The following is a 53,768-nucleotide window of genomic DNA, read 5'->3' as shown; positions in this document are numbered from 1 at the left end:
GGTGCCATCGTCGCATGACCGCCCCCGGGGGCGCGACATGAGATCGCCGGGCGGGTTGGACCCGGCCCCGGCCCGGCGGCGAGGCTGATCGCATGGTCGACGTGGATGCTCCGGAGCAGGCGGTCCCCGAACCGGTGGAAGCCAAGCGGAAGGGCTTCACGATCGGGCGGGTGCTGGCGATCATGACCGTGATCGGCATGGTGATCTTCTGGGTGTGGATCTTCTCCGGGGCGCCGGCGAAGCAGAACCCCGACCGGCTGAAGGACGAGGCGTACGTCACCCTGCTGCAGGGCCAGTGCAAGGCGATGGTGGCGAACCTGGCCGACCTGCCGAACGCTGCGCACATCAAGACCGCTAGCGCCCGCGCCGACGTGCTCGACGACGCCAACGTCATCGTCGGGCGGTTCATCGACGACGTCGAGGCCAAGGCACCCACGACCGGAGACGCCGCGGTGTCGATGGCCGGCTGGATCAAGGACTGGCGGACCTACCTGGCCGACCGCCAGGACTACGCCACGCGGCTGCACACCGACCCCAACGCCCAGCTGCTGCTCGACCGCAGCGAGATCGGCAGCGACTCGGTCGACCAGACCATCCAGGTGTTCACCCAGGTGAACAACATCCCGGAGTGCGACACCCCCGGCGACGTCGGCTGAGCCAGCCTCAGGCGGGAGCCACCAGCTCCCGAGCGATCGCCAGGCCCCGCACCACCAGCCGGCGCGTGCTGTCGTCGACCGCCGGGTCGAGGAGATCGAGGTCGTCCTCGGTGACCCAGCGCAGGGCGAGCGACTCCGCGTTGGCGTGCTCGACCGAGCCGGGCGGGGCGAACACGAGGTAGCGCACGTCGAGGTGGAGGTGCGGAGCCTCCGCTGGGGGCGACACCTGGTGGACGTCGACGTCGATGGCCGGCACGACCACGGCGAGATCGTCGATGCCGGTCTCCTCGCGCGCCTCCTTCAACGCCACGGCGGGCAGGTTGGTGTCGCCGTCGGCATGGCCGCCCGGCTGGAACCAGCGGCCCAGCTTGCGGTGGAGCATCAGCAGGGTGCGCTCGCCCTGGGCATCGACCACCAGGGCCGAGCCGGTGAGGTGGGCATCGGGGTTGGTGCGCAGCGCGATGTCGGGATGGTGCTCGACGAAGCGGACCACCTCGGACCGGTGGGCGACCGGGGTGGGCGCGTCGAGCACCGCCTCGCCGAGGTGGGCCAGGGCGACCGCCCGGTCATCGGAGGGACCGAGGCGAGGGTCATCGGCGGCGATCCGCTCGTACGGCTGCATCGGCCCTGCCTACCGCATCACCGCCGGCACCGCCGCCGCGGTGGGTTCCGGGTGCTCACCAGGGCTTGGATCGGTGCGGGTCGCCGGGGACGCTGTAGCGCCAGGGCCGCTCGGTCGCCACGGAGATCCCCACGCGCGGGCCGGTGGTCGGCCGCGCGGGAGCGGCGGTGCCGTCGTCGACGATGGTCACGCCGCGATCGCCCCGGACCAGGTCGATGCCGTCGAACGTGCCGTCGATGCCCATCGCCTGGCAGGCCTTGGCCGGGCCGTTGGCGATGTCGACCGGGCGCCGGGCTCGCGGGCGGGCGGCGGCCATGTCGTCGATGGCGCGCAGCGGGGCGAGCGCCCGGATCAGCACCGCCCCCGCGACCCCGTCCTCGGAGGTGACCGCGTTCGCGCACCAGTGCATGCCGTAGGTGAAGTACACGTACAGGTGCCCGGCGGGACCGAACATCACCTCGGTCCGCGGCGTCTGGCCCCGATGCGCGTGGCTGGCGGGATCGTCCGCCCCTCGGTAGGCCTCGACCTCGACGATCCGGCCCGCCCGGCGGCCGTGCACCAGCACCTTGTTGAGCAGCTCGGGTGCGACCACGAGCGGATCGCGGGCGTAGAACGCCCTGGTGAGCGGCCGATCGGTCGAAGCCGCGCCCGCCAGGTCAGGCCGGGAGGCCATCGCCCGTGGTCCCCCACCAGACCCGACCGGTGCCGGCCACGCGATACGAACCGGATCCAGGCGGGACGAACACGGCGTCGCCGCCGGCGACGACGAGCGCGCCGGTGGCGCCGGGGCCGTCGATCTCGACCGACCCACCGGTGGCGAGCAGGAGCGAGGGCGCGACAGGTGCGATCTCGAGGGTGGCGTCACCCGGGGTGAGCGCGGCGAGTGCGAACGCCTCCTCGCCGGCGTCGTAGGTGGTGACACCGCCGCCCAGGTCCTCGATCACCGGGCTCGGAGGCATCCCCGGCTCGAACTGCAGGACGGCCAGCAGCTCGTCGACGTCGATGTGCTTCGGAGTGAGGCCGCCGCGCAGGACGTTGTCGGAGGCGGCCATGATCTCGACGCCGGCGCCATCGAGGTAGGCGTGCAGGTTCCCCGCCGGCAGGTGGACGGCTTCGTCCGCATCGAGGCGCACCACGTTGAGCAGGAGCGGCGCCACGGCCGTCGGGTCGCCGGGGAAGGCGTCGACCAGGCGCCGCACCCACACCCGCGGATCGGCCAGGTCGTCGCCGCGGAGGCGCTCGACCGATGCGGCCACCGCTGCGGCGATCGCGTCGCGCGAACGACCATCGAGCCGGAGCAGCCACCCGAGGACGGTCCTGAGGTGCGCTTCGTCCCCGGTGGCCAGGGCCGACACGAGCGGGTCGAACGCCTCGACGCCAAGGCCGGCGAGGAGGTTGGCCGCCTCGAGGGGCGGGCGGAACCCGCAGAGCGCCCACGTGGTGCCCAGCGCGACGAGGGCCTCGGGCTTGGGCCAGACGTCGCGGTAGCTGCGATCGGGAGCGTCGAGCGCCAGGCCGGCGGCGTCCTCCCGCTCGAAGCCGGCCTCGGCCTGGGCCTGCGAAGGATGGGCCTGGAGCGAGAGCGGTCGGCCGATGGCCAGCACCTTGAGGAGGAACGGGAGGGCGGTGTGGCCCTCGGCCGCCAGCTCGGGGCCCAGCCAGCGGGCCGGGTCGGCGGCGATGACCTGGGCGAGGGTGCGGGCCTCGGGGTCGCCGACCACCAGCGACGGTGCGCCCGGGTGGGTGCCGACCCACAGCTCTGCCTCGGGGCCGCCCGTGGGCGCCGAGCCCACGATGCGCGCCAGCCCGTCGATGGCGCCCCACGCGTAGGGCTGGACCTGGTTGCGCAGCAGCAGCATGGCCGGTGAGCCTAGGGAACCCGGTCGGCCCCGGCGGTCGCTCCGACGCGTCCTCCTAGGATCGGGCCTCGTGCCACGGACACCCGGCGAGGACGCACCCGAGCGGGCGGCCCCGATGGGAGACCCGTTCGCCGACGTCGCCGACGCCTTCGCCCGGAGGCACTACGCCGACCTGCGGGGCCGGGTGCGCACCGAGGTGATCGACGGGCACCTGCGCGAGCACCTCGCGGGCGAGGAGACCGTGGTCGACGTGGGGGGTGGCTCGGCCGAGCAGGACGTCCCGCTCGCCCGCCGCGGCCACCGCGTCGTGGTGCTGGACCCGTCGGCCGCCATGCTCGCCGCAGCACGGGCGCGCCTGGCCCGGGAACCGGGCGAGGTGGCCGAGCGGATCAGCCTGGTGCTCGCCGATGGCGACCGGGCCGCCGACGTGCTGGGCCACGACCGGTTCGATCTGGTCTGCTGCCACGGGGTCCTCATGTACCTCGAGGACCCGCTCCCCCTGCTCGCAGCGCTGGTCGACCTGGCGCGGCCCGGCGGCCTGGTGTCGATCGTCGCGGCCAGCGCCGACGCGCTGGCCATGCGGCCCGGGCTCCGGGGCAGCACCACGGAGGCGCTGCAGCTCATCGGGGGCGAGCGCTACCGCAACGGCCTCGGGCGCCAGACCCGCGCCGATCGGCCCGACGCGCTCGGCGCGACGCTGCGGTCGCTGGGTGCCGAGCCGGTGGGCTGGTACGGCGTGCGGACGTTCAGCGACGCGTGGGAACCGGGCCACGAGGTCGACGACCCCGACGCCCTGATCGAGCTCGAGGCGGCCGCGTCGCGCCGCGACCCGTACCGGCTGGTGAGCCGGCTGTTCCACCTCGTGGCCCGCAAGGCCACCTGAGACCTGCGGGCGGCGTCAGGCGGTGGTGGGCGCAGAGCCGAGGGCGTCGCGCATCCGGCTCGCCACGGGGGTCGACTCCTTGGTTCCCGGGACCACGCAGACGTAGGTGATGAGGGCGGTGAACACCGGGCGGTCGCCGACGGTGCCGCGGTAGGCGATGTCGAACGAGGAGGTCCCCCACCGGGCGATGCCGCAGTCGACGTCGAGGGTGTCGCCGTAGGTGGCCGAGCCCTGCCACTCGAGCGTGGCCTTCACCAGCATCCAGTCGATGTCGTCATCGACCCCGGTCCAGCCGACGGTGTGCTGGAACCAGGCCGCGGACGCCACATCGCAGAACCCGAGGTAGTGGGCGTTGAAGACGACGTTCTGGAGGTCGACCTCCTGGTAGCGGACCTTGATCCGCTCCCGGAACGCCCAGCCCGCTCCCGGCGGGACCGGCTCGTCAGGCACTGGCCACGCGGTTGGCGTCGTCGGCGATCCGGCTCCGGAACCGCTCGAGCTGCGCGGCCACGGGCACGGGGCCGGCCCCGCCCCGGGTGGTGCGGCGGGTGACCGAGACGCCGGGCTCCAAGATGGCCGCACCGGCGGGGCCGAGCAGCGGGTGGGCCGCCACGAGGTCGGCCATCGGGGCTTCGCCGTCGAGGGCCCGGCGGACGATCTCGCCGACGATGGCGTGGGCCTCGCGGAACGGTGTGCCCCCCTCGACCAGGAGCTCGGCGAGGTCGGTGGCCGCGGCGTACGGCGAATCGGCGGCAGCAGCCATCCGATCGGTGACGAACGTGGACGTGGCGAGCAGGCCGCTCATGGCGGCGAGGGCCAAGACGATCTGGTCGACCGCGTCGAACAGGGGCTCCTTGTCCTCCTGGAGGTCTCGGTTGTAGGTCATCGGAAGGCCCTTGAGCGTGGTGAGCAGGCCCGTGAGGTGCCCGATGAGGCGACCGCTCTTGCCGCGAGCCAGCTCGGCGATGTCGGGGTTCTTCTTCTGCGGCATCATCGAGCTGCCGGTGGAGTAGCCGTCGTCGAGCTGGAGGAACCCGAACTCGTCGGAGGCCCACAGGCACACCTCCTCGCCGATGCGCGAGAGGTGGATCCCGAGCAGGGCCAGGTCGAAGAGCGCCTCGGCCACGAAGTCGCGGTCGCTGACCGCGTCGAGCGAGTTGTCGAACACCTCGGCGAAGCCCAGGTCGGCGGCCGTGCCGGCCGGGTCGAGGGGCAGCGACGAGCCCGCCAGCGCGCCGGCGCCGAGCGGCGACACGTCGGTGCGGGCGAACGTGGAGAGCAGCCGGTCGACGTCTCGGGCCAGCGACCAGCCGTGCGCCAGCAGGTGGTGGCTGAGCAGCACCGGCTGCGCGCGCTGGAGGTGGGTGTAGCCAGGCAGGTAGGCGCCGCCGGCGGCATCGGCGCGGGTGAGCAGCACCTGCTGCAGGTCGAGCACCGCCGAGGCCACCTGGAGCAGCGCCCGCTTGGTGTAGAGGCGCAGGTCGGTGGCCACCTGGTCGTTGCGGCTGCGGCCGGTGTGGATCTTGCCGCCCGCCGGGCCGGCCAGCTCCGTGACGCGGCGCTCGACGGCGGTGTGGATGTCCTCGTCGGCCGGACCGAACTCGAAGGTCCCGCCGGCCAGCTCCTCCTCGACCTGATCGAGCGCGCTGAAGATGGCGGCGGCCTCGTCGCCGTCGAGCAGGCCGCCCCGCACCAGGCCGCGCACGTGGGCGCGGGACCCGGTGATGTCGTCGGGAGCGAGGCGCTGGTCGTACGGGAGCGAGACGGTGTACGCCAGCAGCTGCTCGGCCGGCCCGGCGGCGAACCGGCCGTGCCACAGCGTCTTGCCGTCGCCCTCGGTGAAGTCGGTCATCAGCTCGACGGGCGCTTGGAGGCCTGCCGGGCCGACCAGGTCTCGATGCCGAGGCCCCAGAGGCGGACGAAGCCGGCCGAGTCCTCGTGCCGGAACGTGTCGGCGGCGTCGTAGGTGGCCAGCTCGTAGTCGTACAGGGAGTGCTCGGAGCGGCGGCCCGTGACGGTGCACGAGTCGGGGCTGAGGCGCAGGCGCACCTCGCCGGTGACGAACTCCTGGCTCTTGTCGACGAACGCGTCGAACGACTCCTTGAGCGGGCTGAACCACAGGCCGTCGTAGATGAGCTCGGCGTAGCGGGGCTCGATGCGGGCCTTCTCGCGGTCGAGATCCCGTTCGAGGCAGATGGACTCGAGGTCCTTGTGGGCCAGGATCAGCGCCAGCGCGGCCGGGCACTCGTAGGTCTCGCGGCTCTTGATGCCGACGCGGCGGTTCTCGACCATGTCGATCCGGCCCCAGCCGTACGCCCCCACGATGGTGTTGAGCTTCTCGATGATCTCCAGCATCCCGAGCGCCTCGCCATCGACGGAGACGGGCATGCCCTGCTCGAAGCCGATCACGAGATCTCGCGGCTCGGTCTCGGTCTGCTGGGTGAGCAGCCAGACCCCCTTGGGCGGGACGGCCCACGGGTCCTCCATCTCACCGCACTCGATCGCGCGGCCCCAGAGGTTGTCGTCGATGGAGTACACCTTCTCCTTCGTCGCCTGGATCGGGATCTGGTGGTCGTAGGCGTAGTGGATGCTGTCCTCGCGGGTCATGCCCCAGCCGCGGACGGGAGCGATGACCTCGAGGTCGGGCGCCAGGGCCCGGGTGGACACCTCGAAGCGGACCTGGTCGTTGCCCTTGCCGGTGCAGCCGTGGGCGACGGCCGACGCGCCGTGGTAGCGGGCCGTCTCGACGAGGTGCTTCACGATCACCGGGCGGCTCAGCGCCGACACCAGCGGGTAGCGGCCCTCGTACATGGCGTTGGCCTTGAGGGCCGGCGCCACGAAGTCCTCGGCGAACTCCTTGCGGGCGTCGACCACGATGGCGTCGATGGCGCCGGCAGCGCGGGCGCGCTCGCGCACCACGTCCCAGTCGTCGGAGGCCTGGCCGACGTCGACCGCCAGGGCGATCACCTCGACCCCGAGCTCCTCGATCATCCAGCGCACGGCCACGGAGGTGTCGAGACCGCCGGAGTAGGCCAGTACCACGCGCTTCGCCACGTTGGTTCCTCTTTCGTTCTTGGTTGTCAGGAGAGCTTGCTGGTGAGCATGGACCGGATCAGGTGAGGCCTGCCAGCTCACGGAGCTGGTGGGCCACCTCGGCCCCGGTGAGGCCTTCGGCCACCACGATGATGACGGTGTCGTCGCCGGCGACGGTGCCGATGACCTCGGGGAGCCCCGAGCGGTCGAGGGCCGATCCGACGACGTTGGCGGTGCCCGGCGGGGTGCGGAGCACGACGATGTTGGCCGACGACGAGACCTCGACCACCCACTCGCCGAGTGCCCGGCGGAGGTGCTCCTCGGGGGCCAGCTGGTCCCGGGGGAGCTCGGGGATGGCGTAGACGGTGTCACCACCGCCGGCACGCACCTTGATGGCGCCGAGATCGTCGAGGTCGCGGCTGACGGTGGCCTGCGTGGCACCCACCCCCTCGCCGGACAGGAGGGCGACGAGCTGCTCCTGGTTGGTGACGGCGTGCTGCGACAGGAGCTTGGCGACCAGGTGCTGGCGCTGGTTCTTGGCCAGGCGGACGAGCGGCGGCGGGGTCTTCGTGCGCGTGCTCACCGGCCCGCCTCCGACGCACCGACCAGCCACTCCAGCGCGCCGCGGGCGGCCGGCTGGCGGTTGGCCGCTTCGGGCCACACCCGGCTCCGGGGCCCGTCGAGGACCTCGTTGGTGACCTCCTCGCCGCGGTGGGCAGGGAGGCAGTGCATGAAGATGGCGTCGTCGTGGGCCCGGTCGAGCAGGGCCTGGTCGACCCGGTAGCGCTCGAAGATCGGCTTGCGGAGCGCCGCCTCCTCCTCCTGGCCCATCGAGTACCAGGCGTCGGTGACGAGCACATCGGTGCCCTCGGCGGCCGCCTGCGGATCGCCGTCGTACTCGGCCCAGTCGGCGCCCAGCTCGGCCATGCGCATCAGGTCCTCGGCCGGTGGCTGGTAGGCCTCGGGGCAGGAGAAGCGGATCCGCATGCCCTGCATCGAGCAGGCCAGCCCCAGCGAGCGGGCGACGTTGGAGTAGTCGCCCACCCAGGTCACGGACCGGCCACCCAGCTGCGGGCCGAACTCCGCCCGGATGGTGAGCAGGTCGGCGATGGCCTGGAGCGGGTGGCTCAGGTCGGAGAGCAGGTTCACCACCGGGATGGTCACCGCGCCGGCCATCCGCTCGAGGACGGTGTGGTCGAACACCCGCGCCGCGATCACCGAGTGGTAGCAGGCGAGGGTGCGGGCGACGTCTTCGGCGGTCTCGCGGCCATCGATGTCGACCTCATCGGGCTTCAGGTAGATGGGGTGCCCGCCCAGCTCGACCACCGCCATCTCGGTGGAGTTGCGCGTGCGGTTGGACGGCTTCTGGAAGATCAGCGCCGCGCCGCGGCCGTCGAGCACCCGGGCCGGGTGCGGGGCGGTGCAGCGCTCGAGGACCTCTTCGAGCTCGTCCGCGTTGAGATCGTCGATCTCCAACAGGTGCCGGGTCACGATGCCTCCGCGTCTTGGTAGGCGAGCGCCAAGATGGCGGCCGCTTCGTCGATCTCGTCGTCGGTGATGAGCAGGTTGGGGGCCAGCCGGAGCGCGGTGGGCGTGACGGCGTTGACCACGAGGCCACGGTCGAGGGCGGCCTGGGCCACCGCACGGGCATCGAGCCCGTCGACCAACTGGACCGCCAAGAGCAGGCCGAGGCCCCGGACGGCGGCGACGTGCGGGTCGGCCGGGAGCACCTGGGCCAGCCGCTCCCCCGCCCGCGTGGCCCGGCCCGGGACGTCCTCGGCCTCCATGACCGCCAGCACGGCCTTGGCCGCAGCGGTGGCCAGCGGTTGGCCGCCATAGGTGGTGGCGTGGTCGCCGGGCTCGAACGCCCGGGCCACCTCGGCCTGGGCCCAGCACGCGCCGATCGGGACGCCGTTGCCCAGGGCCTTGGCCATGGTGACCACGTCGGGCACCACGTCGAAGTGCTGATGGCCGAACCACCGGCCGGTGCGGCCGAGGCCGGTCTGGACCTCGTCGACCATGAACAGCAGGCCGCGCTCGTCGCACAGCCGCCGCACGCCTTGGAAGTACTCGGCCGTGGCCGGGTTGACCCCGCCCTCGCCCTGGACCGGCTCCAGCAGGACCGCGGCGACCGTGGGGTCGATGGCGGACTCGAGCGCGTCGAGGTCGTTCCACTCGACGTGGCGGAAGCCCTCGGGCAGCGGCTGGAACGCCTCCCACTTCTGGGGCTGGCCGGTGGCGTGGAGGGTGGCGAGGGTGCGGCCGTGGAACGAGCCCAGGGCGCTGATGACGACGTGCTTGCCCCGGCCGCCCCACTTGCGGGCCAGCTTGAGGGCGCACTCGTTGGCCTCGCCACCGGAGTTGGCGAAGAACACCTGGCCGCCGCCGCCCAGGAGGCGGTCGAGCGTGACGGCCACCTCCCAGCCCGGCTCGGTGCCGAACAGGTTGGAGACGTGGAGCAGGGTCTGCGCCTGGGTGTGCAGCGCCTCGGCGACCGCCGGGTGGCTGTGGCCCAGGCCGGTGACGGCGAGCCCGGACAAGAAGTCGAGGTACTCCTTGCCGTCGGCATCCCAGAGGCGGGCGCCCGCGCCCTTCACGAACTGGACCTGCGGCGGCCCGTAGGTGGGCATGAGCGGGCAGCGGACCTGGTCGGCCGGTGCGTGCATGGCGGCGCCGTGGACGGTGTGGGTGGTGGTGCTCATGCCGTCGCCTCGTCAGCCCGGGTGATCATGGTGCCGACACCGGCGTCGGTGAGCAGCTCCAGCAGGACCACGTGCGGGATGCGGCCGTCGAGGATGTGGGCCGAGCCCACGCCGTCGGCCACGGCGTCGAGGCACGCCTCGATCTTGGGGATCATCCCGCCGGAGATGACGCCATCGGCGATCAGGCCCATGGCCCGGGCCGTGGAGAGGCGCGACACGAGCGTGGAGGGGTCGGCCACATCGGTGAGGACGCCCGGGACGTCGGTCAGGTAGATGAGCTTCTCGGCTTCGAGGTTGGCGGCGATGGCGATGGCGGCCGTGTCGGCGTTGATGTTGTACGCCTGGCCCTTCTCGTCGGCCCCGATGGTGGAGATGACGGGGATGAAGTCGGCGGCCAGGAGGGTGTCGAGGATCCGGCGGTTGACCTCGACCACGTCGCCCACGTAGCCGAGGTCGGCGTGGCGCTGCTCGGCGATGATCAGCCCGGCATCCTCGCCCGAGAGCCCCACGGCCACCTGGTCGCGCTGGTTGATGGCCGAGACGATGTCGGCGTTGACCCGGCCGGTGAGCACCATGCGGGCCACGTCGAGCGTGTCGGCATCGGTGACCCGCAGCCCGTCCTTGAACTCCGACTCGAGACCCAGCTTGGCGAGCAGCTCCCCGATCTGGGGACCGCCGCCGTGGACCACGACGGGCTTCAGCCCGATGGCCCGCAGCAGGACGATGTCGGCGGCGAACGAGTGGGCCAGGGCTTCGTCGACCATGGCGTTGCCACCGAACTTGATGACGACGGTGCGCCCGGCGAAGGCCTGGATGTAGGGCAGCGCCTCCACGAGGATGGCGGCGCGGACGGCGGGCGTGACGTCGGCCAGCGCCGCCGGGTCCACGTGGTCGTGTTCAGCCATCGCACAGTGTATGCATGATGATGCATGTCTATGCAACACCGTGCCGGGAACCCGGGTCGGCGGTGTGCTGGTGGTCAGCTGCCGCCGGTGTTCTCGTCGATGTACTCGTGGGTGAGGTCGTTGGTGAGGACGGTGAACGTGCCGTCGCCGAGACCGAGGTCGCACACGATGTCGAGGTGGCGCTGCGCCATGTGGGTGGCGACGGTGGCCTCGTCGTGGGCGATGGTGATGCCGCCGGCCGCCACGGTGACCCCGCCGTAGCTGACCGCCACCTGCTCCTGGTCCATCGCGATGCCGGCCACGCCGAGCTCGCTGGCGAGGCGGCCCCAGTAGGGGTCCTGGCCGAACCACGAGCACTTGCACAGGGCGCTGGCGGCGATCTGGCGGGCGCCGGCCTCGGCGTCGGCATCGGTGGCCGCACCGGTGACCGTGAGCTTCACGACCTTGGTGGCCCCCTCCGCGTCGCCCGCCATCTGGCCGGCGAGGTCGGCGCACACCTGACCGACGGCGGCGGCCAGCTCGTCGTGGTCGACGGGGCCGGCGGCGCCGCTGGCCAGGAGGATCACGGTGTCGTTGGTGGACCGGCAGGCATCGGTCATCAAGATGTTGAAGCTGGTGGAGACGGCGCCGCGGAGGATCTCGCGCAGCTCGTCGTTCGTGGCCTCGGCATCGGTGGTGAGCACGGCCAGCATCGTCGCCATGTTGGGGCTGAGCATCGCCGCGCCCTTGGCCATGCCACCGACGACGGCGCCGGTCTCCCCGACCGGCGCCGTCGACACCTTGCGCGCCGTGTCCGTGGTGCGGATGGCCTCGGCAGCAGCGACGTCACCATCGGCCGCCCTGGCGGCGGCGAGCGCCGGCACCCCCGCGACGATCGTGTCGATGGGCAGCGGGATGCCGATGAGCCCGGTGCTGCACACCAGGACCTCGTGCGGATCGCAGCCCAGCTGCTCGGCGGCCGCCGCGCACATGGCCTGGGCGTCGGCCCGGCCCTGGGCGCCCGTGGCAGCGTTGGCGTTGCCCGAGTTCAGGATCACCGCCACCGCCCGGCCACCGGTGCGGGCCAGGTGGGCATCGGAGGTCAGCACCGGCGCCGCGGTCATCTTGTTGTCGGTGAACACGGCGGCAGCCGCCACGGGCACGCCGTCGGCGGTGGCCACCAGCGACAGGTCGGGGTCGCCGGACGGCTTCAGCCCGCAGTGGATGCCTGCGGCCACGAACCCCTTCGCTGCGGTGACGCTCATCTGCTTCCTCTCTACGCGCCCGGGAGCTCCCGGACGATGGTCGATCTTGCCCGCACCCGGTGGAACATCGACCAGAGAAATCGAGGTCCGAGATCTTGTGGTCGATCGTCCACCGCGGAGGGGGAAGATCGACCAGAGGAGGGTGGGGCGGGCGGGGCTGGGGGGGGGTGCTAGGGGTAGAGGCCGACGAGGGGGAGGCCGGCGGTCTCCTGGAGGCCGAGGGCGACGTTGGCGGCCTGGATGGCACCGCCCGAGGCGCCCTTGGTGAGGTTGTCGAGGGCGGCGATGGCGACGACCCACCCGGTGCGGTCGTCGGCGAAGGCGGTGACGTGGACGGCCTGGGACCCGAGCGTGGCCTTGGTGGACGGCGACTGCTCGCGCACGACCATGAACGGCTCGAGGTCGTAGGCGTCGTGGAGCACCTGCCGGAGCGACTCGGTGGTGACCGCCTCGGTGGGGCGGGCGTAGCAGGTGGCCAAGATGCCCCGGTTCATCGGCGCCAGGTGCGGCGTGAACAGCACCTGGGCGGCGACCCCGGCGGCGTGCGAGAGGTTCTGCTCGATCTCTGGGGTGTGCCGGTGGTTCAAGACGCCGTAGGCGGTGAAGTCCTCGTCGACGGTGTTGAAGTGGTTGGTGGGCTTGGGCACGCGTCCGGCACCGGACACGCCGCTGGCCGCATCGACGATGATCCCCGTGGGCTCCACCAGGCCGGCCTGCAGGAACGGCGCGAGGGCCAAGGTGGCGGTGGTGACGTAGCAGCCGGGCGTGGCGACGAGCTTGGCGCCGGCCAGCTCGGCCCGGAACAGCTCCGGCAGGCCGTAGACGGCGTCGGCGAGCAGCTCGGGCACGGTGTGCGCCTCGCCGTACCACTGGGGGTAGAGCGAGGCGTCCTTCAGCCGGAAGTCGGCAGCCAGGTCGACCACGGTGCGCTTGCCGTCGAGCAGCGCCGGGACGATGGCCTGCGAGGTGCCGTGCGGGAGGCCGCAGAACACCAGCTCGAGGTCGTGGTCGTCGGCGATGGTGTCGGTGGCGGGCACGAACCGGAGGTCGGGGTAGGCGGCGGCCAGGCTCGGGTACAGGTCGGCGACGGCGGTGCCGGCCTGGCTGTCGCCCGTGGCCACCACCACCTCGAGGTCGGGGTGCCCGGCGATCAGGCGCAGCAGCTCCGCCCCGGTGAACCCCGATGCTCCGATGATGCCGACCCGAACCGTCATGGCGACACTCTATGCGCCCACCTGCATGACTATGCAAGTAGGCCGGTCACCCCTCGGCCGCGAGGACGAACTGGCGTCCCTTCACCGGGGCGCCGACCAGCCAGGTGCGGTCCTGGCGCTCGAGGGCGCTGGGGTCTCGGCAGTCGAGCACGACCACCGGGAAGGGCTCGGCGCCGTCGGCCGGCACCAGGACCAGGCCGCCGTCGCGGTGCTCCAGGCGACCGGAGCGCGGGCGCGGCTGGCGCAGGGAGCGGTCGATGGCGACGCGGGAGAGCCCGATCTGGCCACCCTCGTTCGAGATGACCTCGACCGTGAGCGCATCGCCGTACACCGCCTCGTCGAGCTGGTCGGCGGCCCCGTAGCGGGACCGGTCGAGCTGACCCTCCGCGCTCCCGAGCTCCACGGTGACGCCGCGCTTCACCAGCCCGACCACCATCCCGGTGACGATCGTGCCCACCGCCGGTCCCCGAGGACCCCGCCGCTCCCCTGCTCCTCTGGCCACCGCTCCACCCTCGCTCCCGGACGGGTCCGGCCGCAACCGGGGGCGAACCCGGCGGGACCAGGCGGAATCCGACCCGCGTTCGGGTTGAATCGTCGGGCCGCCCGCGACGCAGGAGCCCGCCATGCCCGTCCCCCACATCCAGGTCATCCTCGGCACCACGAGGCCCGGCCGCTTCTCCGAGCGGGTCGGCGACTGGCTCGTGGACCGGCTGGGGCAGCGCGACGACCTGACCGTCGAGCTGCTCGACCTGCGCGACCACCCGCTGCCCATCTACGAGCTCGACGTCGCCCCCGCTCGCGCCGGGCGCGAGTACGAGACGCCGGAGGTGCGGCGCTTCGGCGAGCGCCTCGACCAGGCCGACGGCTACGTGGTGGTGACCGGCGAGTACAACCACGGCTACTCGTCGTCGCTGAAGAACGCGCTCGACCACGTGTTCCCGGAGCTCCACCGCAAGCCGATCACGTTCGCGGCGTACGGCCAGGTGGGCGGCGCCCGGGCCGTGGAGCAGCTGCGCCAGGTGGTGGTGGAGCTGGAGATGGCCCCGCTGCGCCACGCCGTGCACATCCTGCCGAGCGTCCTGATCGCGGCCCGGCAGTTGGACCCGTTCACCATCGAGGCCTTCGCCGAGCTCGACGACCGGCTCGCTCACGCCACCGACGACCTGGTCTGGTGGGCGAGCGCGCTGGCCTCGGCGCGGGCCGAGGGCTGACCGGCAGCGCCTCAGCCCAAACGGATCAGCCCAAGCGGATCAGCCGGCGTAGGACGCCGTGCCCGACACGGGCACGGCCGCAGCCGGCGCAGCTCCGGTGGAGCCGGCCGCCGTGGTCGACGCCGTAGAGCCCGGCGCCGTGGTGGGCGCGGCGGAGGTCGTGGTGGGCGTGCTGGTCGACGTCGTCGTCGACGTGGTCGACGTCGTGGAGGCAGGGACCAGGCGCGAGAGGCAGTTCACCGACGGGTCGGCCGCGAAGTTCCACCCCTGGAGCAGGTACTGCTGGGCCGGGTCGGGGCCCGCGTAGAGACCGTCGCTCGGCGCGATGGAGAAGCAGCGCCCATCGGTGAGGTCGATCGCCACCCGCACGAAGGGCGAGGACTCGGACCCCCGGACGAACCGGGCGTGCCCGGTGCCGACCACCTCGGTGCCGGCGGCGTTCGTGGTCTCGCCGTAGAGGTCGAGGATCAGCGCGTCGCCGTCGACGCGGCACAGCTGCGCCGAGGTCCACCGGGTGGGCAGGATCTCGCCGTCGAACAGCTGGAACCCGATCGGGCCATCGTCGAGCACCTCGACGTCGCCGCACCCGAACTGGCCCTCGATGGGGCCCGGGTTGTCGACATCGGCGAACGACCGGGCGCCGGCGTCGATGTCGGGAGGCGCGTCGGACGTCGGCTCCGACCGGAAGTCGGCGGGGAACGGTGCCGACGACCAGACGTCAGCCGAGGCTGGTCCACTGACGGTCGCCACCACCACGAGCGCCATCGCGGCGACGAGCCCGCCCAGCGCCACGCCGCTCCTGCCGCGACCGTGCCTGCTCCACCCACCCATGATCCGCGCCATCGAGGGAGCTTACGACCGGCTTCGGCGCGGCGACGGGAGGGTGCTTGACAGCGCGGGCCATCGGTCGTAGAAACTGGACTCGTGTCCAGCACTGGTGTCCAGGTTCCTGCTCCGGCCACCCGGCGGCACCTCAGCGACCGCCAGGCGCGCACGGTCGACCGGCTCACCGAAGCCGCCGTCGCCGAGCTGATCGCCACCGGGTACTCGGCCCTCACCGTGCGCAGCGTCGCCAAGCGCGCCGGCGTCGCCCCGGCGACGGCCTACACCTACTTCGCGTCGAAGGAGCACCTCGTGGCCGAGGTGTTCTGGCGCCGCTTCGACGGCCAGGACGCCGCCCCGATCGACCGCCGCCGCTCCCCCGCCAACCGGGCCACCGATGTGCTCCTCGGCTTCGCCCTCGTCGTGGCCGACGAGACCGAGCTGGCCGCAGCGTGCACCGTCGCCCTCCTCGCGGACGACCCCGAGGTGCGGGAGCTGCGGCTGCGCATCGGGCTCGAGATGCACCGGCGGCTCACCGAGGCCCTCGGTGACGACGCCTCGCCCGCGGCGGTGCAGACGCTCGAGCTGGCCACCACCGGCGCGCTGCTCCAGGTCGGCACCGGCCACCTGGCCTACGACGCCATCCCCGGACTGCTGGCCGACGCGGCCGCCCTGGTGCTGGGAGGCGCCGCCCGATGACCGTCACCAGCGAACCGCTCGTCTACGACCCCTACGCCTACGAGATCCACGAGGATCCGTACCCCACCTACGCCCGCCTGCGCGAGGAAGCCCCGCTCTACCGCAACGACGAGCGCAACTTCTGGGCCCTGTCGCGGCACGAGGACGTGATGGCGGCGTTCCGCGACTCGGAGCGGTTCTCCAACGCCGAGGGCGTGTCGATCGACCCGGCGGCGTCGGGCCCCCACGCCCACCGCACCATGTCGTTCCTGGCGATGGACCCGCCGCAGCACGGCCGCATGCGCGGCCTCGTGGCCCGGGGCTTCACGCCCCGGCGGGTGGCCGGCATGGAGGAGGGCATCCGGGCGCTCACGGTGCAGCACCTCGATGCCTGCATGGAGAAGGGCGACTTCGACTTCGTCGCCGATCTGGCCGGCAAGGTCCCGATGGACGTCATCTCGGAGATGCTCGGGGTGCCGCAGGCCGACCGGGCCATGCTGCGCCGCCAGTCCGACCTGCTGATCCACCGTGAGGAGGGCGTGACCGACGTGCCCCCCGCCGGCGTGGAGGCCGCGTTCGCCCTGGTCATCTACTACGCCGACCTCATCGCCGACCGCCGGGCCCACCCGGGCGACGATCTCGTGTCGGCGCTGTGCGCCGCGGAGGTCGATGGTGATCGCCTCACCGACGACGAGATCACCGGCTTCCTGTTCCTGATGGTGGTGGCCGGCAACGAGACCACCACCAAGCTCCTCGCCCACGCCTGGTACTGGGCGTGGCTGAACCCCGACGAGCGGGCCAGGGCGTTCGCCGACCCGGCCCGCATCCCCGACTGGGTCGAGGAGACGCTGCGGTACGACACGTCGAGCCAGATGCTCGCCCGGGTCACCACCAGCGACCTGACCTACTACGGGCAGACCATCCCCAAGGGCGACCGCGTGCTGCTGCTCGCCGGATCGGCGAACCGTGACGAGCGGGCGTTCGCCGACCCCGATCGCTACGACCTCGACCGCGACCGCGAATCGGTCGGCATCGCCAGCTTCGGCGTGGGCCGCCACTTCTGCATGGGGGCGTCGCTGGCCCGCCTGGAGGCCCACATCGTGCTCGAGGAGCTGGTGAAGCGGGTGCGCTCGTACGAGATCGACCCGGCCGGCACCCGCCGCGTCCACTCCGTCAACGTGCGCGGCTTCGAGTCGCTGCCCACCCTCGTGAAGGTCCGCTGATGCCCCGCTTCGAACCGCACCCCGCCCGCCGCCCGGCCATCGTCACCGGCGCGTCGTCGGGCATCGGGGCCGCCGCCGCCCAGGCGCTGGCCGCAGCCGGACACCCGGTCGTGCTGGCCGCCCGCCGCGTCGAGCGCCTCACCGATCTGGCCAAGGCCATCATCGACGCGGGCGGCGAGGCCGCCGCCCTGGCCCTCGACCTGGCCGACCCGGCCTCGATCGACGCGTTCGCCGTCGCCGCCGAGGAGGCGTTCGGCCCGGTCGACATCGTGGTGTCGAACGCAGGCGAGGTGGCGCCCCACACCGCCCTCGACTCCGACCCCGACGAGTTCGCCACCTCGGTGCACGTCAACCTCCTGGGCGCCCAGCGCCTCGCGGCCCGGCTCGGTCCGGCCATGGTCGAGCGGGGCCACGGCGACATCGTCTTCGTGACCTCCGACGTGGTGGTGCGGCCCCGCACCCACATGTCGTCGTACGTCGCCGCCAAGGCCGGGCTCGAAGGCCTGGCCCGCTCGATGCAGATGGAGCTCGAGGGCACGGGCGTGCGCGTCGGCATGGTCCGGCCCGGCCCGTCGTCCACCGAGCAGGGCACCACCTGGAGCGAGGAGACCATCCTCCACGTCATGCCGTACTGGGAGAAGTGGGGCCACCTGCGCCACAACGGCGCCCTCCTCCCCGAGAACGTGGCCCAGGCCATCGTCGTCATGGTGTCGGTCCCCAAGGGGACGCACCTCACCCTCATCGAGGTCGAGCCCGAAGCGCCCGTCCTCCCCGATCGGAGCCACACGTGACCGACACCCTCATCCCCACCGAGCTGCCCGAGCCGCCCAAGGTCTCCGGGGGCGATCACCCCACCGGGCACCTCGAGGAGCTGCGCGCCGACCCCATCGGCCTGATGGAGCGCACCCGCGCCGAGTGCGGCGACGTCGGCGAGTTCCGCCTCGCCGACAAGGAGGTGGTGCTGCTCACCGGCGCCGAGGCCAACGAGGTCTTCTTCCGGGCCACCGACGACGACCTCGACCAGGCCGCCGCCTACCCGTTCATGACCCCGATCTTCGGGGAGGGCGTGGTGTTCGACGCCTCCCCCGAGCGCCGGCGCGAGCAGCTCCACAACATGGCGCTGCGCGACAAGCAGATGCGCGGCCACGCCGAGACCATCCAGCGCGAGGTCGACGAGATGGTGGCCCGCTGGGGCGATGGCGGCGAGATCGATCTCCTCGACTGGTTCTCGGAGCTGACCATCTACACGTCGTCGTCGTGCCTCATCGGCCGCAAGTTCCGCCTCGACCTCGATGACCGCTTCTCGCACCTCTACCACGAGCTCGAGCAGGGCACCGACGCCATCGCCTACGTCGACGCCTACGCCGACATCCCGTCGTTCCACGCACGCGACCGCGCCCGTGCCGGCCTGGTCGAGCTGGTGGGAGCGATCATGGACAAGCGCGAGGAGGCGGGGGCGCCCGTCGAGAAGGACGACCGCGACCTCCTCGACGTGCTCATGTCGATCCGAGACGACGAGGGCGCCCTCCGCTTCGACGCCGACATGATCACCGGCATGTTCATCTCGATGATGTTCGCCGGGCACCACACCACCTCGGGCACTGCGGCCTGGACGCTCATCGAGCTGCTGCGCCACCCCGAGGAGATGGCCGCGGTGGTGGCCGAGCTCGACGACCTCTACGCCGACGGCACCGAGGTGAGCTACCAGGCCCTGCGCGAGATGCCCCGCCTCGAGGGCGCGATCAAGGAGGCCCTCCGCCTCCACCCGCCCCTGATCCTGCTGCTGCGGGTGTCCAACATCGACCTCGAGGTCGGCGGCCACCTCATCCGCAAGGGGAAGATGGTGGCGGCCTCCCCCTCCGTCTCGAACCGCCTGCCCGAGGCGTTCGGCGATGCCGAGGCCTTCCGGCCCGGCCGGTACCTCGAGGACCCCGCGGCCGACGCGGCCAACCCGTGGAACTGGATCCCCTTCGGCGCCGGCCGCCACCGCTGCGTCGGGGCCGCCTTCGCCATGATGCAGCTCAAGGCCATCTTCTCGGTCCTGCTCAAGGACTGGTCCTTCGAGGCCGCCCAGCCGCTCGACAGCTACCGCAACGACCACTCCAAGATGGTCGTGCAGCTGGCCCAGCCCTGCCTCGCCACGTTCCAGCGCCGCACGGCCGGAGCGAGCGCGGCGGCCGTGGCCGGCGCTCCCGGCGACGCCGCGGCAGTCGAAGCGCCGGCTCGAGCGTCGGCACCGGGCACCCGCGCCGACGGGTGGCGCATCGCCGTCGACACGGACCTGTGCCAGGGCCACGCCGTCTGCCAGAGCGAGGCGCCCGGGGTGTTCGAGGTCTCCAAGACCGGCGACCTGACCATCCTCGACCAGCGTCCACCCGAAGAGCTGCGCCAGGCCGCGGAGGCCGCGGTCCGCTACTGCCCCACCCACGCCCTGTCGATCGTCGACCAGGACTGAGGCCAGGGGAGCTCCGCTCCCGTGGGCGACCACCCACCCAACGGTGCGGCTCACCCGAGCCGGCACCGCACCACCAGCACGACAAGCACACAAGGGGAACGAACATGACCGCCTACCCGCGCGAAGAGATGGAAGCGATGGTGGAGCACTGGCTCCAGGTCAACCGGGAGGCGGAGGCCACCGGCGACTGGGAGCCGATGGCGGCCTGCTACACGGAGGACGCCACCTACGGCTGGAACTACGGCGACCGGGAGAACTTCATGGCCGTCGGCCGTGACGAGATCCGCGAGATCGCCCTCGGCCTGGAGATGGGTGGCCTCGACGGGTGGGAGTACCCGTACCAGGAGACCCTCATCGACGAGACCAAGGGCCAGTTCGTCGGCTTCTGGCGCCAGATCGCCGACGCCACCCGCCCCGACGGGACCCACTACGAGGTGGCCGGCATCGGGGGCAGCTGGTTCCGCTACGCCGGGAACATGCAGTGGAGCTGGCAGCGCGACTGGTTCGACTTCGGCAACGCCGCCGCCCTGTTCATGGAGATGATGACCGACGGCACCCTGTCGGCCGGCATGACCGCCCGCATGGAGCGGTCGCTCAAGCCCGGCCAGCTGCCCGGCCACTACTCGCTCGCCGACACCCCCGTCGGGCTCTGGGAGGTGCCCTCCTGATGGAAGGGCTCGAGCAGAACCTGATCGACGGCAAGCTCGTCGCCGCTTCCAGCGGCGGCACGTTCGAGACCGTCAACCCGGCCACCGAAGAGGTGCTCGGGGTGGCGGCCGACGGCACCGCCGCCGACATGGATGCCGCCATCGACGCCGCCCGCCGGGCGTTCGACGGCGGCGCGCCCGAGTGGGCCGACCCGGCCTTCCGCGCCCGGTGCCTCCGCCAGCTGCGCGAGGCGCTGCAGAGCCACAGCGACGAGCTGCGGGAGCTGACCATCGCCGAGGTGGGTGCTCCCCGCTTCTTCACCACCATCGCCCAGCTCGACTCCCCCGTCGAGGACCTGGGGTACGCGGCCGACCTGGCCGAGTCGTACGAGTGGACCAAGGACATGGGCGAGGCCTCGCCCGTCGGGATCAAGAGCCACCGCTGGGTGGTGCGCGAGCCGGCCGGCGTCGTCGGCGCCATCACGCCGTGGAACTTCCCGCACCAGATCAACCTGGCCAAGGTCGGACCGGCGCTCGCTGCCGGCTGCACCGTGGTGCTCAAGCCGGCGCCTGACACGCCGTGGGCGGCCGCTTCCGTCGCCGCCATCGCCGCCAACGAGACCGACATCCCGCCCGGCGTGCTCAACGTGGTCAACAGCTCCGACCACGCCCTGGGCGCCATGCTCAGCACCGATCCTCGCGTCGACGTGGTGTCGTTCACCGGCTCCACGGCCACCGGCCGCAAGGTCATGGCCAACGCCGCCGAGTCGCTCAAGCGGGTGTTCCTCGAGCTCGGCGGCAAGTCGGCGTTCATCATCCTCGACGATGCCGACGTCAGCGCCGCCGCTTCGCTCGCCGCGTTCACGGCGTGCAGCCACGCCGGGCAGGGCTGCGCCATCACCACCCGCCTGCTGATCCCGCGGGCCCGCTACGACGAGGTGGTCGAGGCGGCCGCCGCAACGATGAGCGCGCTCGCCGCCGGCGACCCGCAGGCGCCCGGCACGATCTGCGGTCCGGTGATCTCGGCCCGCCAGCGAGACCGGATCGAGGGCTACCTCCGCTCGGCCACCGAGCAGGGCGGCACCTTCGCCACCGGCGGCGGCCGCCCCGCCGACCAGGAGCGCGGCTTCTTCATCGAGCCCACCCTGATCACCGGCCTCGACAACTCGGCGCGGGTGGCCCAGGAGGAGATCTTCGGTCCGGTCCTCGTCGCCATCCCCCACGACGGCGACGACGATGCGGTCCGCATCGCCAACGACTCTCCCTACGGCCTCTCGGGCGCGGTGCACTCCGCCGACCCGGACCGGGCCTGGGCCGTGGCTCGCAAGGTCCGTACCGGGACCCTGAGCATCAACGGCGGGATCTGGTACTCCGCCGACATGCCGTTCGGGGGCTACAAGGCCTCGGGCATCGGCCGCGAGATGGGCGTCGCCGGCTTCGAGGAGTACCTCGAGACCAAGGCCATCTCCACCGCCGTCTAGCGACCGCGGTCCACCCACCAACGAGCACGACGACGACGAAGAAGAAGGACGGAGACATGGGCAGGTTCGACGAGAAGGTCGCCATCGTGACCGGGGCAGCCGGAGGCATCGGTGAGGCCTACGCACGGGCGCTCGCCGGGGAAGGTGCGTCGGTGGTGATCGCCGACGTCGACGAGGCCAAGGGCGCCGCCACCGCCGCCGACATCACGGCCGCCGGAGGAGGCGCGGCCATCTTCGTGCGCTGCGACGTGAGCGACAGCACCTCGGCCGAGGCGATGGCCGCCGCCACCGTCGAGCGCTTCGGCGGCCTCGACCTGCTGGTCAACAACGCCGCCATCTACGGGAACATGCAGTTCGATCTGCTCATCACCGTCGACTGGGACTACTACCGGAAGTTCATGAGCGTGAACATGGACGGCGCCCTGGTCTGCACCCGGGCGTGCTACTCGCACATGGCGGCTCGCGGCGGCGGCTCGATCGTCAACCAGTCGTCCACGGCGGCGTGGCTGTACTCGGGCTTCTACGGCCTGGCCAAGGCCGGGGTGAACAGCCTCACGCAGCAGCTGGCCCACGAGCTCGGCGGCCAGGGGATCCGCGTCAACGCCATCGCCCCCGGGCCCACCGACACCGAGGCCACCCGCAACCAGGTGGGCGAGGGCATGGTCAAGAGCCTGGTGAAGGACCTGGCCATCAAGCGCCCGGGCACGCCCGCCGACATGGTCGGCGCCTGCCTGTTCCTCCTGTCCGACGAGTCCGCGTGGGTCACCGGCCAGATCTTCAACGTCGACGGCGGGCAGGTGTTCCGGTGAGCGGCGTCGGGTTCATCGGCCTGGGTCAGATCGGCGGCCCCATGGCCACGCGCCTCCTCGAGTGGCCCGACGGCCTCACGGTCTTCGACATCTCCCCCGCCGCCACCGAGCCGTTCGCCCGCGCCGGCGCCCACGTGGCCACCTCCCCCGCCGGCGTGGCCGAGCGCGCCGAGGTCATCTCGATCATGGTGTTCGACGACGCCCAGGTGACCGAGGTGCTCACCGGCCCCGACGGGATCCTGGCCACCGCCCGTCCCGGCACCGTGGTGGCCATCCACTCCACGGTGGAGCCCGACACCCCCGCCCGCCTCGCCGCCATCGCCGCCGAGCACGGCGTCGAGGTGCTCGACGCGCCGGTCAGCGGCGGCTTCATGGGCGCGCACAGCGGCGAGCTGGCGTTCATGGTCGGCGGGTCCGACGAGGCCGTGGCCAAGGTCCGCGAGCCGTTCGCGCTGATGGGCCCGCTCGTGGGCCACCTCGGCCCGATCGGCGCCGGCACCCGCGCCAAGCTGGCCCGCAACCTCATCACCTTCGCCGCCTACTCGGCGGTGGGTGAGGCGCTCCGCCTGGCCGAGGCCGCCGGCGTCGACCTGGTCAAGCTGGGCGAGGTGGTCCGCCACTCCGACAAGGTCACCGGCGGCCCCGGGTCGATCATGATCCGCGGCACCGCCACCCCGCTGGCCCCCGACGACGGCCTGACCCCGATCTTCACCCACACCCGGGGCCTCGGCGAGAAGGACCTGCACCTGGCCATCGCGCTGGGCGAGCAGGTCGGCGTCGACCTGCCCATCGCCCACCTGGCGCTCGAGCAGCTGGGTGCCGCCCTCGGCGTGCCCCGCCAGCCCGATGCCTGAGCGATCCCCGATCCGATCCTGGAGGATGAACCCGTGACCGACGAAGGAACCACCCCCGACAGCGAGCAGCGCGCCCGAGGCAAGGCCCTCATGAAGGACGTCTACGGGTGGGACGTCGACCACGTCGTCGGACCGTTCGTGGAGTACACGGTCGACCACCTCTTCGCCGAGGTGTGGAACGAGGGCAAGCTCACCGTCAAGGAGCGGCGCCTGATGCTGATCGGCATGGCGGCCGGCTCGGGCCTCGAAGACGTCGCCGGGCTCCAGCTCGACGCGGCCGTCCGGCTCGGGGAGCTCGACGCCGACGACCTGCGCACCATCGTGGTGTTCCTCGCCCACTACGCGGGTTGGCCCCGCGCCGCGAAGCTGAACACCGAGGTCGAGGCGATCATCGCCCGGACGGCCAAGGCCGAGGCCAAGGCGGCCGCCGAAGAAGCCGGCCGGTCGTGACCCGGACCGTCGCCCAGCCATGGGCCGGGCGCACCCACGCCGAGCTGGCCGAGCTGGCCCGGGAGCTGCTGCTCGCCGGGCACCTCATCGACCGGTCCGGCATGCCCCACCTGATCTCGCGCTTCGGCCGGGACGGCATGGCCCAGGTCGCCATCGACGAGTGGATGGCGGCCAGCCCGATCTACACCAAGCGCATGCAGCGGCTGCTCGGCTTCGAAGGCGACACCGTCGAGGTGATCTTCAAGGGCATGCAGCTCGACGTGGGCGCGCCCCCCGAGTTCATGGACTTCCGGTACACGGTCCACGACGACCTCCACGGCGAGTTCCACCTCGATCACTGCGGCGCGCTCATGGATGTCGAGCCGATGGGCGACGACTACGTGCAGGCGATGTGTCACGACATCGAGGACCCCACGTTCGATGCCACGGCCACCGCCACCAACCCGCGGGCGCAGGTCCGCCCGATCCACCGCCCACCCCGGATCCCCGCCGACCGAGCCCCGCACTGCGCCTGGACCGTCGAGATCGTCCCCGAGGCCGACCCGCTCCCGTTCCCACCGAAGGCCGAGGCGCTGGCGCGCTCCGAGGCCGCCGGCCTCGCCCTGGCCGCGCCCGACCCCTCCCTGCCGACCGACGACGGCTGGGCCGACTACGCCGGACCGCTCGACCCCGACCTGGTCATGGAGCGCTTCTCGTCGGCCACCCTCTCGCAGATCTGCGACGAGGTGGCGCTCCAGGGGCACCTCCTGTCGCGGGCGTACCTGGTGGAGGTGGCCGAGAAGACCACCCCGGACGACGTGATCGTGGTGGGCGTGCAGCAGGCCGCCGGCGTCGCCGGGCTCACCGCTAAGCGCCTCGGCGCCGCCCTGGGCATCGAGCGGGACCTCGACGGCCTGGCCGAGGTCTTGGCCGTCCACCCGCTCCTGCTCCCCCGCGCCTACGCCGCCCTCGACCTGGAACGCACCCCCGATGCGCTCGACGTGGTCCTGGGCCCGTGCCCCGCGGTGGGCCAGGACGACGGGCTCAGCTGGCCTGCGCTGCTGGTCGGCCCGGCGGGCGACGAGGTGCTCCGGGCGGCGGCCACCTGCCTCGTGCCCACCTCGACGGTCGAGCGGATCCAGCCCCGCGAGGGCGAGGTCGCCCGGTGGCGGATCACCGACGACCCCGGTGCCGAGCCCGCCCGCCAGCCCGACGCCGTGACCCTCACCGAGTTCTCGACGGGCGCCGGGTTCGAGTTCCACCGGCGCTGAGCCCAGCGGCGAGGTCCCGCCTCGGCCTACCCTTCGGCAGGGGTCCTGGCCGCAACGGCGCGGCCGGGCTCCTTCCCCTCGCTGCCCACGTCTGGATCCCGCATGCCGCTCGACTCCCGCGTCGACAAGATCGTCAAGCTGATGAACGCGCTCGACCGCGAGCCCGCCGATCGCACGATGGTCCAGCGCCGGGCGGCCTCGGCAGCCCTGGCCCGCCGCGGGGGCGCCCTGGTGATGCCCAAGGGCCCCGAGCCCGCCCAGCAGCGTGACGTCGTCATCCCCGTCGACGGCGGGCAGATCGTGGTGCGCCTCTACGTTCCCCACGTGGCCGGCCCGGTGCCGCTCTACGTGTTCCTCCACGGTGGCGGCTGGTGCATCGGCACCCTCGACGAGCGCGACCCCCGCTGCCGCACGATCTCAGCCGGTGCCAACTGCGTGGTGGCCTCGGTCGACTACCGCATGGCCCCGGAGAACGCCTACCCCACCCCGCCCGAGGACTGCTACGCCGCGCTCGTGTGGCTGAGCGAGCACGCCGACGAGCTGGGCATCGACGCCACCCGCATCGGCATCGGCGGCGAGTCTGCCGGCGCCAACCTGGCCGCCGCGGTGTGCCTCATGGCCCGCGACCGGTCGGGTCCAGCCCTACGTCACCAGTGGCTCGATGTGCCGGCGGTCGACCTGACCATGTCGCAGCCGTCGATCCACTCGGTCCCCGACGGCTACCTGCTCGACCTGGACATCATCCTGGAGTTCCGGGAGGCCTACCTCGGGAGCCTCGACCGCATGACCGAGCCCTACGCCTCCCCCCTGCTCGCCGACGACCTCAGCGGGCTCCCGCCGGCCTGGATCATGAGCTGCGAGTTCGACAAGCTCCGCGACGACGGCGTGGCCTACGCGAGCGCCCTCAAGGAGGCCGGCGTGCCCGTGGAGTCGCAGATCCTCAAGGGCCACGTGCACCCGTCGTTCGCGTTCACCCGCCTGATCCCGTCGGCGAAGGCCTACGAGCGCGAGGCCATCGCCGCCCTGGCCAAGGCCCTCCACGGCTGACCCAGAGCGGCTCGTCAGGGGCCGGGCTCGAGGAGGATCGGGTCGGCGAGGCGGACCCGGCCCGGTTCGAGCACCGTGGCGTAGGCCCGGCTGACGTGGCCGTGGCGGTGGTGCATCAGGCCGAAGTGTCCGTCGGTGAACCACGCCGCGTTCTTGCGGCACGGCACGGAGTAGGCCGAGATCTCGAGCAGCGCATCGCCGGCCTGGAGGTGCACGCCGGGCACGATCCGCTCCCACTCGATCCCGGCCATCGTGATGTTCTCGCCGGCGAGGCCCGGGGCGAGCGGGTGGCCCTCGGCGGCGAACCGGTCGATCACCTCGCGCGACCACAGGCACACCGCCTGCCAAGGGCGGCCGTGGTTGCCGCGGTCGTTCTGGCGGTCGCCGATGACCCCGCCGTAGGAGATCTCGATGGCCTGACGAGGGTGCTTCGGCACGCCGCCGTCGGAGGTGAACAGGCCCACGGTGGTGCCGATGGCGCTCGGGCCGTAGGCCCCGGCCCGGCGCAGCGCGGCCATCGCCGCCCGCCACTCGCCCCAGACCAGCGGGAGCGCCTCTGACTCCTGCACCTCGCCGGCGAGCACGGCGTCGAGCACCGCTTCGGCCGCCACCCGGTGGGGCTCGACGACCCGCACCATCTCGCCCGGCTGGTGGAGCTCGAGCTGGTCGAACAGCGCCCACCCTGCTGCCAGCGTCGACGACCGGTCGCCGTCGGTGAACTGGTAGTGATCGACCTGCATGGGACCGAGGCTACGGCGCACCGGCGCCGGCCCGCCGGTGATCAGCCGCGGAGCGTGGCGCCGAAGGTGCCCTCGACCGCCTCGATGAGGCGGCCGCGCGCCTCGGCGACCTCGGCGTCGGTGAGCGTGCGCTCCACCGATTGGAGGCGCACGGCGAACGCCAGGCTGCGGTGGCCGTCGTCGATGCCGGTCCCCCGGTAGACGTCGAACAGGCGCACCGACCACACGAGGGGGTCGGCGTCGGCGAGGGTGCGCTCGACGTCGATGGCCGAGACCGGCTCGGGCACCACGAACGCGAGGTCGATGTCGCTCGACGGGAAGCGGCTGATCTGGCGGTAGGCCTCGCTGCGCCGCGGGGCCCCGTAGAGCGCCCCCAGGTCGACCTCGAGGTAGGCCACCCGCTCGCCGATGTCGTGACGGCCGAGCACGGCGGGATCGATCTCGCCGACCATGCCGACGACCTGGCCCTGCACCAGCACCTCGGCCCCGCGCGTGGGGTGCAGGCCGGGCAGGGCGGCGTTGCGCACCGACGGCTCGCTCAGGCGCATCTGCTCGGCGAGGACCTGCCAGACCTCGACGGCTGCCGGGGCCTCTCGGCCGGCCAGGACGACGGCGAGGTGCTCGCGCTCGTCGGGGAGCAGCTGGCCCTCGGGCGGCGGGAGGAACACGTGGCCGATCTCCCACACGCCGATGCCGAGCTGGCGGCGGGCGTGGTTGTGCGCCACCGCGGCCACCAGGCCCGGCAGCAGCGCGGTGCGGAGGATGGACTCCTCGGCCACGAGCGGGTTGAGCAGCTCGATGCCGGTCGGGTCCAGCCCGGCGGCGGCGAGCTGGCCGGGGGCCAGGAACGGCAGGGGCAGGGTCTCGGCCAGGCCGAGCCCGCACAGCAGGCGGCGCACCGCCCGGCGCTCGAGCTGGAGGGGCGTGAGGCGCCCGGCGCGGGGTGCGGTGAGCTCCTGGTTCTCGATGTTGGCGTAGCCGAAGTGGCGTCCGACCTCTTCGATGACATCGATCTCGGTGGCCGAGTCGAAGCGCCAGGTGGGGATGGTGACCTGGTGGTCGACGTCGATCGCCTCGGCGGCGAAGCCGATGGGGTCGAGCAGGGCGGCGATGGCCGCCGGGGCCAGGTCGGTGCCCAAGATGGCGTTGACCCGGGTGGTGCGCACCCGCACGGGCGGGCGGGCAGGCAGCGTGGCCAGGACGTCGACCTGGACCGGCTCGGTGGCGGCCCCGCAGATCTCGGCGGCGAGCTGGCAGAACCGGTCGGCCGCCACCTCGATGGCGGCGGGGTCGCACCCCTTCTCGAAGCGGGCCGATGCCTCCGAGCGCAGACCGAGCCGCCGGGAGCTGCGGCTGATCGTGGTGGGGTCGAACCAGGCCATCTCGAGCAGGACGTCGGTGGTGGTGCTGCTGATCTCGCAGCTCGCCCCGCCCATGATCCCGCCGATGCCGACGGGAGCGTCGTCGCCGTCGCAGATGAGGAGGTCGTCGACGGTGCAGGTGCGCTCGACATCGTCGAGCGTGGTGAGGGTCTCGCCCTCGGCCGCGTGACGGACGCGCAGGGTGCCCCCGGCGACCTTGTCCAGGTCGTAGGGGTGGCTGGGCTGGCCCAGCTCGAGCATCACGTAGTTGGAGATGTCGACCAGGGCGGAGATGGAGCGCATGCCCAGGTGGGCCAGGCGCTGCTGCATCCACTCGGGCGACGGCGCGGCAGGGTCGACCCCGTGCAGCACGCGGGCGACGAAGCGGCCGCACCCGTCGGGCGTGGCGATGTCGACGGCGAACGCTCGGGCGCCGGCAGGGGCCTCGATCCGGCCGCCGGCACCGCTGGCGCCCCAGGTGACCGCGGCGCTGCGGGGGACGGCGACCGGCGCGGTGGGCGGCACGAAGCCGACACCGACCTTGGCGGCCACGTCCCGGGCCAGACCCACGACGTTCATGGCGTCGGGACGGTTCGGGTTGACCTCGAGCTCCCAGAGCACGTCGGGCTCGACGCCGAGCGCCGCGGTGATGGGTGTCCCCAGGGCGGGCTCGGGACCGAGGATGAAGATCCCGGCGTGGTCGTCGCCGAGGCCCAGCTCTCGAGCCGAGCAGAGCATGCCGTTGGACCACTCGCCGCGGAGCTTGCGGCGCTCGATCTTCATGCCGCCGGGCATCACGGTGCCGAGGGTGGCGAGCGGGACGAGGTCGCCCACCGCCATGTTGAAGGCGCCGCAGCAGATCTGCAGGGCCTCGCCATCGCCGCGATCGACGGTGACGAGCTGGATCTTGTCGGCGTTGGGGTGCGGGCTGAGCGTGAGCACCCGGACGACCTCGATGCCGTCGAGCCCCTCGCCGATGCGCGTCTCCTCCTCGACCGGGGTGCCCAGGTCGTCGAACGCGGCGGCGACCGCGGCCGGGTCGACCGGCGCGTCGAGGAACTCCTGGAGCCAGGAGTGGAGGACCTTCATCAGAACTGCTCCAGGAATCGGATGTCGGTCGACGCCAGCTCGCGCAGGTCGGTGACGCCGTGGCGGGTGGATGCCAGGCGGTCGAGGCCGAAGCCGAAGGCGAACCCGGAGAACTCCTCGGGATCGATCCCGCAGTTGGCGAGCACGTTGGGGTGGACCATGCCGCAGCCGCCCAGCTCGAGCCAGGTGCCGTCGGGGCGCTGGATGTCGAACTCGGCGGAGGGCTCGGTGAACGGGAAGTACGACGGCCGCAGGCGGGAGGTCCAGCCCGGGCCGAAGTAGGCCTTGGTGAAGCGGTCGATGGTGCCGGCCAGGTGGGCGAAGGTGATGCCTCGATCGATGACGAGGCACTCGAGCTGGTGGAACACCGCGAGGTGCGTGGCGTCGGTGGCCTCGTTGCGGTACACCCGCCCGGGCATCACCGAGTAGATCGGCGGCTGCTGGCCCTCCATCACCCGGATCTGGACCGGTGAGGTGTGGGTGCGCATCACCACGTCGCGCGGGCCGCCGAGGCCGACGAAGAACGTGTCCTGCATGTCTCGGGCGGGGTGGTACTGCCCGAAGTTCAGCGCCGTGAAGTTGTGCCAGTCGTCCTCGACCTCGGGCCCCTCGGCCACGTGGAAGCCCAGGCCGACGAACACGTCCTCGAGCTCTTCGATGGTCTGGGTGACCAGGTGGAGGTGGCCCGCGTCGCGGTCGGCGCGGACCTCGGTCAGGTCGAGCCGCTCGGCCTGGGCCAGGGCCAGCTGGGCCTCGGCCTCGAGCTCGGCACGGCGGGCCGCCACAGCGGCCTTGATGGCTTCGCTGGCCTCGTTCATGACCAGGCCGGTCTCGCGCCGCTCGTCGGGGCTCAGGGCGCCGAGCCCCTTCTTCAGGCCCAGCAGCTCGGAGCCCTTGCCGGTGAGCGAGCGCTCGATCTCGGCCAGGCCGTCGAGGGTGCTGGCCTGGGCGATCTGGCTGCCGGAGGAGGCCTGGATGCGGCGGATCTCGTCGATCATGGTGGCGGAACCTTGCCTGTTGCGGGGCCTGCTCGTCCACTTGGTTCCGCCAGCGAACTCACCCCTCCGCAGCCGGTCGGGCGCGCAGGACCTCGAAGCACAGCAACGTGCCCGCCATGGCGACGTTGAGCGACTCGGTGGGACCAGCCATGGCGATGGTGACCAGCAGGTCGGACAGGGCGACGACGTCGTCGGACGCCCCGTGCGCCTCGCTGCCCAGCACCAGCGCGATGGGGTGCGTCAGGTCGGCATCGGTGTGGGGCGTGCCACCGTCGACGACCGCCGTGGCGACCCGGTAGCCGTCGGCGTGGAGACGGGCCAGCGCCACCGCAGGGGTGGGTGCCGTCACCGTGTCGATGCCGAAGAGGGCGCCGGCCGAGGCCCGCACCACCTTGGGGCTGGTGGGGTCGGCACCGCCGGCGCACACCACCGCACCGGCCCCAGCGGCCGCCGCCGCCCGGATGAGCGTGCCGACGTTGCCCGGGATCTGCAGCTCGGCCAGGACCAGCACGAAGCCCGACACCTCGGGGGTGGGCCACTCGGTGCGGCGCTGCGCGACCACGGCCACGATGCCCTGCGACGTGGTGACGTCGCCGACCCGGTCGAGCACACCCGCGGGGACCACCCACGGGTCGATCTCGGCGGGCAGGCGCCGGAGCAGGTCGGCCACCGACGGGCGATCGAGCGACGCCTCGTCGACGTAGAGGTCGTGGACCTCGAGGCCGGCCTGGACCGCCGCCTCCACCAGGACCGGCCCCTCGACGACCAACGCCCGCTGCTCGGTCCGCTCCTCCCGCTTCCGCACCAGTCGAGACAGGCGTTGGAGGCGGGGGTTGCGGGCCGACAGCGGGCGCATGATCAGGGCAGTGCGTGCGGGTCTGCCGGGCGACGAGCGCCCAGCAGGCGGCTCAGGACGCGGCGACCTTGGCGGAGCTGGCGTCGACGGCCACCTTCACCAGGGCAGCGAAGGCGGCCGGGTCGGTGACGGCCAGATCGGCCAGCACCTTGCGGTCGACCTCGACCTCAGCGACCTTCAGGCCGTTGATGAACCGGCTGTAGCTGATGCCGTTGATGCGGCACGCAGCGTTGATGCGGGCGATCCACAGCTTGCGGAACTCGCCCTTGCGGGCCCGGCGATCCCGGAACGCGTACTGCAGGGAGTGCATGACCTGCTCGTTGGCGGCCCGGTACGAACGGCTCTTGTTGCCGTAGTAGCCCTTGGCCCGCTCGAGCGTGGCCCTGCGGTGCTTCTTGGAGTGAACGGCGCGCTTGACTCTTGCCATCTTCGGATCCTCTCTCGATCAGTTCTTCGGGGCTACTTGCCGAGCATCCGCTTGATGCGGGCGGCGTCGCCGGGGGCGACCACGACCTCGTCCTTGAGGCGGCGCGTCACGGTGGACGGCTTCTTCTCGAGGATGTGGTTGCGGAAGGCACGACGGCGGCGGAGCTTGCCGGTGCCCGTGGTCTTGAAGCGCTTGGCTGCGCCGCGGTGGGTCTTCATCTTTGGCATTGCTGGGGTTCCTCCTGTGCCACCTCGGTGGCGGCATCTGCGTTCAGGCTTCGGTCTCTGCTTCGACCGGTTCGGAAGCCGGGGCTTCGGGGGTCTCGATGGGAGCCTCGGGAGCGGGCGATTCAGCGACGGGCGCTTCCGCGACCGGCGCTTCGACGGCAGCGGCGTCGGCGACGGGCGCCTCGTCCACCGGGGCGGAGCCCTCGGCAGCCTGGGCTGCACTGGCCTCCGCGGCGTCGGTCTGCGCCTTCTTCTTGGCGTCGGCCTGGGCCCGCTTGTCGGGAGCCAGGACCATGATCATGTTCCTGGGCCCGTCGAGCTTCGGGTACACCTCGACCTTGCCGGTGTGCTCCACCGCCTCGGCCACCTGGTCGAGGATCTTGCGACCGAGCTCCGGGTGGGCGACCTCTCGCCCTCGGAACATGATCGTGATCTTCACCTTGTGGCCCTCGTCGAGGAACTGCTCCACCTTGCGGGTCTTGGTTCCGAAGTCGCCGCCACCGATCTTGGGGCGGTACTTCATCTCCTTGACGACCACGTTGGTGCTCTTGCGCCGGGATTCCTTGGCCTTCTGGGCCGCCTCGTACTTGAACTTGCCGTAGTCCATGACTCGGCAGACGGGCGGGTTGGCCTTGTCGGCGACCTCGACCAGGTCGAGATCGAGTGCCCTGGCGTAGTTGAGTGCCTCTGGCAGCGGCTTGATCCCGATCTGTTCCCCTTCGGGCCCGACGAGTCGGACCTCCCGGGCTCGGATGCGATCGTTGATCCGCGGCTCGTTGTTGGTGGGTGGCGGTGCTATGGCCGGTGGCTCTTCATCAAGTGCGTAGGTCCTCCCTGACGCATGTGCGATTCGTGGATGTGACTCGGGGACTGCAGCCGCCCGAAAACGAACGAGGCGGATGCCGGAAAAGCCGACATCCGCGAGCGCCGGAGCGCTTTGCAGCATCGACCCGGGCGCACGGTGCTCCGAGGAGCGGGTGGCCGGGTGGGGGCGAGGCCCCGCTTTCCCTTGTTGTTGCGTGTCGTAGGGTACCAGCCGACCCGACCTCCCCGGCAACTCCGCGGCGAGGTCACCGCACGGCGGCGCGCCCGCCAGAACGAGGATCCCCCCATGAGCTTGTGGACACCAGGCGGCGAACACCCGGTCGATCCGGCCGACGGCGGCCAGGGCCAGGGCCCCGGCGCCGGCCCGGGCCAGCCGCCGCTCAGCCCCGACCAGGAGGCCGAGGCGCAGCAGATCGCGGCCGAGATGGCCGAGGTCCGCGCCCAGCTCAGCCAGGTGCCCGCCGCCCAGGTGGTGGCCAACCACGCCATGGGCTGTTGGGAGCTCGCGGCCATCCACCTGTCGGCCCAGCCCCCCAAGTTCGAGGAGGCCCAGCTGGCCATCGACGCCTTCGGCGCCCTCACCGAGGTGCTCAAGGGACGGCTCGGCGACGACGAGGCCACGCTCCACGACGCGCTCGCCCAGCTCCGCCTCGCGTTCGTCCAGATGAAGGCCAGCTTCGACTCCGGCGCCGAGGAGCCCGGCGACAGCTGAGCCCGGCGCCGGTCCGTCAGGTCCGGCGGCGCACCGAGACGGCCTCGAGGCCCGTGGGCCCCGGGACCACGTCGAACGCCACCCAGGTGCCGACCGCGATGGTGCGGCTCCCATCGGCGATCCGGGTGCAGTGGAACGGCCACGACTCCTCGGTCTCGTCCGCGGTGACGGTGCCCGCACCCACCTGGTCGTCGAACGCCGACACCCGTCCCGTGAGGGAGGCGAAGGCGGCGGCGAGGCCCTGGGGTGCGGCCACGATCAGTGGACGATCTTGGCGAGCGGGAGCTCGATGATGTCGGTGGCGCCGGCGTCTTTCAGCGCGGGGATCAAGACGTTGATCCCGCGCCGCTCCACCACGGTCTCGACGGCGTAGCCGCCCTCGCCGTGCAGCTTCGACACGGTGGGCGACTTCATCGACGGGAGCAGCTCGATCACCTGGTCCAGATCGGCATCGCCGACGTTGAGCTTGACCAGGACCTTGCCCCGGGCCTCCAGCACGCCCTGGAGCAGGGTGCGGATCTGGCCCATGGCGTGGGCCTTCTCGGGATCCTCGAAGGCGGCGGGGTTGGCCACCAGCTCGGTGTAACTCTGCAGGATCTGGTCGATGACCTTGAGGCCGGCGGCGCGGAGGGCCCGACCGGTCTCGGTGATCTCGACGATGCAGTCGACGATGTCGGGGATCTTCGCCTCGGTGGCGCCGTAGCTGAGGCGGATGTCGGCGTCGATGCCCTTCGACTCGAAGAACTTGCGGGTGACCACGGGGTACTCGGTGGAGACCCGCACGCCGTTCGGCAGGTCCTCGACCCGCTCGATGGGCGAGTCGCCGGCCACGGCCACGACCATGCGGATCGGGCGGGACGTGGCCTTGGAGTACTGGAGCTCACCGAGGGAAACGACCTCGCTGCCGGTCTCCTCGATCCAGTCGCGCCCGGTGATGCCCAGGTCGAACATGCCCTCGGACACGTACATCCCGATCTCTTGCGGGCGCAGGATCCGGACCGACTCGATGCGGGGGTCCTCGATGGTGGCCTTGTAGTCGACCGTCGACGACCGGTTCACCGCCAGATCCGCCGCCGCGAACAGCTCCAACGTGGCCTTCTCGAGCGATCCCTTGGGCAACACCAGCTTCAGCACGGAGAGGACGGTACCGGTCGGCCTCTCCGCCGGGCCAAAGCAATCAGCCGACGCCGAGGAGGTCGACGACGAAGACCAGGGTCTCGCCGCCCTTGATGACGCCGCCGGCACCGTTGGCGCCGTAGCCGAGGTGCGGCGGGATGGTGATCTTGCGGCGGCCGCCGAGCTTCATGCCGGCGACGCCCTGGTCCCAGCCGGAGATGACCTGGCCGGCACCGAGGCGGAAGCCGAACGTGTCGCCGCGGTCCCAGGAGGCATCGAACTGCTGGCCGGTGGACCAGGCCACACCCACGTAGTGGACCTCGACGGGGCCCGGACCGGCTTCGGGGCCCTCGCCCACGACCAGGTCTTCGAGCACCAGCTCGGTGGGCGGCTCTTCGTTCGGGATGGAGATCTCAGGCTTCTCGCTCATGGCGATCGACCCTATCGGCCGACCCCGGCATCGGCGACGATCAGCCGGTAGCCGGCGTCGACCTCGTCTCGGGCGAGCAGGTCGGCGTTGCGCTCCTGCCACGCGCCCGACGCCAGATCGGCGGCCAAGCGCTCCATCCGCGCCGCGACGAGCTCGTCGGGGAGCAGGGCGAGCCCAGAGATGCCGGCGCGCACCGACGGGTCCAGGTAGGCCTCGGGGCGACGCCAGTACGCCCAGAAGAAGCCATCGGCGCAGTCGGCCGCCACGGGGACGGCGGCCACCGCTCCCCCGCCGAGGTGATCGAGGATCTCCTGGGGGGCCAGGGTGACGGCGGCGGGCACGGCGGCCACCTCGGGCAGGTAGTCGCGCACGAGCCAGAACCGGTTGTGGAACGCGGGGTCGAACGTGACGATGACGTTGCGGGGCGCCACCCGGCGCAGCTCGTCGAGGCCGGCGCGCGGGTCGGGCCAGTGGTGGACGCTGAACACCGTGAGCGTGGCGTCGAAGGTCCCGTCGGTGAACGGCAGCGCGCCGGCCAGCCCGCCGACGCACGGGGCCGAGCCCGGTGGCCGCTGGGTCCGCATCACCGCCGACGGCTCGAGCGCCACGACCTCCCGACCGTCGGCGGGCTCGTAGGAGCCGGCGCCGGCGCCGACGTTGAGCACGCGTCCGGCGTCGCCGAGGGCCTCCAGGATCTGCCTGGCGACCCGGGGATCGGGCCGGCGGGTGGCCGTGTAGGTGCGCCCGATCTCGTCGTAGACGGCGTCTCGGGCGGGGGACACGGACGCCTAGCTGTTGAAGCGGATGCGCCGGACCAGGGCGGCCATCTCGACGGCGACGTTGGCGCCGTCCTCGCCGACGTTGTGCCCGCCCGGCCCCTCGGACCGGTCGAGGGCCTGCTGGAGGTTCTCGACGGTCAGGGCGCCGAACGCGATCGGGACGCCGGTCTCCAGCTGGGCCTGCTGGATGCCGCTGGCGCACTCGCCGGCCACCGACTCGTAGTGGGTGGTCTCGCCACGGATGACGCAACCGAGGCAGATCACCGCATCGACGCGACCGGAGAGGGCCCACGTCTTGGCGGCCAGGGGCAGCTCGAACGCGCCGGGCACCCAGTCCTCGATGATCTGGTCGTCGGGCACGCCGGCCGCGGCCAGGCCGCGTCGGACGCCGTCGAGCAGGCGGAGGGTGACGTGCGAGTTCCAGCGGGCGCTCACGACCACGATGGTCATGGCGCTGCCGTCGAGCACCGCAGGGGGTGCGCCCTCCGCCTGGTGGTCACCGGCCACGGTCAGCGGTCCTCGAGGTCGGAGCCGGTGGGCAGGTCGTCGAGCCCCTCGAGCAGGTGGCCCATCTTCTCGGCCTTGGTCTTGAGGTACCGGATGTTCTCGGGGTTGGGGGCCGTGATGGACGGCACCCGGCCGGTGATGTCGAGGCCGAACCCGTCGAGGCCGCCATACTTGGCCGGGTTGTTGGTGATGAGGCGCATGGTGGTGATGCCGAGGTCGACCAGGATCTGGGCCCCGATGCCGTACTCCCGCGAGTCGATCGGGAGGCCCTGCATCTCGTTGGCCTCCACCGTGTCGGCGCCGTCGTCCTGGAGCTCGTAGGCCCGGATCTTGTGGCCGATGCCGATGCCGCGGCCCTCGTGGCCCCGCAGGTAGATGATGACGCCCGCACCCTCGTCGTTGATGGTCTTCATGGCCGCGTCGAGCTGGACGCCGCAGTCGCAGCGCATCGAGCCGAACACGTCGCCGGTCAGGCACTCGCTGTGCACCCGGACCAGGACGTCGTCGACGCCGGTGATGTCGCCCTTGACCATGGCCAGGTGCTGCTCGCCGTCGAGGGTGGACTCGTAGACCTTGCAGGCGAAGTCGCCCCACATCGTGGGGATGCGGGCCTCGGACACCAGGCGGACGAGCTTCTCGGTGCGGCGCCGGTACCGGATCATGTCGGCGATCGAGATCATGTAGAGGTTGTGCTCGCGGGCGAAGGCACGCAGCTCAGGCTGGCGGGCCATGCCCATCTTCTTGTCGTCGACGATCTCGCAGAGGATGCCGGCCGGGAACAGGCCGGCCATGCGGGCGAGGTCGACGGTGGCCTCGGTGTGGCCGGCGCGCTTGAGCACGCCGCCTTCGCGCGCTTCGAGCGGGAGGATGTGGCCAGGGCGGGCGAAGTCGCCGGGGCGGGTGGCCGGGTCGACCAGGGCCTGCACGGTGGCGGCCCGGTCGAACGACGAGATGCCGGTCGAGGTGCCGTGGCGGTAGTCGATGCTCACCAGGAAGGCGGTGCGCATGCTCTCGGTGTTGTGCTCGACCATGGGGCGCAGGTCGAGCTCGGCGGCCCGCTCGCTGGTGATGGGAGCGCAGATGAAGCCCGACGTGTAGTGCAGGAAGAAGGCGATCTTCTCGGGCGTCACGAACTCGGCCGCCATGATGAGGTCGCCCTCGTTCTCGCGGTCCTCGTCGTCGACGACCACCAGGATCTCGCCCCGGGCGAACGCCGCGAGCGCCTCGCCGATGTCGGACAGCGGCCCATCGTCGGCCGGGCCGCGGTTGGCGACCTCGAAGCCGCCGACGGCAGCAGGCATCTCAGCGGGGTTGTCGCTCATGAACGGTGTCCTTCCAGAAGGGACTCGACGTACTTGGCGATGACGTCGAGCTCCAGGTTGACCGGGTCACCGGGGCCCTTGAAGCCCAGGGTGGTGACGTCGGCGGTGTGCGGGATGATGGCGACGGAGAACCCGTCGTCGTGGACGGCGGCCACGGTGAGGCTGGTGCCGTCGATGGTGATGGAGCCCTTCTCGACCACGTACCGGAGCAGGTCGGCGGGCATGGCGATGCGCAGGTCGGGGGCCGGGGTGATGATCGTGCCGACCGCGTCGACGTGGCCCTGCACGAGGTGGCCGCCGAGGCGGTCGGCCAGGCGCACGGGCCGTTCGAGGTTGACCCGGTCGCCGGGCTGGAGGGCCCCGAGGCAGGTGCGGTCGTAGGTCTCGTCGACCACGTCGGCCTCCCACCAGCCGTCACCCCAGGCGACGACGGTGAGGCAGGTGCCGTTGACCGCGATGGACGCACCCATCTCGACGTCGTCGAGCACCGTGGTGGCCCCGAGGCGCAGCTTGGGCCCTTGGCGGGAGATGACGGAGCCGAGCTCCTCGACGATCCCGGTGAACATCAGTGGCCTCCTTGGCCGGACGGGCTGAACGGCGGGATGTCGCCGATGCGGACCACGGGGACGGGGCCGGTGACCGCAGAGGGCCCGACCGGTGAGAGATCGATGCGCAGGTCGCCGCCGAGCTGGGTGACGGCGGTGATGGCGCCGCGCCAGACGTCGGCGATGGTGGGCGCGCCCTCGCCCGCGAACAGCGGGCGGGCGTCGTCGCCACCGAAGAGGGCGGGCGCGAGGTAGATGACGTAGTGGTCGACGAGGCCGGCGCGGTGGAAGGCCCCGGCCACCGTGGCGCCGCCCTCGACCAGCACCTGCAGCACGCCGCGGGCGCCGAGCGCATCGAGCAGGTCGGTGAGCTCGCCGCTGAACTCCATGGCCGGCAGCACCCGGGCGCCGACCGGCGCGGATCCCAGGACCACCCGCAGCGGGTCCTTGCCGTCGACGTGGCGCACGGTGAGCGACGGATCGTCGGCCCGCACGGTGCCGGCGCCCACCACGATGGCGTCGCTCTCGGCGCGCACGGCGTGGGCATCGGCGCGGGCGGCACCGCCGGTGATCCACTGGCTGGTCCCGTCGGGCGCCGCCGTGCGGCCATCGAGGGTGGCGCCCAGCTTCAGCACCACCCACGGCTGCCCGGTGCTGCGGTGCTTGAGGTACGGCGCCAGCTGCACCCGGACCGCATCGCCGAGCAGGCCGACCTCGACATCGACCCCCGCGGCGCGGAGGCGCTCGATGCCGGCTCCGGCGACCCGGGTGTCGGGGTCTTCGAGGGCGATGACCACGCGGGCGATGCCCGCCTCGATGAGCGCGTCGGCACACGGTCCGGTGCGGCCGGTGTGGGCGCACGGCTCGAGCGTGACCCACGCGGTGCCACCCTGGGCGGCGGGGCCGGCGGCGTCGAGCGCCACCACCTCGGCGTGGCGGCCGCCGGGAGGCTCGGTGGCCCCCTCGAACACCTCGCCTGACGGCGACTCGATGACGCACCCCACCCAGGGGTTGGGCGACGTGGCAGCACGGACGGCGCTGCCCAGCACCATCGCCTGCTGCATGCGCTCTGCGTCGTCCACGTGGCTTCCCGTTTCGGTCAGGGACACGCGACGCGCGAAGCGTCAGCGCGCCCTCGCTCTCATCCGGACTGTGACCGTCGGCTCCGGAATCTCACCGGATCGGCCCGAGCCGTGAGGCTCGGGTTCGCGGGCTGAACCGCCGGTAGGGACTTCCACCCTGCCCCGCGAGGAGGCGTCTGCTGTGCATTCTCGATTGTGGCGCCAGTGTACGGAGGGCCTCTGGCTGCGACCAACCTCGGTCCCAGGCGAGGACTCCCCGCCGCACTACCTTCATCGGATGCCCGTCCGGCGGTGGGAGGTCGCCGCGCTCGTCGCCCTCATCGCCCTGCTCCTCGTGGGCAACGGGGCGTGGATCGTGCACCACCGGTCCTCGGCCGGCGTCGACAGCGACGAGGTGAACCTGATCAACCAGGCCGAGGACGATCGCCTCGCGCTCCACGAGCACCCCACGGCGCTGCTCACCTGGCCGAACCACGAGCTGGCCCCCTCGGCGGAGACCGCGCCCGCGGTGCCGATCGCGGCGGGCATCTCGATGGAGGTCTTCGGCCACAACCTCCTCGCCACGATGCTCCCCATCCTCGCCGCGACCGGCGTGCTCGTGGCTGCCGCGTGGGCGGTGGCGCGCCAGCTGGGCGCTCGATCGTGGAGCCTGCTCGCGGCGGCCGTCGTCGGTGTCGCCCCGGTCACGGTCTGGTTCTCGCGCAGCCACCACCACATCGTCCCGGCCGCCGCCTGCTTCACCGCGTGCGTGGCGATCGGGCTGCGCACGCGCCGGCTCGAGCGCCGGGGCTGGTCGGTCGCGCTGGGCGTGGCCATCGGCTGCACCGTGCTGGTGCGCACGATGCTGGTCGTCATCGCCCCGTGGGCCCTCGTCGCCTGGGTGATCGTCCTCCTCGCCCGTCGGCCGGTCGCACCGGGGCGCTGGGTGAACGTCGCGCTCGCCGGCTCGGCTGCGGTCGTGGTCGCTTCGTGGTGGTGGGCGATCCGCTACCGCCCGGCCCTCCACTACCTGCTCCACGGACCGGTCACCTCCGACGCCGCGCCCTGGTGGGACATCCGGCTCGAGGTGCGGAGCCTCGGCCAGGTGGTCACGGGCGACAAGTACGCCAACATCGCCTGGATCGCGGTGATCCTCCTAGTCGCGCTCCTCGCCGCCTGCCTCCTCGCCAACGTCCGCCGCCGCTGGCTGCGCCTGGAGGACGCGTACGTGCTCCTCGTCCTGGTCCCGACCTTCGGCGCGCTGATCCTGGCCAAGGACGACTTCCCGGGGTTCTTCCTGCTCGTCGCCGGTCCCGCCATCCCCTGGGCGATCTCGGTGGCGGTCCGAGCGCCGTGGCGGGTCGTCCGGCGGGGATCGCTCGCGCTCTGGGCCGCGCTGGCGCTCCTCGGCGCGTTCCACTTCGGCGACGCCGAGCGGGGCTGGTACCCCGTCCAAGCGCAGCGGCCCGCCACCGCCGCGGCCCTCGACGGCTCCGCCTGGGACGCCTTCTACGCCCGGATCCTCGACGAGGCCTCGGTGCCCCCGGACCCGGGCTGCACGACGCACGTGATCGTGCCGCAGGGCGATCCGCGGCTGGCGTACGGGAACCTCCGGTGGGCGCTCCTCGTGCAGCACGGAGCGGCCGAGCAGTCGACGCGGTTCACGGGGCTGTTCGACGCGGACCAGCTGGAGACCCGGGCGGCGGACGCACGCCGCGAGGGCGCCGCGGTCGTGCTCCTCCACGACAGCGACGAAACCCAGATCTCCTACCGAGACGCCAGCCGTGCGTACCGCCGGGCAGGGCTGCGCCGGACCTCGACCACCCGGTCGCCCGATGGCTGGTCGGCCGAGGTCTGGAGATCACGCACGACGTCGAGCTGCTGAGCACCCGGCGCCCGGCGGTTCAGTGGGGCCGGTCACCCGCCAGCAGGGCCAGTGCGTGCGGGACGACGTCGGCCACGGACTGCAGGCACTCGACCGCGCCCTTGGGAGAGCCGGGGACGTTGAGCACCATGGCCTGACCGAGCGTCCCGGCGATGCCGCGCGAGAGCCGGCCGAGCGGGTTGACCAGGCGCATGGCCTCGGCCAGGCCCGGCGCCTCTCGCTCGATCACCTGGCGGGTCCCCTCCGGGGTGAGGTCGCGGGGGCCGAAGCCGGTGCCGCCCGTGGTGATGACCAGGCCGGCGAACCCGTCGCACTGGGCGGCGACCGCCAGGGCCACCGCCTCGATGCCGTCGGGGCTCACGGCGATGGCGTCGACCACGGCGCCGAGGTCTTCGAGCGCAGCCCGGAGGGCCGGTCCCCCGCGGTCCTCGCGCTCGCCGTCGGCCACGCCGTCGGAGACCACGACCACGCGGGCGTGCCAGGTGGCCGGCGGCGCGTCGCCCGGGATGGATGGGCTGCTCATGGGGCTCCTCCGGTGCCGGCGGCTGGTCGCTTCCAGGTGAACACGGCCATGCCGTCGGTCTCGGCGGCCTGGGGCAGGAGCAGGGCCCCGCTCCCCCACTGGATCCACGGGGCGCCAGGCGCCTCGACGGCATCCCAGCCCGGATGGGCGTCGACGAACCGACGGGCCACCTCGAGCGTCTCGGCGCGGGTCAGCGTGCACACCGAGTAGGTGAGGGTGCCCTCTGGCCGCACGAGGTCGGCCGCCTGGTCGAGCAGCTGGGTCTGGAGGGCGCCGAGCCGCTCGGGCGCCTCAGCGTCGATGCGCCAGCGGGCGTCGGGCCGCCGGCGGAGCGAGCCCAGGCCCGAGCACGGGGCGTCGACCAGGATCCGGTGGAACGCGCCGGACGCGAACGGTGGGTGGAGGCCGTCGGCCACGACGGCGCTCAGCTGCGACGGCTCGAGCCCGACGCGGGTGGCGTTGCCGGCGATGAGGCCCACCCGCTTGGGCCGGATGTCGGCGGCGATCACGGTGGCGCCCCGGCCGGCCAAGGCCGTGGCCTTGCCGCCGGGGGCGGCGCAGAGATCGAGGACGAGATCGCCAGGGGCGGCGCCGACCGCGTCGACCACCCACTGCGAGGCCGGGTCCTGCGTGTAGCCGTCGGCTCGTTCGCTGGAGGACGCGGCACCGTTCATCGACACCAGGGCGGCCACGGCGCGGGCCTCGCCCAGATCGGCGGTGAGGCGCTCGACCACCCAGTCGGGGTAGCTGAGGCGCACCGCCTCGGACGGCCAGGCATCATCGGCCGCGGCGATCTTGCGCAGCACGGCGTTGACCAGGCCGCGGGCCTTCCGGGGCACCACCTCGACGGTGGCGGACACGGCGGCGTGCGGTGGCGTCCCGAGGAAGCGGAGCTGGAAGGTGCCGACCCGCAGCGCGGCGCGGACCGTGGGATCGAGGTCGCCCAGGGCGAAGCGGTCGACGAACCAGTCGCACGAGCGCTGGTGGCGGACCGTTCCGTAGACCAGCTGGGTGGTGAAGGCCCGATCGCGCTCGGCAAGGGCGCTGCGGCTCAGCAGCCGCGGCAGGAGGATGTTGGCGTAGGCACCGTCGCGCTCGATGCGCACGAGGGCCTCGACGGCCAGCCGCCTCGGATCGGGCACCGCCGGCACCCCATCGGACGGCGTGGCCGCCCGTGCCTTCGATGCCTTCGAGGACGATGGCCGGCCTCGCCTGGGGGGCGTTGGGCTCATGTCGGCTCCGATCCGTGGTCTCCGAGGCGCTCGCCTGGTTCGACGCGGGCTCCCCGCAGCCACGGCTCGGCCGCGGTGGGCCCCTTGCCCTCGGGCTGCACGGTGACGAGGTGGAGCGATCCGGTGGCCGCGGCCACCTGGGTGCCGCGGAGCGACCCGGGCGGGCCGAGCGGCGCCGGATCGGTGTCGAGCTTGGCCTCGATCACCTTGAGCCGCTTGCCCCGGAACGTGGTCCAGGCGCCGCCCACGCGCACGATCCGGTCGAGCTCGTCGGCCGAGCGGTCCCAGCGGAGGTGGCGGTCGTCGGGCCCGAGCTTGTGGGCGTAGGTGGGCTCGCCGACCTGCGGCTCGGGGGTGCCGAGCCCGTCGGTCAGCGCCTCCACCAGGAGGCGGCTGCCGATCCCGGTGAGCTGCTCGCCCAGCTCGGTCGCCGTGCTGGAGCGGCGGATGGCGATCTCCTCGCAGGCGTAGACCCCGCCCGTGTCGAGCCCCTCCTCGACCGCCATGACGCACACGCCGGTGTGCTCGTCCCCGGCCAGGAGGGCCCGTTCGACCGGGGCCGCGCCCCGCCACCGTGGCAGCAGCGAGAAGTGCAGGTTCACCATCGGGAGGGCCTCGAGCACCGGGCGGCGGATGATCTGGCCGAAGGCGACCACCACGCCGAGGTCGGCTCCGGCGCCGGCCACATCGGCGATGTCGTGCGAGATCGGGAGGCCGAGCCCCAGGGCGGCCAGCTTCACCGGGTTGGGGGTGGTGGCGCTGCCCCTCCCACGCCGCTTGTCGGGACCGGTGACCACGAGGGCCACATCGAACCCGGCCCCGTGCAGCGCCTCGAGCGGCGCGACGGCCATCTCGGGGGTGCCGAGGAAGACGAGGCGTCGAGGGTGCGCGGGCGGGGCCGGGAGGGCCGGCGGCTCACCGGGAGCGCCGGCAGGGTCCACGGTGCCGCTCAGCGCAGCGACAAGCCGCGCTTGGGGGCCGGCTCCTCGCCGAACCCCAGCATCAGGTCTCGCACCTGGCGCTTGGCCAGCTTGGCCTGGTCGGCATCGAGCCGCTCGATGAGCAGCACGCCGTCGAGGTGGTCGAGCTCGTGCTGGAACATGCGCCCCTCGAGCTCCGAGGCCTCGATGGAGACCTCGTTGCCGTCGAGGTCTCGGCCGATCACGTGGACGTGGTTGGGCCGGGTGATCTCCCACGAGAGGCCGGGCACCGACAGGCAGCCCTCCTCGTAGACCCACTCGCCGTCGGATTCGACGATCTCGGGGTTGATCATGCTCTTGGGGCCGGCGCCATCGTTGAGGTCCCACACGAACAGGCGCTTCTGCACGCCGACCTGCGGGGCGGCGAGGCCGAGGCCCGGGGCGGCGTACATGGTCTCCACCATGTCGTCGACCAGGCGCACGAGCTTGGCGTCGATGTCGGTGACATCGGCGGCTTGCTGCTTGAGGACGGGGTCTCCGATCACGCGGATCTCGTAGGACGCCATGACGGCCAGGCTACCGTCGCCGACGTGCCCTCCCCCCAGCCCGACCCGGCTGACCACTACTTCAGCTCCGATCCGTCGGCCGCGTCGAAGCCCAAGGCCATCGACCTGGTGCTCCCCGAGGGGCGGCTGATCCACCTCACCACCGACCGCGGCACGTTCTCGCCCGACCGGGTCGACGACGGCACGCGCGCCCTGCTCGTGGAGGGTCCGGCCGTGCCGCCGACCGGCACGCTCGCCGACGTGGGCTGCGGCTACGGCCCCATCGCCGTCGCGTTGGCGCTGCGCGGCGGACCGGGGGTCACGGTCTGGGCGATCGACGTCAACCAGCGGGCCCGCCAGCTGTGCCAGGCCAACGCCGAGGCCAACGGGGTGGGCGAACGGGTGCGGGTGGTGGCCCCGGACGAGGTGCCCGCCGACCTGGTGATCGACCAGCTCTGGTCGAACCCGCCGATCCGCGTGGGCAAGGCCGCCCTCCACGACCTGCTCGGCACCTGGCTCGGTCGCCTCCGCCCCACCACGGGCACCGCGGCGCTCGTGGTGCAGAAGCACCTCGGCGCCGATTCGCTCGCCCGGTGGATGGTCGACCAGGGCTGGCCCACCGAGCGCACCGCGTCGCGCGGGGGCTACCGGATCCTCCAGGTGGAGGCGAGGCCGTGACGCGCAACCTCGGCAGCACCGACCTCAAGCGCCTGCACCGCGAGTGGCGGCGCCAGGCCCCCGGCCGCATCGGCCTCATCCTCGACTCGGTGGCCACGCCCGCCAACGTCGGCTCCATCCTGCGCACCGCGGCGGCGATGCGCGTCGAGGACGTGTGGTTCTGCGGGCAGACCGCCGGCCCCGAGCTGGGCGGCACCAAGAAGACGTCGCTCGGCTCCGAGCGCTACCTGCAGTGCGTCACGGTCGACACCCCCGCCAACGCCATGGCGCGGGCCCGGGCGGCGCAGTACCGCATCGTCGGGATCGAGCTGGCGGAGGGGGCCGTGCCCATCCACCAGGCCGACCTCCGCGGCGACGTGTGCCTGGTCGTGGGGCACGAGGACCGCGGGCTCACCCCACCGGTGCTCGACGGCGTGGACCAGCTGGCGTTCATCCCGCAGCTCGGCCGCATCGGCTCGCTCAACGTGGCCACCGCCGCGTCCATCGCCCTCTACGAGGCTCGCCGCCAGGGCTGGCCCCCCACCTGACCGCCTCACACCACGAACTTGTTGCCGCCATTGCTCGCTGCAGCACTGACGGCAACAAGTTCGTGGTCCGGCGATGGGCCGGGGTCGTACCGTGACGGCATGGCTGTTCCGCTGACCGTGGTCGACTCGTTCACCGATGCACCGTTCTCCGGGAACCCAGCCGGTGTGGTGGTGCTGGAGGCACCGGCCGCCGAGGCGTGGATGCGCTCGGTGGCGGCCGAGGTGAACCTGGCGGAGACGGCGTTCCTCGCTCCCCGGGCCGACGGCGACCACGACCTGCGCTGGTTCACCCCCACCGTCGAGGTCGACCTCTGCGGCCATGCCACGCTGGCGTCGGCCCACGTCCTGGGCGGCGAGCGCCGGTTCCACACCCGTTCGGGGGTGCTGACCTGTGTGACCGCCGCCGACGGGACGATCTCCCTCGACCTCCCCGCGACCACCGTCGATCCGGTCCCGCCGGTCGGGTGGTCCGAGGTGCTCGGCCTCCGCGACACCGACGTGGTGGCGGCGTGGGCCGGGTCGGGCTGGGCGGTGGTGGAGGTCGCCGACGCGGCCGCGGTCGAGGCCTGCGCTCCGGTCCGCGATCGGCTCCTGGCGTTCGGTGGCCACGCCATCGTGGTGGCCGACACCACCACGGATGCCACCACCGGGTACGACTCGGTGTGCCGCACGTTCGTCCCCGCAGCCGGGATCGACGAGGATCCGGTCACCGGCGCCGCCCACTGCGTGATCGCCCCTTGGCTCGCGGCCCGAACCGGGCGCACCTCGTTCGTCGGGCGGCAGGCATCGGCTCGGGGCGGGACGGTCGGCATGGAGCTCGCCGGTGACCGGGTCGTGCTCACCGGCACCGCCGTCACCGTGTCGGTCGGACAGCTCCTGGTCGATCCGCCACCGGCCTGACGGTCCGCTACAGGCGCAGCGGATCGACCTCGATGCGGAGGCGCCCCGGCGGCCGGCCGATGCCGACGAGGGCGGCCGAGAGCGCCTCGTGGTCGGGGGCGACGATGCGCCACAGGTCGTCGAGCGGGCCCTGCACCCGCACCCCCGCCGGCTCCCCCAGCGCCTCGATGAACGCCGGCGCAGCCGCGCCCGACACCGCGGCCATGGCGGTGGACGGTGGCAGGCCCAGCGCGCTGCGCATCGGGAGCTCGCTGGCGACGAGCCGCCCCGGATCGGCCTGGTGGGCGGCCACCAGCACCGGGTGGTCCGGCGTGCGCGTCTGCACCAGCACGAGACCACGATCGGGCGCGCCGGGCCGACGCCCCTCGCCCGCCGCGCTCCCCCGCTGGACGACCCGGCCGGCTCTCGCCAGCAGGGCGAGGGCCTGCTCGGCCGCGCGGTAGCGCAGCGACAGCAGCTCCTGGTCGAAGTCGAGGAACGCCACCGCCGATGCTCGGGGCACCCGGTGCAGGACGGCCTCGGTGCCGATGAGGATCCGCGCGTCGCGGACGCCGGGGTCGTCGATCGCCGTCGACGCGGTCACCTCCACGACGGGCTCCCCGGCCAGGGCCTCGAGCTCCTCGCGGGCCCGGCTGACGCCGAGGCGCAGGTTCTTGAACCGGTGGCCGCCGCAGTGGAGGCACACCATGGGCCGCTCGGTCCCGCAGCGGCCGCACCCGAACCGCTCGGCCCCGTCGGCGCCCGCCTGGTCGAGCTGGTGGACCGCGGCGTCGCACACCGCGCACCGCGCCAGCGTGGCGCAGGACCCGCAGGCCAGCAGCCGGGCACGACCGACCCGGTTGAGCACGCAGACGACCCTGCCCTCGCCGCGGACCACATCGACCAGGCGCGGCGAGAACAGCGGACCGAGCGACGGGTCGAGCTCACGCTGATCGACCACCTCGACGCGGGGCCAGGCAGCCCGCTCGTCGATGTGGGGCTCGGCGACCAGCTCGCCCCAGGCCAGGGCTTCGAGCGATGGGCAAGGGGACACCAGCAGGCAGGGCACGCCGGCTCGGCGGGCCCGCTCGATGGCCACGTCGCGAGCGTTCCACGTGGGGGTCTGCTCCTGCTGGTACGCCTCATCGTGCTCGTCGAGCACCACGACCCGGCCCAGGTGCGCGGTGGGGGCCCACGCGGCGGCCCGCGCCCCGACCACCACGCGGGCGGTCCCGGATGCGGCCTGGATCCACTCCCCCGCCGCGGCCGCACCCGGCCGGTCGGCGGCGACGATGGCGGTGCGCACGCCGTCTCGCCGCAGCCGGCGGCCGAGCGTCTGGGCCTCCGCCACCGATGGGCACAGGATCAGCACCTGGCCGTCGTCCGCATCCTCCGCGCTGTCTGCACCGGTCGCGGCGGCCAGCACGAGCGGGTAGCGGTCGGCTCCCGGACCCAGCCGCAGCACCGCGGCACGGAGGGCCAGGGCGTCGTGGACCGCGGGGCGGGCTGGGGGGGCCGTGGTGGCCGACGTGGGAGCTCCGCTCCCCCGGAGCGTGCGCACCACCCCAGGAGGCGACGCCGTGCGCAGGAACGAGGCCCGACGGCCCACCCACCGGCGCGCCGCCCACGCCGCCAGCTCGATGAGCTCGGGTGACGGGCCGCGACCGCTGACCTTGGCCAGCGGCTTGAGCGCCACCCCGGCGATGGGCTCGACCCCGGCCGCGACGATCCAACCGCCGACGCGCCGGCCGTGGAGCTGGATCCGCACCACGTCGCCCACGCCGGCCTCGACCCCGTCGGGGACGAGGTAGTCGAACTCCTTGTCGATGGCGACCACGTCGGGCAGCACGCGCACCACCCGCTGTCGACCGTCCACCTCGCTCACCCGCTCACCATCGCACAACGAGCACGGCGCGCCCGCGCCCTACGGTGCGACCCGGTCGAGCCGCAGCCCCAGGGGATCTCTGGTGACGGCCATGGCGAAGTCGAACCGGTCCACGTCGACGGCGAAGGCGATGTCGTCGCGGTGGACGTGCCCGGCCCCCAGCCGCAGGGTCCGCTCGGCCTCCTCGGAGGCAGCCACCGCCGCGGCCACGGCGTCGGGATCGGGGGCCCGCCCGAGGCGGATCGCCTCGATGTGCTCCGCCGTGAGCACGTCGTCGACCCCGGGCCGCTCGGGGCGGGCGCGGTGCCGGGGTCGGTGGTCATGGCAGCAGGGGTGCCACCTCGGCGCCCGCCCACGGGAACGAGTTGCATTAGGGCCCGGGCGCGGCGAAGGGCGGGCCCGGAGGCCCGCCCTTCGCTTCGTTCGCGGATGACCCGACGGGTCAGAGGCCGAGGGCGCTCTTGAGGTCGTCGGCCCGGGTGGTGTGCTCCCAGGTGAAGTCGGGGTCGTTGCGGCCGAAGTGACCGTAGGCGGCCGTCTTCTGGTAGATCGGGCGACGCAGGTCGAGGTCTCGCACGATGGCACCGGGGCGGAGGTCGAACACCTGGTTCACGGCGTCGACGATCTTGGTCTCTTCGACCTTGTTGGTGCCGAAGGTCTCCACCAGCAGCGACACCGGGTGCGCCACCCCGATGGCGTAGGCCACCTGCACCTCGGCGCGGTCGGCGGCGCCGGAGGCGACGAGGTTCTTGGCGACCCAGCGGCCGGCGTAGGCGGCCGAGCGGTCCACCTTCGACGGGTCCTTGCCGGAGAAGGCGCCGCCGCCGTGGCGGGCCATGCCGCCGTAGGTGTCGACGATGATCTTCCGGCCGGTGAGGCCGACGTCGGCGTGGGGGCCGCCGAGCACGAAGGTGCCCGTGGGGTTGACGAAGACCTCGAAGTCGTCGTCGGCGAACTCGGCCGGCAGCGACGGGCGGATCACGTGCTCGATCAGGTCGGGCTTGATCGTGGTCTCGGCATCGATGCCCGGGTTGTGCTGGGTGGAGATGAGCACGGTCTTGAGGGCGACGGGCTTGTTGCCCTCGTAGTCGAACGTGACCTGGGTCTTGCCGTCGGGGCGGAGGTACGGGAGGATCCCGGCCTTGCGCACCTCGGCGAGGCGGGCCGACAGCTTGTGCGCCAGCCAGATGGGCATGGGCATGAGGTCGTCGGTCTCGTTGCAGGCGTAGCCGAACATCATGCCCTGGTCGCCGGCGCCCTGGCTGTTGAGCTCGTCCTCACCGGCGGAGCCGGTGCGGGTCTCGAACGCCGTGTCGACGCCCTGGGCGATGTCGGGCGACTGGCCGTCGATCGAGGTGATGACGCCGCAGGTGTTGCCGTCGAAGCCGACGTTGCCGTTGTCGAAGCCGATGCCGTTGACCGTGCCGCGGACGATCGCCGGGAAGTCGACGTAGGCCGAGGTGGTGATCTCGCCCGCCACGACCACGAGGCCGGTGGTGATGAGGGTCTCGCAGGCCACCCGGGCGGCGGGATCCTGGGCGAGGATCGCGTCGAGGACGGCGTCCGAGATCTGGTCGGCCATCTTGTCCGGATGACCCTCCGTCACCGACTCCGAGGTGAAGGTCCAACGACTCACAGGGGTGCTCCTTGATGACTTAACTGGTCGGGAATTGCGGATTTAGCGAACCGGCCGACAATAGGCGGAACGACACGACCGAGTCGAGAACGCGGTCGGCCACCGCGTCCTTGCCCGAGAGCGGCACGGAGTCGACCTCGCCGGCGGCGCTGTAGATGGCCACCTGGTTGGTGTCGTGCTCGAATCCGGTGGCCGGAGCGGACACATCGTTGGCCACCAGGAGGTCGGCGCCCTTGCGCACCAGCTTGTCCTGGGCGTTGGCCGCAACGTCGGTGGTCTCGGCGGCGAAGCCCACCAGGGTCTGGCCCTGGGGCTTGGCGGCGCCGAGCTCGGCGAGGATGTCCTCGGTGGGCTCGAGGCGGATCTCGGGGATCCCCTGGGCCTTCTTCAGCTTCTGGTCGGCCACCGCGACGGGCCGGAAGTCGGCGACCGCGGCGGCCATGACCACGATGTCGGCCTGCGGCGCGACCTGGTGGACCGCGGCGCGCATCTCGGCGGCGGTGGCGACGGGCACCACGTCGATCCCCGACGGGGCCGTCGCCGCGACCGTGGTGATCAGCGTGACCTGGGCGCCGCGACGGGCGGCGGCGACGGCGATGGCCGTGCCCTGCTTGCCCGATGAGCGGTTGCCGATGAACCGGACCGGATCGATGGCCTCCCGGGTGCCGCCGGCGGTGACGACGACCCGCAGGCCGGCCAGGTCGGGCAGGGTGAGCGCGGCGCCCACGGCCGCGACGATGGTGGCCGGGTCGGCTAGGCGGCCGTGGCCGATGTCGCCGCCGGCGAGCCGACCGGATTCGGGATCGACCACGTGCACGCCCCGACGGCGCAAGGTGGCCAGGTTCTCCTGGACGGCGGGGTGCTCCCACATCTCGGTGTGCATCGCCGGGCACACCACCACCGGCGCCCGGGTGGCCAGCAGGGTGGCCGTGAGCAGGTCGGACGACCGGCCGGCGGCGTAGTCGGAGAGCAGGCGGGCCGTGGCCGGGCACACCACGATGACGTCGGCGGCCTGGCCGAGCCGGGTGTGCGGGATGGGGCTGTCCTCGTCCCACAACGAGGTCTGGACCGGCTCGGAGGCCAGCGCCGACAGCGTGGTGGCGCCGATGAAGCGCGATGCGCCCGACGTCATGATCGGGCTGACGTGGGCGCCGGCATCGACGAGGCGGCGGCAGACCTCGACCGCCTTGTACGCGGCGATGCCTCCCGTGACTCCGAGGACGACGCGCCGACCGGAGAACATGGCGATCAGCGGGGCGGGTGGCTCAGCTGTCTTGGGCCGCGGCTGCGTCGAGCGCGGCCTGGGCCTCGGCCGCATCGGCCTCGGGATCGATGTCGACGGCCTCGATCTTGTCGGCGGCGATCTCCTCGAAGGCGATCGACAGCGGCTTGCGGGCCACCGAGGTGACCTGCGGCGGGACCAGGTGACCCGAGGTGTCGCCCAGCTGGCCGAAGTACGAGTTGATCTGACGGGCGCGCTTGGCGCCCAGGGTGACCAGCCGGAACTTGGAATCGGCCCGGGTGAGGAGCTCCTCGATCGGCGGGTTCATCATCGTCTCGTGCTGCCAGGTCATCGTGCCACTGTCTTTCGTCGTCTGTGCCGAAGGCCGGTCGATCGTACCAAGTCGAGGTCCGCTCCAGCGAGACGGACCGGTTGGCCGTGCCGGATCGGTCGAGGTCGGTAGGGTTTGGCGCCCGCCGAACGAGGAACCACATGCCCCGCACCGCACCCCGAACCGACCGCGCCGCCCTCACCGTCATCACGCTCGTGGCCGCGCTCGCCCTCGCCCTGTCCGCCTGCAGCTCGGACTCCGATCCCACCAGCACCACCGCGGCCAAGGGCACCACCACCACGGCCGCCGACGGGAGCACCAAGACCACGAGGGCCCCGATCGACCCGTCGACGTTGAAGGACGGCGCCAAGGGCTACCAGGTCGCACTGGCCCCGGCCATCGACGCCTACACCGGCCTCGATGGCGCCGCCGCCAAGAAGGCCTCGGACTGCCTGGCGCCGAAGTGGGTCAAGACCATCGGGGTCGCCGGCTTCGCGAAGGCCGGGCTCTCCCCGGCCGACGTCGCCAGCAGCGGGTTCACGCTCACGGGGCTCGGGCTGTCCAAGGCGAAGGCGAACGCCCTGCTGGCCGACGTCGACGCTTGCGACATCGACCTCAGGGCCTCGGTGACCTCGCAGGTCACCGACCAGGTCAGCGCCCAGGGCGACGTCAGCGACAAGACCAAGGCGTGCCTCGCCGATGCCATCACCAAGCAGTTCGTCGAGGCCGGCTTCATCGCCAGCGTGACCGGCAGCGAGGTGGACGACGCGACGTTCGCCGCGGTCCAGGCCTGCCTGGCCGGCAAGTGAGCGAGGCCGCTCAGCGCGGCGCCGACGCCCCGACGATCTGCTCGACGATCTCCTCGGGCGGGGTGCGGGTGGAGTCGACGACCAAGTCGTAGATCGACAGGTCGGTGAGGTCGATGCCGTAGTAGGTGAGGTAGCGCGACCGCTCCGACGCCTCGCGCTCCTGGTTGGTGGCCAGGGCTTCGGCGGTCTCGTGGCCGTCGCGAGCGCCGACGCGGCGCGCCCGTTCGACCTCGTCGCAGTGGATCCAGATCCGCAGGGCAGCCAGCTCGGCACGGGTGGCCAGCCATCCTGCGAGGCGCGACTCCACGAGCACGTCGCCTTCCGCCGCCCGCGCGACCAGCCGGTCGTCGAGCGCGCGGTCGATGGAGTCATCGCCTTCGGCGACGCGGGCGAAGTCGGCCAGGCTCATCTGGCGCTCGGACGCGAGCGCTCGGAACACGGTCCCCCCATCGAGGTGGTGGAGGCCGAGGCGCGACGCGACGGTCCGGGCGACGGTGCTGGTCCCTGAGCCGGGCAGACCCGACAGGGTGATCAGCACGCGGTCAGGAGAAGGCGTTGAGCAGCGCCTCGCGCTGCTGCTTGCCGAGCCCGCGCAGCCGGCGGGTGTCGGCGATGCCGATCTCGTCCATGGTCCGACGGGCCTTCACCTTGCCCACACCGGGCAGGGATTCGAGCACGGCGAGCACCTTGGTCTTGCCGACCAGGTCGCTCGTGTCGGATTCGGTGAGCACCTCGGCGAGCGAGATGGTCCCGAGCTTCAGGCGCTCCTTCAGCTCGGCTCGTGCCTTCCGGGCTGCCGCAGCCTTTTCGAGTGCGGCAGCTCGCTGCTCTGGGGTCAATTGCGGGGGTTGTGCCATGACGAAAACCCTACCCCTGCCTTGCGATGCAGGTCGGGGATGATGGGGCACCGGTCACACCGGGCCATCGGAGCGTCGTCCCAGGTGAGGCCGGGTGGCGAGCCCGCCGCGGCGCTAGAGGGTGATCGACTCGACGAGCTGCGACGCGGCCACGACCGGATCGGCGGCCTGGGTGACCGCCCGGCCGATGACCAGCAGGTCGGCGCCGGCGTCGAACGCCTCCTGCGGCGTGGCGGCGCGAGCCTGGTCGTGGGTGGGGGTGCCGGCCGGCCGGATGCCCGGCGTGACGATGGTGAGGCGGGGCCCCATCTGCCGAGCGTCGCGGGCATCGGCGACCGCGCACACCAGGCCACCGCAGCCGGCCTCGATGGCCAGGGCGACGCGCTTGGGGAGGATGTGCGGCGGCGCGGTGTCGTCGCTGGTGAGGACGGTGACCGCCAGGGCGCAGGGCTCGGGCATGCCGGCCTGCGCCGCGCCCTCGTTGAACCCCTCGACCCCGGCGCGCATCATGTCGACGCCGCCCATGGCGTGCATGGTGGTGTACGAGGCACCGAGGGACCCGAGCACCTTGGCGCTCTTGTTGACCGTGGTGGGGATGTCGTGGAGCTTCAGGTCGACGAACACCTGGTAGCCGAGCTCGACCATCGTCTCGATCGCGTCGGGACCGGCTGCGCTGTACAGCTCGAGGCCCACCTTGACCACGCCGAACCAGGGGCGGAGGGTCTGCCCCAGGCGACGAGCCACCACCAGGTCGTCGATGTCGAGCACGAGCGCGAGGCGGCGCCTCACGTCGTGGTCG

61 protein-coding genes, 1 pseudogene and 1 riboswitch (1 of these 63 cut by a window edge) are annotated in these 53,768 nt (G+C 72.5%); of the genes and pseudogenes, 21 read left to right on the top strand and 41 right to left on the bottom strand.

Translation table 11 applies throughout. The features are described from left to right. The first annotated feature begins 92 nt into the window (after window positions 1–92). Window positions 93–656 (top strand): hypothetical protein, encoded by a 564-nt coding sequence (locus ACPPVX_RS22480; RefSeq protein WP_426572819.1) that lies wholly within the window; start codon window positions 93–95, stop codon window positions 654–656. A gap of 7 nt (window positions 657–663) precedes the next feature. Here ACPPVX_RS22480 and ACPPVX_RS22475 read toward each other — a convergent pair whose 3' ends face one another. The 3 genes from ACPPVX_RS22475 to manA are packed head-to-tail and all read right to left on the bottom strand — an operon-like array spanning window position 664 to window position 3,137. Then, entirely contained in the window at window positions 664–1,278 is a 615-nt protein-coding gene (locus ACPPVX_RS22475) for an NUDIX hydrolase (RefSeq protein WP_426572818.1), read from the bottom strand. A 55-nt stretch (window positions 1,279–1,333) separates the two neighbouring features. Beyond that, complete coding sequence (locus tag ACPPVX_RS22470; protein ID WP_426572817.1) at window positions 1,334–1,951, bottom strand: DNA-3-methyladenine glycosylase; 618 nt, start codon at window positions 1,949–1,951, stop codon at window positions 1,334–1,336. Continuing rightward, window positions 1,935–3,137, bottom strand: a complete 1,203-nt coding sequence (gene manA, locus ACPPVX_RS22465; protein ID WP_426572816.1) for a mannose-6-phosphate isomerase, class I — start codon at window positions 3,135–3,137, stop codon at window positions 1,935–1,937. The genes ACPPVX_RS22470 and manA overlap by 17 nt, the downstream gene beginning before the upstream one ends. Window positions 3,138–3,207: 70 nt before the next feature. Here manA and ACPPVX_RS22460 point away from each other — a divergent pair, with 70 nt between their 5' ends. Beyond that, window positions 3,208–4,020, top strand: a complete 813-nt coding sequence (locus ACPPVX_RS22460) for a methyltransferase (RefSeq protein WP_426572815.1) — start codon at window positions 3,208–3,210, stop codon at window positions 4,018–4,020. A 15-nt stretch (window positions 4,021–4,035) separates the two neighbouring features. Here ACPPVX_RS22460 and ACPPVX_RS22455 read toward each other — a convergent pair whose 3' ends face one another. From ACPPVX_RS22455 to ACPPVX_RS22410, 10 genes are all read right to left on the bottom strand, one after another. Further along, window positions 4,036–4,470 carry an acyl-CoA thioesterase gene (locus tag ACPPVX_RS22455; RefSeq protein ID WP_426572814.1) on the bottom strand — a complete coding sequence of 145 codons (435 nt, stop codon included), beginning with the start codon at window positions 4,468–4,470 and terminating at the stop codon, window positions 4,036–4,038. Continuing rightward, the gene (gene argH, locus ACPPVX_RS22450; RefSeq protein WP_426572813.1) at window positions 4,463–5,872 is read right to left on the bottom strand and encodes an argininosuccinate lyase; all 1,410 of its coding nucleotides are present in this window, start codon (window positions 5,870–5,872) and stop codon (window positions 4,463–4,465) included. The genes ACPPVX_RS22455 and argH overlap by 8 nt, the downstream gene beginning before the upstream one ends. Beyond that, complete coding sequence (locus ACPPVX_RS22445; RefSeq protein ID WP_426572812.1) at window positions 5,872–7,074, bottom strand: argininosuccinate synthase; 1,203 nt, start codon at window positions 7,072–7,074, stop codon at window positions 5,872–5,874. Before ACPPVX_RS22445 ends, argH begins: the two co-directional genes overlap by 1 nt. A gap of 58 nt (window positions 7,075–7,132) precedes the next feature. After that, window positions 7,133–7,636 (bottom strand): arginine repressor, encoded by a 504-nt coding sequence (gene argR / locus ACPPVX_RS22440; protein ID WP_426572811.1) that lies wholly within the window; start codon window positions 7,634–7,636, stop codon window positions 7,133–7,135. Continuing rightward, window positions 7,633–8,544 (bottom strand): ornithine carbamoyltransferase, encoded by a 912-nt coding sequence (argF, locus tag ACPPVX_RS22435; RefSeq protein WP_426572810.1) that lies wholly within the window; start codon window positions 8,542–8,544, stop codon window positions 7,633–7,635. The genes argR and argF overlap by 4 nt, the downstream gene beginning before the upstream one ends. Next, a complete protein-coding gene (locus tag ACPPVX_RS22430; RefSeq protein WP_426572809.1) occupies window positions 8,541–9,755 on the bottom strand; it encodes an acetylornithine transaminase in 1,215 nt (404 codons plus the stop codon). The genes argF and ACPPVX_RS22430 overlap by 4 nt, the downstream gene beginning before the upstream one ends. Next, complete coding sequence (gene argB, locus ACPPVX_RS22425) at window positions 9,752–10,660, bottom strand: acetylglutamate kinase (protein WP_426572808.1); 909 nt, start codon at window positions 10,658–10,660, stop codon at window positions 9,752–9,754. Before argB ends, ACPPVX_RS22430 begins: the two co-directional genes overlap by 4 nt. Window positions 10,661–10,734: 74 nt before the next feature. Continuing rightward, window positions 10,735–11,904: a bifunctional glutamate N-acetyltransferase/amino-acid acetyltransferase ArgJ gene (gene argJ, locus ACPPVX_RS22420; protein ID WP_426572807.1), complete on the bottom strand. Its 1,170-nt coding sequence runs from the start codon at window positions 11,902–11,904 to the stop codon at window positions 10,735–10,737. A 170-nt stretch (window positions 11,905–12,074) separates the two neighbouring features. After that, window positions 12,075–13,118, bottom strand: a complete 1,044-nt coding sequence (argC, locus tag ACPPVX_RS22415) for an N-acetyl-gamma-glutamyl-phosphate reductase (RefSeq protein ID WP_426572806.1) — start codon at window positions 13,116–13,118, stop codon at window positions 12,075–12,077. Between the two features lie 46 nt (window positions 13,119–13,164). Continuing rightward, a complete protein-coding gene (locus tag ACPPVX_RS22410) occupies window positions 13,165–13,575 on the bottom strand; it encodes a hypothetical protein (protein ID WP_426572805.1) in 411 nt (136 codons plus the stop codon). A 166-nt stretch (window positions 13,576–13,741) separates the two neighbouring features. Between ACPPVX_RS22410 and ACPPVX_RS22405 the strand changes: the two genes are divergently transcribed. Next, window positions 13,742–14,329: an NADPH-dependent FMN reductase gene (locus ACPPVX_RS22405; protein WP_426572804.1), complete on the top strand. Its 588-nt coding sequence runs from the start codon at window positions 13,742–13,744 to the stop codon at window positions 14,327–14,329. A gap of 39 nt (window positions 14,330–14,368) precedes the next feature. On the opposite strand, the gene ACPPVX_RS22400 is transcribed toward ACPPVX_RS22405, so the two are convergent. Then, on the bottom strand, window positions 14,369–15,172 hold the full coding sequence (locus ACPPVX_RS22400; RefSeq protein WP_426572803.1) for a hypothetical protein: 804 nt from the start codon (window positions 15,170–15,172) through the stop codon (window positions 14,369–14,371). Window positions 15,173–15,253: 81 nt separating this feature from the next. On the opposite strand from ACPPVX_RS22400, the gene ACPPVX_RS22395 reads away from it, so the two are divergent. The 12 genes and pseudogenes from ACPPVX_RS22395 to ACPPVX_RS22340 all read left to right on the top strand — a co-directional run bounded on the left by ACPPVX_RS22395 (window position 15,254) and on the right by ACPPVX_RS22340 (window position 26,045). Then, complete coding sequence (locus ACPPVX_RS22395; RefSeq protein ID WP_426572802.1) at window positions 15,254–15,850, top strand: TetR/AcrR family transcriptional regulator; 597 nt, start codon at window positions 15,254–15,256, stop codon at window positions 15,848–15,850. After that, window positions 15,847–17,052, top strand: a complete 1,206-nt coding sequence (locus tag ACPPVX_RS22390; protein ID WP_426572801.1) for a cytochrome P450 — start codon at window positions 15,847–15,849, stop codon at window positions 17,050–17,052. Before ACPPVX_RS22395 ends, ACPPVX_RS22390 begins: the two co-directional genes overlap by 4 nt. After that, entirely contained in the window at window positions 17,052–17,843 is a 792-nt protein-coding gene (locus ACPPVX_RS22385; RefSeq protein ID WP_426572800.1) for an SDR family oxidoreductase, read from the top strand. The genes ACPPVX_RS22390 and ACPPVX_RS22385 overlap by 1 nt, the downstream gene beginning before the upstream one ends. Before the next feature lie 11 nt (window positions 17,844–17,854). Next, window positions 17,855–19,210, top strand: a pseudogene (locus tag ACPPVX_RS22380) (cytochrome P450); the annotation flags it as partial. 21 nt (window positions 19,211–19,231) lie between these two features. Continuing rightward, complete coding sequence (locus ACPPVX_RS22375; RefSeq protein WP_426575072.1) at window positions 19,232–19,507, top strand: ferredoxin; 276 nt, start codon at window positions 19,232–19,234, stop codon at window positions 19,505–19,507. Between the two features lie 104 nt (window positions 19,508–19,611). Continuing rightward, a complete protein-coding gene (locus tag ACPPVX_RS22370; protein WP_426572799.1) occupies window positions 19,612–20,175 on the top strand; it encodes a nuclear transport factor 2 family protein in 564 nt (187 codons plus the stop codon). Next, a complete protein-coding gene (locus ACPPVX_RS22365; RefSeq protein WP_426572798.1) occupies window positions 20,175–21,635 on the top strand; it encodes an aldehyde dehydrogenase in 1,461 nt (486 codons plus the stop codon). Before ACPPVX_RS22370 ends, ACPPVX_RS22365 begins: the two co-directional genes overlap by 1 nt. Before the next feature lie 56 nt (window positions 21,636–21,691). Beyond that, window positions 21,692–22,444, top strand: coding sequence for an SDR family oxidoreductase (locus ACPPVX_RS22360; protein WP_426572797.1), 753 nt, complete (start codon window positions 21,692–21,694; stop codon window positions 22,442–22,444). Beyond that, window positions 22,441–23,298 (top strand): NAD(P)-dependent oxidoreductase, encoded by an 858-nt coding sequence (locus tag ACPPVX_RS22355; RefSeq protein ID WP_426572796.1) that lies wholly within the window; start codon window positions 22,441–22,443, stop codon window positions 23,296–23,298. Before ACPPVX_RS22360 ends, ACPPVX_RS22355 begins: the two co-directional genes overlap by 4 nt. 33 nt (window positions 23,299–23,331) lie before the next feature. Next, entirely contained in the window at window positions 23,332–23,748 is a 417-nt protein-coding gene (locus ACPPVX_RS22350; protein ID WP_426572795.1) for a carboxymuconolactone decarboxylase family protein, read from the top strand. Beyond that, window positions 23,745–24,998 carry a hypothetical protein gene (locus tag ACPPVX_RS22345; protein WP_426572794.1) on the top strand — a complete coding sequence of 418 codons (1,254 nt, stop codon included), beginning with the start codon at window positions 23,745–23,747 and terminating at the stop codon, window positions 24,996–24,998. The genes ACPPVX_RS22350 and ACPPVX_RS22345 overlap by 4 nt, the downstream gene beginning before the upstream one ends. Before the next feature lie 102 nt (window positions 24,999–25,100). Continuing rightward, on the top strand, window positions 25,101–26,045 hold the full coding sequence (locus ACPPVX_RS22340) for an alpha/beta hydrolase fold domain-containing protein (RefSeq protein WP_426572793.1): 945 nt from the start codon (window positions 25,101–25,103) through the stop codon (window positions 26,043–26,045). 14 nt (window positions 26,046–26,059) lie between these two features. Here ACPPVX_RS22340 and ACPPVX_RS22335 read toward each other — a convergent pair whose 3' ends face one another. Genes ACPPVX_RS22335 through infC form a run of 7 tightly spaced genes read right to left on the bottom strand, consistent with a single transcriptional unit; the run spans window position 26,060 to window position 32,689 of the window. Then, entirely contained in the window at window positions 26,060–26,785 is a 726-nt protein-coding gene (locus ACPPVX_RS22335; RefSeq protein ID WP_426572792.1) for an MOSC domain-containing protein, read from the bottom strand. Between the two features lie 41 nt (window positions 26,786–26,826). Beyond that, entirely contained in the window at window positions 26,827–29,235 is a 2,409-nt protein-coding gene (gene pheT / locus ACPPVX_RS22330) for a phenylalanine--tRNA ligase subunit beta (protein WP_426572791.1), read from the bottom strand. Beyond that, a complete protein-coding gene (locus tag ACPPVX_RS22325; protein ID WP_426572790.1) occupies window positions 29,235–30,233 on the bottom strand; it encodes a phenylalanine--tRNA ligase subunit alpha in 999 nt (332 codons plus the stop codon). Before ACPPVX_RS22325 ends, pheT begins: the two co-directional genes overlap by 1 nt. Before the next feature lie 58 nt (window positions 30,234–30,291). Next, window positions 30,292–31,089: a TrmH family RNA methyltransferase gene (locus ACPPVX_RS22320; RefSeq protein WP_426572789.1), complete on the bottom strand. Its 798-nt coding sequence runs from the start codon at window positions 31,087–31,089 to the stop codon at window positions 30,292–30,294. A gap of 52 nt (window positions 31,090–31,141) precedes the next feature. Then, a complete protein-coding gene (gene rplT / locus ACPPVX_RS22315) occupies window positions 31,142–31,516 on the bottom strand; it encodes a 50S ribosomal protein L20 (RefSeq protein WP_426572788.1) in 375 nt (124 codons plus the stop codon). Window positions 31,517–31,548: 32 nt separating this feature from the next. Beyond that, window positions 31,549–31,743, bottom strand: a complete 195-nt coding sequence (gene rpmI, locus ACPPVX_RS22310) for a 50S ribosomal protein L35 (protein WP_426572787.1) — start codon at window positions 31,741–31,743, stop codon at window positions 31,549–31,551. Between the two features lie 43 nt (window positions 31,744–31,786). Beyond that, complete coding sequence (gene infC / locus ACPPVX_RS22305; RefSeq protein ID WP_426572786.1) at window positions 31,787–32,689, bottom strand: translation initiation factor IF-3; 903 nt, start codon at window positions 32,687–32,689, stop codon at window positions 31,787–31,789. Window positions 32,690–32,854: 165 nt separating this feature from the next. On the opposite strand from infC, the gene ACPPVX_RS22300 reads away from it, so the two are divergent. Then, on the top strand, window positions 32,855–33,280 hold the full coding sequence (locus tag ACPPVX_RS22300; RefSeq protein WP_426572785.1) for a hypothetical protein: 426 nt from the start codon (window positions 32,855–32,857) through the stop codon (window positions 33,278–33,280). A gap of 16 nt (window positions 33,281–33,296) precedes the next feature. On the opposite strand, the gene ACPPVX_RS22295 is transcribed toward ACPPVX_RS22300, so the two are convergent. The 8 genes from ACPPVX_RS22295 to ribD are packed head-to-tail and all read right to left on the bottom strand — an operon-like array spanning window position 33,297 to window position 39,061. Next, on the bottom strand, window positions 33,297–33,536 hold the full coding sequence (locus ACPPVX_RS22295; protein ID WP_426572784.1) for a cold shock domain-containing protein: 240 nt from the start codon (window positions 33,534–33,536) through the stop codon (window positions 33,297–33,299). A 2-nt stretch (window positions 33,537–33,538) separates the two neighbouring features. Next, on the bottom strand, window positions 33,539–34,414 hold the full coding sequence (gene hisG / locus ACPPVX_RS22290; RefSeq protein WP_426572783.1) for an ATP phosphoribosyltransferase: 876 nt from the start codon (window positions 34,412–34,414) through the stop codon (window positions 33,539–33,541). A gap of 43 nt (window positions 34,415–34,457) precedes the next feature. Then, window positions 34,458–34,826 carry an FKBP-type peptidyl-prolyl cis-trans isomerase gene (locus tag ACPPVX_RS22285; protein WP_426572782.1) on the bottom strand — a complete coding sequence of 123 codons (369 nt, stop codon included), beginning with the start codon at window positions 34,824–34,826 and terminating at the stop codon, window positions 34,458–34,460. 11 nt (window positions 34,827–34,837) lie between these two features. Next, a complete protein-coding gene (locus ACPPVX_RS22280; RefSeq protein ID WP_426572781.1) occupies window positions 34,838–35,608 on the bottom strand; it encodes a class I SAM-dependent methyltransferase in 771 nt (256 codons plus the stop codon). 6 nt (window positions 35,609–35,614) lie between these two features. Next, complete coding sequence (ribH, locus tag ACPPVX_RS22275) at window positions 35,615–36,112, bottom strand: 6,7-dimethyl-8-ribityllumazine synthase (protein WP_426572780.1); 498 nt, start codon at window positions 36,110–36,112, stop codon at window positions 35,615–35,617. A gap of 2 nt (window positions 36,113–36,114) precedes the next feature. Continuing rightward, complete coding sequence (locus tag ACPPVX_RS22270) at window positions 36,115–37,434, bottom strand: bifunctional 3,4-dihydroxy-2-butanone-4-phosphate synthase/GTP cyclohydrolase II (RefSeq protein WP_426572779.1); 1,320 nt, start codon at window positions 37,432–37,434, stop codon at window positions 36,115–36,117. Further along, the gene (locus ACPPVX_RS22265; RefSeq protein WP_426572778.1) at window positions 37,431–38,000 is read right to left on the bottom strand and encodes a riboflavin synthase; all 570 of its coding nucleotides are present in this window, start codon (window positions 37,998–38,000) and stop codon (window positions 37,431–37,433) included. The genes ACPPVX_RS22270 and ACPPVX_RS22265 overlap by 4 nt, the downstream gene beginning before the upstream one ends. After that, a complete protein-coding gene (gene ribD, locus ACPPVX_RS22260) occupies window positions 38,000–39,061 on the bottom strand; it encodes a bifunctional diaminohydroxyphosphoribosylaminopyrimidine deaminase/5-amino-6-(5-phosphoribosylamino)uracil reductase RibD (protein ID WP_426572777.1) in 1,062 nt (353 codons plus the stop codon). The genes ACPPVX_RS22265 and ribD overlap by 1 nt, the downstream gene beginning before the upstream one ends. A 47-nt stretch (window positions 39,062–39,108) precedes the next feature. Beyond that, a riboswitch (FMN riboswitch) is annotated at window positions 39,109–39,235 on the bottom strand. A gap of 103 nt (window positions 39,236–39,338) precedes the next feature. Here ribD and ACPPVX_RS22255 point away from each other — a divergent pair. Next, complete coding sequence (locus ACPPVX_RS22255; protein WP_426572776.1) at window positions 39,339–40,925, top strand: ArnT family glycosyltransferase; 1,587 nt, start codon at window positions 39,339–39,341, stop codon at window positions 40,923–40,925. Between the two features lie 19 nt (window positions 40,926–40,944). On the opposite strand, the gene ACPPVX_RS22250 is transcribed toward ACPPVX_RS22255, so the two are convergent. The 4 genes from ACPPVX_RS22250 to def all read right to left on the bottom strand — a co-directional run bounded on the left by ACPPVX_RS22250 (window position 40,945) and on the right by def (window position 44,166). Continuing rightward, window positions 40,945–41,448 carry a MogA/MoaB family molybdenum cofactor biosynthesis protein gene (locus ACPPVX_RS22250; RefSeq protein WP_426572775.1) on the bottom strand — a complete coding sequence of 168 codons (504 nt, stop codon included), beginning with the start codon at window positions 41,446–41,448 and terminating at the stop codon, window positions 40,945–40,947. Further along, the gene (locus ACPPVX_RS22245; protein WP_426572774.1) at window positions 41,445–42,590 is read right to left on the bottom strand and encodes a transcription antitermination factor NusB; all 1,146 of its coding nucleotides are present in this window, start codon (window positions 42,588–42,590) and stop codon (window positions 41,445–41,447) included. Before ACPPVX_RS22245 ends, ACPPVX_RS22250 begins: the two co-directional genes overlap by 4 nt. A gap of 86 nt (window positions 42,591–42,676) precedes the next feature. Next, window positions 42,677–43,621, bottom strand: coding sequence for a methionyl-tRNA formyltransferase (locus ACPPVX_RS22240; protein ID WP_426572773.1), 945 nt, complete (start codon window positions 43,619–43,621; stop codon window positions 42,677–42,679). A gap of 8 nt (window positions 43,622–43,629) precedes the next feature. Then, the gene (def, locus tag ACPPVX_RS22235) at window positions 43,630–44,166 is read right to left on the bottom strand and encodes a peptide deformylase (protein WP_426572772.1); all 537 of its coding nucleotides are present in this window, start codon (window positions 44,164–44,166) and stop codon (window positions 43,630–43,632) included. A gap of 24 nt (window positions 44,167–44,190) precedes the next feature. Here def and ACPPVX_RS22230 point away from each other — a divergent pair, with 24 nt between their 5' ends. The 3 genes from ACPPVX_RS22230 to ACPPVX_RS22220 all read left to right on the top strand — a co-directional run bounded on the left by ACPPVX_RS22230 (window position 44,191) and on the right by ACPPVX_RS22220 (window position 46,250). Continuing rightward, window positions 44,191–44,823, top strand: coding sequence for a class I SAM-dependent methyltransferase (locus tag ACPPVX_RS22230; RefSeq protein ID WP_426572771.1), 633 nt, complete (start codon window positions 44,191–44,193; stop codon window positions 44,821–44,823). After that, window positions 44,820–45,350 carry a TrmH family RNA methyltransferase gene (locus tag ACPPVX_RS22225; RefSeq protein WP_426572770.1) on the top strand — a complete coding sequence of 177 codons (531 nt, stop codon included), beginning with the start codon at window positions 44,820–44,822 and terminating at the stop codon, window positions 45,348–45,350. The genes ACPPVX_RS22230 and ACPPVX_RS22225 overlap by 4 nt, the downstream gene beginning before the upstream one ends. 99 nt (window positions 45,351–45,449) lie before the next feature. Then, window positions 45,450–46,250 carry a PhzF family phenazine biosynthesis protein gene (locus ACPPVX_RS22220; protein WP_426572769.1) on the top strand — a complete coding sequence of 267 codons (801 nt, stop codon included), beginning with the start codon at window positions 45,450–45,452 and terminating at the stop codon, window positions 46,248–46,250. A gap of 7 nt (window positions 46,251–46,257) precedes the next feature. Here ACPPVX_RS22220 and ACPPVX_RS22215 read toward each other — a convergent pair whose 3' ends face one another. The 5 genes from ACPPVX_RS22215 to rpoZ all read right to left on the bottom strand — a co-directional run bounded on the left by ACPPVX_RS22215 (window position 46,258) and on the right by rpoZ (window position 51,324). Next, window positions 46,258–48,114, bottom strand: coding sequence for a hypothetical protein (locus ACPPVX_RS22215; RefSeq protein WP_426572768.1), 1,857 nt, complete (start codon window positions 48,112–48,114; stop codon window positions 46,258–46,260). Between the two features lie 39 nt (window positions 48,115–48,153). Then, the gene (locus ACPPVX_RS22210) at window positions 48,154–48,384 is read right to left on the bottom strand and encodes a hypothetical protein (protein WP_426572767.1); all 231 of its coding nucleotides are present in this window, start codon (window positions 48,382–48,384) and stop codon (window positions 48,154–48,156) included. A gap of 172 nt (window positions 48,385–48,556) precedes the next feature. Further along, window positions 48,557–49,750: a methionine adenosyltransferase gene (gene metK, locus ACPPVX_RS22205; protein WP_426572766.1), complete on the bottom strand. Its 1,194-nt coding sequence runs from the start codon at window positions 49,748–49,750 to the stop codon at window positions 48,557–48,559. Between the two features lie 19 nt (window positions 49,751–49,769). After that, window positions 49,770–50,993 carry a bifunctional phosphopantothenoylcysteine decarboxylase/phosphopantothenate--cysteine ligase CoaBC gene (gene coaBC / locus ACPPVX_RS22200; protein ID WP_426572765.1) on the bottom strand — a complete coding sequence of 408 codons (1,224 nt, stop codon included), beginning with the start codon at window positions 50,991–50,993 and terminating at the stop codon, window positions 49,770–49,772. Between the two features lie 22 nt (window positions 50,994–51,015). Beyond that, window positions 51,016–51,324 carry a DNA-directed RNA polymerase subunit omega gene (rpoZ, locus tag ACPPVX_RS22195; protein ID WP_426572764.1) on the bottom strand — a complete coding sequence of 103 codons (309 nt, stop codon included), beginning with the start codon at window positions 51,322–51,324 and terminating at the stop codon, window positions 51,016–51,018. Window positions 51,325–51,464: 140 nt separating this feature from the next. On the opposite strand from rpoZ, the gene ACPPVX_RS22190 reads away from it, so the two are divergent. Beyond that, a complete protein-coding gene (locus tag ACPPVX_RS22190; protein ID WP_426572763.1) occupies window positions 51,465–52,112 on the top strand; it encodes a hypothetical protein in 648 nt (215 codons plus the stop codon). A gap of 10 nt (window positions 52,113–52,122) precedes the next feature. Here ACPPVX_RS22190 and cmk read toward each other — a convergent pair whose 3' ends face one another. The 3 genes from cmk to pyrF all read right to left on the bottom strand — a co-directional run. Further along, window positions 52,123–52,650 carry a (d)CMP kinase gene (gene cmk, locus ACPPVX_RS22185; protein ID WP_426572762.1) on the bottom strand — a complete coding sequence of 176 codons (528 nt, stop codon included), beginning with the start codon at window positions 52,648–52,650 and terminating at the stop codon, window positions 52,123–52,125. A 4-nt stretch (window positions 52,651–52,654) separates the two neighbouring features. After that, window positions 52,655–52,969, bottom strand: a complete 315-nt coding sequence (gene mihF / locus ACPPVX_RS22180; protein ID WP_426572761.1) for an integration host factor, actinobacterial type — start codon at window positions 52,967–52,969, stop codon at window positions 52,655–52,657. A 114-nt stretch (window positions 52,970–53,083) separates the two neighbouring features. After that, window positions 53,084–53,768: the 3' portion of an orotidine-5'-phosphate decarboxylase gene (gene pyrF / locus ACPPVX_RS22175; RefSeq protein WP_426572760.1), read on the bottom strand. Its footprint extends 41 nt past the window's final position; 685 of the gene's 726 nt are visible here — the last part of the coding sequence; the start codon falls outside the window, past its right edge; the stop codon is at window positions 53,084–53,086.

Source organism: Aquihabitans sp. McL0605, assembly GCF_049993875.1.
Classification (GTDB): domain Bacteria; phylum Actinomycetota; class Acidimicrobiia; order Acidimicrobiales; family Iamiaceae; genus Aquihabitans.
This window is presented reverse-complemented; position numbering and strand designations above follow the sequence as displayed.

Coding starts and splice junctions, on each gene's coding strand:
- ACPPVX_RS22480 (WP_426572819.1), top strand. CDS start 93: ATGGTCGACGTGGATGCTCCGGAGCAGGCGGTCCCCGAACCGGTGGAA.
- ACPPVX_RS22475 (WP_426572818.1), bottom strand. CDS start 1,278: ATGCAGCCGTACGAGCGGATCGCCGCCGATGACCCTCGCCTCGGTCCC.
- ACPPVX_RS22470 (WP_426572817.1), bottom strand. CDS start 1,951: ATGGCCTCCCGGCCTGACCTGGCGGGCGCGGCTTCGACCGATCGGCCG.
- manA (WP_426572816.1), bottom strand. CDS start 3,137: ATGCTGCTGCTGCGCAACCAGGTCCAGCCCTACGCGTGGGGCGCCATC.
- argH (WP_426572813.1), bottom strand. CDS start 5,872: ATGACCGACTTCACCGAGGGCGACGGCAAGACGCTGTGGCACGGCCGG.
- ACPPVX_RS22430 (WP_426572809.1), bottom strand. CDS start 9,755: ATGAGCACCACCACCCACACCGTCCACGGCGCCGCCATGCACGCACCG.
- argB (WP_426572808.1), bottom strand. CDS start 10,660: ATGGCTGAACACGACCACGTGGACCCGGCGGCGCTGGCCGACGTCACG.
- argJ (WP_426572807.1), bottom strand. CDS start 11,904: ATGAGCGTCACCGCAGCGAAGGGGTTCGTGGCCGCAGGCATCCACTGC.
- argC (WP_426572806.1), bottom strand. CDS start 13,118: ATGACGGTTCGGGTCGGCATCATCGGAGCATCGGGGTTCACCGGGGCG.
- ACPPVX_RS22405 (WP_426572804.1), top strand. CDS start 13,742: ATGCCCGTCCCCCACATCCAGGTCATCCTCGGCACCACGAGGCCCGGC.
- ACPPVX_RS22400 (WP_426572803.1), bottom strand. CDS start 15,172: ATGGCGCGGATCATGGGTGGGTGGAGCAGGCACGGTCGCGGCAGGAGC.
- ACPPVX_RS22390 (WP_426572801.1), top strand. CDS start 15,847: ATGACCGTCACCAGCGAACCGCTCGTCTACGACCCCTACGCCTACGAG.
- ACPPVX_RS22385 (WP_426572800.1), top strand. CDS start 17,052: ATGCCCCGCTTCGAACCGCACCCCGCCCGCCGCCCGGCCATCGTCACC.
- ACPPVX_RS22370 (WP_426572799.1), top strand. CDS start 19,612: ATGACCGCCTACCCGCGCGAAGAGATGGAAGCGATGGTGGAGCACTGG.
- ACPPVX_RS22365 (WP_426572798.1), top strand. CDS start 20,175: ATGGAAGGGCTCGAGCAGAACCTGATCGACGGCAAGCTCGTCGCCGCT.
- ACPPVX_RS22360 (WP_426572797.1), top strand. CDS start 21,692: ATGGGCAGGTTCGACGAGAAGGTCGCCATCGTGACCGGGGCAGCCGGA.
- ACPPVX_RS22340 (WP_426572793.1), top strand. CDS start 25,101: ATGCCGCTCGACTCCCGCGTCGACAAGATCGTCAAGCTGATGAACGCG.
- ACPPVX_RS22335 (WP_426572792.1), bottom strand. CDS start 26,785: ATGCAGGTCGATCACTACCAGTTCACCGACGGCGACCGGTCGTCGACG.
- pheT (WP_426572791.1), bottom strand. CDS start 29,235: ATGAAGGTCCTCCACTCCTGGCTCCAGGAGTTCCTCGACGCGCCGGTC.
- ACPPVX_RS22325 (WP_426572790.1), bottom strand. CDS start 30,233: ATGATCGACGAGATCCGCCGCATCCAGGCCTCCTCCGGCAGCCAGATC.
- ACPPVX_RS22320 (WP_426572789.1), bottom strand. CDS start 31,089: ATGCGCCCGCTGTCGGCCCGCAACCCCCGCCTCCAACGCCTGTCTCGA.
- rplT (WP_426572788.1), bottom strand. CDS start 31,516: ATGGCAAGAGTCAAGCGCGCCGTTCACTCCAAGAAGCACCGCAGGGCC.
- rpmI (WP_426572787.1), bottom strand. CDS start 31,743: ATGCCAAAGATGAAGACCCACCGCGGCGCAGCCAAGCGCTTCAAGACC.
- infC (WP_426572786.1), bottom strand. CDS start 32,689: ATGCTGCAAAGCGCTCCGGCGCTCGCGGATGTCGGCTTTTCCGGCATC.
- ACPPVX_RS22300 (WP_426572785.1), top strand. CDS start 32,855: ATGAGCTTGTGGACACCAGGCGGCGAACACCCGGTCGATCCGGCCGAC.
- ACPPVX_RS22285 (WP_426572782.1), bottom strand. CDS start 34,826: ATGAGCGAGAAGCCTGAGATCTCCATCCCGAACGAAGAGCCGCCCACC.
- ACPPVX_RS22270 (WP_426572779.1), bottom strand. CDS start 37,434: ATGAGCGACAACCCCGCTGAGATGCCTGCTGCCGTCGGCGGCTTCGAG.
- ACPPVX_RS22265 (WP_426572778.1), bottom strand. CDS start 38,000: ATGTTCACCGGGATCGTCGAGGAGCTCGGCTCCGTCATCTCCCGCCAA.
- ACPPVX_RS22255 (WP_426572776.1), top strand. CDS start 39,339: ATGCCCGTCCGGCGGTGGGAGGTCGCCGCGCTCGTCGCCCTCATCGCC.
- ACPPVX_RS22250 (WP_426572775.1), bottom strand. CDS start 41,448: ATGAGCAGCCCATCCATCCCGGGCGACGCGCCGCCGGCCACCTGGCAC.
- def (WP_426572772.1), bottom strand. CDS start 44,166: ATGGCGTCCTACGAGATCCGCGTGATCGGAGACCCCGTCCTCAAGCAG.
- ACPPVX_RS22220 (WP_426572769.1), top strand. CDS start 45,450: ATGGCTGTTCCGCTGACCGTGGTCGACTCGTTCACCGATGCACCGTTC.
- coaBC (WP_426572765.1), bottom strand. CDS start 50,993: ATGTTCTCCGGTCGGCGCGTCGTCCTCGGAGTCACGGGAGGCATCGCC.
- rpoZ (WP_426572764.1), bottom strand. CDS start 51,324: ATGACCTGGCAGCACGAGACGATGATGAACCCGCCGATCGAGGAGCTC.
- ACPPVX_RS22190 (WP_426572763.1), top strand. CDS start 51,465: ATGCCCCGCACCGCACCCCGAACCGACCGCGCCGCCCTCACCGTCATC.
- mihF (WP_426572761.1), bottom strand. CDS start 52,969: ATGGCACAACCCCCGCAATTGACCCCAGAGCAGCGAGCTGCCGCACTC.